The sequence below is a fragment of the bacterium genome (genome assembly GCA_036382775.1).
In the GTDB taxonomy this organism is placed as follows: domain Bacteria; phylum Hydrothermota; class Tepidihabitantia; order SM23-42; family JAOAFX01; genus DASVHD01.
The window spans coordinates 1-57,671 of sequence record DASVHD010000016.1 but is presented as its reverse complement, the minus strand read 5'-3'; the positions used below and the strand labels follow the sequence as shown (position 1 = coordinate 57,671).

The 57,671-nt window shown below is 49.5% G+C and carries 46 protein-coding genes (1 of these 46 running past the window's edge); 30 read left to right on the top strand and 16 right to left on the bottom strand.

Translation table 11 applies throughout. The features are described 5' to 3' along the window. Positions 1–536 carry the start of a prolyl oligopeptidase family serine peptidase gene (locus tag VF399_02925; GenBank protein HEX7319296.1) on the bottom strand. It extends 1,594 nt beyond the left edge of the window, so the window shows 536 of its 2,130 coding nt (coding positions 1–536); the start codon lies at positions 534–536; its stop codon lies beyond the left edge, outside the window. A 121-nt stretch (positions 537–657) separates the two neighbouring features. On the opposite strand from VF399_02925, the gene msrA reads away from it, so the two are divergent. From msrA to VF399_02905, 4 genes are all read left to right on the top strand, one after another. Next, entirely contained in the window at positions 658–1,632 is a 975-nt protein-coding gene (gene msrA, locus VF399_02920) for a peptide-methionine (S)-S-oxide reductase MsrA (protein ID HEX7319295.1), read from the top strand. Positions 1,633–1,685: 53 nt separating this feature from the next. Further along, positions 1,686–2,432, top strand: a complete 747-nt coding sequence (locus VF399_02915) for a C69 family dipeptidase (protein HEX7319294.1) — start codon at positions 1,686–1,688, stop codon at positions 2,430–2,432. Between the two features lie 107 nt (positions 2,433–2,539). Further along, complete coding sequence (locus VF399_02910; GenBank protein ID HEX7319293.1) at positions 2,540–3,682, top strand: acyltransferase; 1,143 nt, start codon at positions 2,540–2,542, stop codon at positions 3,680–3,682. Continuing rightward, positions 3,675–5,492 (top strand): long-chain fatty acid--CoA ligase, encoded by a 1,818-nt coding sequence (locus VF399_02905; GenBank protein HEX7319292.1) that lies wholly within the window; start codon positions 3,675–3,677, stop codon positions 5,490–5,492. The genes VF399_02910 and VF399_02905 overlap by 8 nt, the downstream gene beginning before the upstream one ends. Positions 5,493–5,511: 19 nt before the next feature. Here VF399_02905 and VF399_02900 read toward each other — a convergent pair whose 3' ends face one another. Continuing rightward, a complete protein-coding gene (locus tag VF399_02900; GenBank protein ID HEX7319291.1) occupies positions 5,512–6,231 on the bottom strand; it encodes a type II CAAX endopeptidase family protein in 720 nt (239 codons plus the stop codon). A gap of 107 nt (positions 6,232–6,338) precedes the next feature. Here VF399_02900 and VF399_02895 point away from each other — a divergent pair, with 107 nt between their 5' ends. The 9 genes from VF399_02895 (at position 6,339) to VF399_02855 (ending at position 17,338) form a co-directional block, all read left to right on the top strand. Beyond that, complete coding sequence (locus tag VF399_02895) at positions 6,339–8,954, top strand: PEP/pyruvate-binding domain-containing protein (GenBank protein HEX7319290.1); 2,616 nt, start codon at positions 6,339–6,341, stop codon at positions 8,952–8,954. Beyond that, the gene (locus VF399_02890; GenBank protein ID HEX7319289.1) at positions 8,951–10,750 is read left to right on the top strand and encodes a tetratricopeptide repeat protein; all 1,800 of its coding nucleotides are present in this window, start codon (positions 8,951–8,953) and stop codon (positions 10,748–10,750) included. Before VF399_02895 ends, VF399_02890 begins: the two co-directional genes overlap by 4 nt. Positions 10,751–10,815: 65 nt before the next feature. Beyond that, complete coding sequence (locus tag VF399_02885; protein ID HEX7319288.1) at positions 10,816–11,334, top strand: GNAT family N-acetyltransferase; 519 nt, start codon at positions 10,816–10,818, stop codon at positions 11,332–11,334. A gap of 1,028 nt (positions 11,335–12,362) precedes the next feature. Next, positions 12,363–12,866, top strand: a complete 504-nt coding sequence (locus VF399_02880; protein HEX7319287.1) for a transcriptional repressor — start codon at positions 12,363–12,365, stop codon at positions 12,864–12,866. Between the two features lie 99 nt (positions 12,867–12,965). Then, positions 12,966–14,168: an aminotransferase class V-fold PLP-dependent enzyme gene (locus VF399_02875; GenBank protein ID HEX7319286.1), complete on the top strand. Its 1,203-nt coding sequence runs from the start codon at positions 12,966–12,968 to the stop codon at positions 14,166–14,168. 159 nt (positions 14,169–14,327) lie between these two features. Continuing rightward, positions 14,328–15,497 (top strand): aminotransferase class I/II-fold pyridoxal phosphate-dependent enzyme, encoded by a 1,170-nt coding sequence (locus VF399_02870; protein HEX7319285.1) that lies wholly within the window; start codon positions 14,328–14,330, stop codon positions 15,495–15,497. Positions 15,498–15,505: 8 nt separating this feature from the next. Continuing rightward, a complete protein-coding gene (locus VF399_02865) occupies positions 15,506–16,423 on the top strand; it encodes a M23 family metallopeptidase (protein ID HEX7319284.1) in 918 nt (305 codons plus the stop codon). 2 nt (positions 16,424–16,425) lie between these two features. After that, the gene (locus tag VF399_02860; GenBank protein HEX7319283.1) at positions 16,426–16,785 is read left to right on the top strand and encodes a ferritin family protein; all 360 of its coding nucleotides are present in this window, start codon (positions 16,426–16,428) and stop codon (positions 16,783–16,785) included. 250 nt (positions 16,786–17,035) lie between these two features. Further along, a complete protein-coding gene (locus VF399_02855) occupies positions 17,036–17,338 on the top strand; it encodes a ferredoxin-thioredoxin reductase catalytic domain-containing protein (GenBank protein ID HEX7319282.1) in 303 nt (100 codons plus the stop codon). Between the two features lie 5 nt (positions 17,339–17,343). Here VF399_02855 and VF399_02850 read toward each other — a convergent pair whose 3' ends face one another. Further along, the gene (locus VF399_02850) at positions 17,344–17,820 is read right to left on the bottom strand and encodes a DUF192 domain-containing protein (GenBank protein ID HEX7319281.1); all 477 of its coding nucleotides are present in this window, start codon (positions 17,818–17,820) and stop codon (positions 17,344–17,346) included. 258 nt (positions 17,821–18,078) lie between these two features. Between VF399_02850 and VF399_02845 the strand changes: the two genes are divergently transcribed. From VF399_02845 to VF399_02835, 3 genes are read left to right on the top strand one after another with little or no spacing between them, the layout of a single operon-like run. Continuing rightward, positions 18,079–18,534: a transcriptional repressor gene (locus VF399_02845; protein ID HEX7319280.1), complete on the top strand. Its 456-nt coding sequence runs from the start codon at positions 18,079–18,081 to the stop codon at positions 18,532–18,534. Beyond that, positions 18,535–18,786: a FeoA family protein gene (locus VF399_02840; protein ID HEX7319279.1), complete on the top strand. Its 252-nt coding sequence runs from the start codon at positions 18,535–18,537 to the stop codon at positions 18,784–18,786. Positions 18,787–18,804: 18 nt separating this feature from the next. Then, a complete protein-coding gene (locus VF399_02835) occupies positions 18,805–20,520 on the top strand; it encodes a ferrous iron transporter B (GenBank protein HEX7319278.1) in 1,716 nt (571 codons plus the stop codon). Here the strand turns inward: VF399_02835 and VF399_02830 are convergent. Continuing rightward, entirely contained in the window at positions 20,513–21,040 is a 528-nt protein-coding gene (locus tag VF399_02830) for a DUF6125 family protein (protein HEX7319277.1), read from the bottom strand. The genes VF399_02835 and VF399_02830 overlap by 8 nt on opposite strands. Positions 21,041–21,166: 126 nt before the next feature. Here VF399_02830 and VF399_02825 point away from each other — a divergent pair, with 126 nt between their 5' ends. The 11 genes from VF399_02825 (at position 21,167) to VF399_02775 (ending at position 32,447) form a co-directional block, all read left to right on the top strand. Beyond that, positions 21,167–21,640, top strand: coding sequence for a DUF134 domain-containing protein (locus tag VF399_02825; protein HEX7319276.1), 474 nt, complete (start codon positions 21,167–21,169; stop codon positions 21,638–21,640). Positions 21,641–21,644: 4 nt separating this feature from the next. Continuing rightward, entirely contained in the window at positions 21,645–22,034 is a 390-nt protein-coding gene (locus VF399_02820; protein HEX7319275.1) for a NifB/NifX family molybdenum-iron cluster-binding protein, read from the top strand. 334 nt (positions 22,035–22,368) lie between these two features. After that, positions 22,369–23,211 (top strand): Mrp/NBP35 family ATP-binding protein, encoded by an 843-nt coding sequence (locus VF399_02815; GenBank protein HEX7319274.1) that lies wholly within the window; start codon positions 22,369–22,371, stop codon positions 23,209–23,211. Between the two features lies 1 nt (position 23,212). Then, a complete protein-coding gene (gene hisC / locus VF399_02810; GenBank protein HEX7319273.1) occupies positions 23,213–24,298 on the top strand; it encodes a histidinol-phosphate transaminase in 1,086 nt (361 codons plus the stop codon). 35 nt (positions 24,299–24,333) lie between these two features. Beyond that, the gene (locus VF399_02805) at positions 24,334–24,876 is read left to right on the top strand and encodes an arginine decarboxylase, pyruvoyl-dependent (protein ID HEX7319272.1); all 543 of its coding nucleotides are present in this window, start codon (positions 24,334–24,336) and stop codon (positions 24,874–24,876) included. Between the two features lie 1,003 nt (positions 24,877–25,879). Further along, on the top strand, positions 25,880–27,112 hold the full coding sequence (locus tag VF399_02800) for an aminotransferase class I/II-fold pyridoxal phosphate-dependent enzyme (protein HEX7319271.1): 1,233 nt from the start codon (positions 25,880–25,882) through the stop codon (positions 27,110–27,112). A 347-nt stretch (positions 27,113–27,459) separates the two neighbouring features. Next, on the top strand, positions 27,460–28,701 hold the full coding sequence (locus VF399_02795; protein HEX7319270.1) for a peptidoglycan DD-metalloendopeptidase family protein: 1,242 nt from the start codon (positions 27,460–27,462) through the stop codon (positions 28,699–28,701). Between the two features lie 106 nt (positions 28,702–28,807). Then, entirely contained in the window at positions 28,808–29,134 is a 327-nt protein-coding gene (locus tag VF399_02790) for a ferredoxin-thioredoxin reductase catalytic domain-containing protein (protein HEX7319269.1), read from the top strand. Between the two features lie 9 nt (positions 29,135–29,143). Then, positions 29,144–30,115 carry a selenide, water dikinase SelD gene (gene selD / locus VF399_02785; GenBank protein HEX7319268.1) on the top strand — a complete coding sequence of 324 codons (972 nt, stop codon included), beginning with the start codon at positions 29,144–29,146 and terminating at the stop codon, positions 30,113–30,115. Positions 30,116–30,151: 36 nt separating this feature from the next. Next, positions 30,152–30,598: a CGGC domain-containing protein gene (locus VF399_02780; GenBank protein ID HEX7319267.1), complete on the top strand. Its 447-nt coding sequence runs from the start codon at positions 30,152–30,154 to the stop codon at positions 30,596–30,598. Positions 30,599–31,820: 1,222 nt separating this feature from the next. Beyond that, a complete protein-coding gene (locus tag VF399_02775) occupies positions 31,821–32,447 on the top strand; it encodes a hypothetical protein (GenBank protein ID HEX7319266.1) in 627 nt (208 codons plus the stop codon). A gap of 307 nt (positions 32,448–32,754) precedes the next feature. Here the strand turns inward: VF399_02775 and VF399_02770 are convergent, their stop codons facing one another. From VF399_02770 to cooS, 11 genes are all read right to left on the bottom strand, one after another. Further along, positions 32,755–37,737 (bottom strand): tetratricopeptide repeat protein, encoded by a 4,983-nt coding sequence (locus VF399_02770; GenBank protein ID HEX7319265.1) that lies wholly within the window; start codon positions 37,735–37,737, stop codon positions 32,755–32,757. A gap of 75 nt (positions 37,738–37,812) precedes the next feature. Continuing rightward, on the bottom strand, positions 37,813–38,988 hold the full coding sequence (locus VF399_02765; protein HEX7319264.1) for a WG repeat-containing protein: 1,176 nt from the start codon (positions 38,986–38,988) through the stop codon (positions 37,813–37,815). 19 nt (positions 38,989–39,007) lie between these two features. Further along, on the bottom strand, positions 39,008–40,975 hold the full coding sequence (locus VF399_02760; protein HEX7319263.1) for a tetratricopeptide repeat protein: 1,968 nt from the start codon (positions 40,973–40,975) through the stop codon (positions 39,008–39,010). A 43-nt stretch (positions 40,976–41,018) separates the two neighbouring features. Then, positions 41,019–42,746: a M48 family metalloprotease gene (locus VF399_02755; protein ID HEX7319262.1), complete on the bottom strand. Its 1,728-nt coding sequence runs from the start codon at positions 42,744–42,746 to the stop codon at positions 41,019–41,021. Between the two features lie 90 nt (positions 42,747–42,836). Further along, positions 42,837–43,547, bottom strand: coding sequence for a hypothetical protein (locus VF399_02750; GenBank protein HEX7319261.1), 711 nt, complete (start codon positions 43,545–43,547; stop codon positions 42,837–42,839). 306 nt (positions 43,548–43,853) lie between these two features. Further along, a complete protein-coding gene (locus VF399_02745) occupies positions 43,854–46,628 on the bottom strand; it encodes a CHAT domain-containing tetratricopeptide repeat protein (protein HEX7319260.1) in 2,775 nt (924 codons plus the stop codon). After that, positions 46,628–47,494 carry a hypothetical protein gene (locus tag VF399_02740; protein HEX7319259.1) on the bottom strand — a complete coding sequence of 289 codons (867 nt, stop codon included), beginning with the start codon at positions 47,492–47,494 and terminating at the stop codon, positions 46,628–46,630. Before VF399_02740 ends, VF399_02745 begins: the two co-directional genes overlap by 1 nt. Before the next feature lie 572 nt (positions 47,495–48,066). Continuing rightward, positions 48,067–48,561, bottom strand: coding sequence for a hypothetical protein (locus tag VF399_02735; GenBank protein ID HEX7319258.1), 495 nt, complete (start codon positions 48,559–48,561; stop codon positions 48,067–48,069). Beyond that, positions 48,561–48,833 carry a type II toxin-antitoxin system RelE/ParE family toxin gene (locus tag VF399_02730; protein HEX7319257.1) on the bottom strand — a complete coding sequence of 91 codons (273 nt, stop codon included), beginning with the start codon at positions 48,831–48,833 and terminating at the stop codon, positions 48,561–48,563. Before VF399_02730 ends, VF399_02735 begins: the two co-directional genes overlap by 1 nt. Beyond that, positions 48,820–49,029, bottom strand: a complete 210-nt coding sequence (locus tag VF399_02725) for a hypothetical protein (GenBank protein ID HEX7319256.1) — start codon at positions 49,027–49,029, stop codon at positions 48,820–48,822. Before VF399_02725 ends, VF399_02730 begins: the two co-directional genes overlap by 14 nt. Positions 49,030–49,432: 403 nt before the next feature. Continuing rightward, on the bottom strand, positions 49,433–51,334 hold the full coding sequence (cooS, locus tag VF399_02720; GenBank protein ID HEX7319255.1) for an anaerobic carbon-monoxide dehydrogenase catalytic subunit: 1,902 nt from the start codon (positions 51,332–51,334) through the stop codon (positions 49,433–49,435). 328 nt (positions 51,335–51,662) lie between these two features. Here cooS and VF399_02715 point away from each other — a divergent pair, with 328 nt between their 5' ends. From VF399_02715 to VF399_02705, 3 genes are all read left to right on the top strand, one after another. Next, the gene (locus VF399_02715; protein ID HEX7319254.1) at positions 51,663–52,241 is read left to right on the top strand and encodes a rubrerythrin family protein; all 579 of its coding nucleotides are present in this window, start codon (positions 51,663–51,665) and stop codon (positions 52,239–52,241) included. Positions 52,242–52,480: 239 nt separating this feature from the next. Further along, entirely contained in the window at positions 52,481–55,474 is a 2,994-nt protein-coding gene (locus tag VF399_02710; protein HEX7319253.1) for a S8 family serine peptidase, read from the top strand. 293 nt (positions 55,475–55,767) lie between these two features. Continuing rightward, positions 55,768–57,171, top strand: a complete 1,404-nt coding sequence (locus VF399_02705) for an Ig-like domain-containing protein (protein ID HEX7319252.1) — start codon at positions 55,768–55,770, stop codon at positions 57,169–57,171. Positions 57,172–57,337: 166 nt separating this feature from the next. On the opposite strand, the gene VF399_02700 is transcribed toward VF399_02705, so the two are convergent. Further along, positions 57,338–57,671 (bottom strand): FAD-dependent oxidoreductase (locus VF399_02700; protein HEX7319251.1); only part of this gene is annotated, 334 nt, incomplete at its 5' end.

Genomic DNA, 57,671 nt, shown 5'->3' with positions numbered 1-57,671 from the left:
TTTATCACCGGGTTTTCTTTGCCTGCCTCTTCCACGCTGTAAGCGAGGTATTTACCGTCCCTCGATGGATAGACCGCGCCCAGCTGTTTCAATCCCCATTGGTTGGGGTCCAGCAGCAACTCCGGACCGGCATTTTCATTCTCTTTAGTGTAGTAGGCCCAGCGCTCCCAGTCTTTTTTAATGACTGAATAAAAGATCCGGTCACCGACAAGAACCTGGTCTGGCGTTGATTCATCGTCATACCGCCTTAACTCAGTGAGCCTCTTCCTCAAATAATCCCTCTGCGGCAATCCGTCAAGGAACTTCCTTGAGATCCTGTTTTGCCAATTAATCCATTCCTGGACCACCGGATCGTCGAAATTTTCCAATCCCCGGAATTCGTCGACGACAACCCGGCCATGCAGAGTTTCGCTGACCGGATTGTACATTTTAGGCCAATGGATCCACTCAATATTTTTCATAGTTGGCAGACTGCATGAACAGACCGCTAACGCTACGATCGCGATAAAGCTGATGGATAAATGCTTTATTATCATAATATCTCCTGGCAAAGGATTATACAGATAGCCATACGAAAATCAATGTCGACCATGCTTGGACATAAACAAAGGATACTCTGTAGTGTCTAAATCATGAAAACTAAAAAGGGGGTTTGGCTTGGGATCACTTGCAATTGCGACATTTGCCGGCGGCTGTTTCTGGTGCGTAGTGCCGGCCTTTAAGAACTTGGACGGCGTCATCGACGTTAAGTCTGGATACACGGGCGGGTTTGTAGAGAACCCGACCTATGAGCAGGTATGTTCTGAAACGACCGGGCATTATGAAGCAGTACAGATCACATATGATCCGGCTAAGGTATCCTATGATCAGCTGCTGACGGTATTCTGGCAGCAGATCGATCCGACCGATGCTGACGGACAGTTCAGCGACAAGGGACCCCAATACCGGACCGCGATATTTTACCACGATGAAAACCAGCTTAAGCAGGCCGTTGCATCGAGGGATGCACTTAAGAAATCAGGATGGTTCAAAAAGCCGATAAGGACCGAGATCAAGCCCTTCAAGGTCTTTTACCCGGCGGAAGAATACCATCAGGATTTTTATCAAAAAAACCCGGCGCGTTATGAAACCTACAAGCTCCTGTCCGGTAGAAAACGGTTTATTGAAAAATTTCAGCAGGACAATGGCACCGAAACGTACAGTGTGCCGCTCAAAAAGGAACTTAAGAAAAAACTCACTTCTGTGCGGTATAAGGTCACGCAAGAAAACGCGACCGAACCGCCTTTTTTCAATGAATTCTGGAACAACAAGCGTGAAGGGATATATGTCGACGTGGTATCGGGCGAGCCCTTGTTCAGTTCTCGCGACAAATTCGATTCCGAATGCGGCTGGCCCAGTTTCACGAGCCCGATCGAACCTGAAAACATTATGGAAAAACAAGATACGACTCAGGGCATGACGCGGACAGAGGTGAGAAGCGCACACGCCAATTCTCACCTGGGCCATGTTTTTTACGACGGACCGGCACCGACTGGCATGCGCTATTGCATAAACTCGGCTTCGCTTCGTTTTATACCCAAAGAAGCCATGGAAAAAGAAGGATACGGCAAATACCTCAAAATATTTGAATAACTCACGTTAAGTAACTCAGCGCTCAAGCGCGGATCAAGGTCTGTGGTTTTTTATTGCGGGATCATTTTGAAAATACAGACTATGACATGACCAAAGGTGTTGACGCCGGCGCGCACGGCCTTCCTTACCGCTGGCGGCCTCTATTCTGGACCATCGACAGCGTGCAGTATGGATGGGAACGTGCAATTTCGACCCAGCCGACCGCATATTCCTTCGTTTCGCAATCACGCTCGTGGCTGCCGGACAAAATCGGCGGCGTCTACTGGTACGGGCTGGACGATACATACGCCTCCTGTTATATTCCCTTTTACTGCGGTAATAACACCGTTCCTGAATCTTTCACCCGCGGAGATCAAAAAAAATTCTCCCGGGACTGCGGTTGGTGGGTTTTCAACTTTGTTTCCAATTACTCAAACCTTCGGTATTGTTACATGATAAAAGATATCCAATCGGTGCCAGGCGAGCTCGAAAGCAGCTTCCTTCAATTACAACCTTCCATTGAAAAAACCGCCCTGGCTCTGTATCGATCGGATACGACAGCAATGGTTGATTATCTTTCAAACTATTCCGTCATTCAGGCTGAAATGGTCGTAGGAAAATGGCGTGAACTTGGGGAACGCCTGGTAACCAAATACAATGACGGATATGTTCAGGATGAAAATGGCGAACGTCAGTACCGGGAATACCCGGAATCCTGGCTAAAAGAAATTTTGCGCACGCGTGCCGAACAGTTTGAACTCGGGAATATAGGATCTAAAGACACGCTGCCATGTGAAGAAGAGATACAGGATGCCGAATAGCCATATGTTATGCGACTGCCAATACACGCCATTGACAAAATAGCAGACAACTGTATAATAACGCGCAGCGCAATAGCCCAATAGCCAAACGGAGGTAACAGGATCTCATGGGTATTATATTCAACTCAAAACTCGCGCAACTGGCGGCTCGAACGCCAGCTACACGCGACCGGTATGTTGACTTCCTGCGGGCAATGAGCATCATGGTCGTGGTCCTGGGACACTGGCTGAGCTCAATGATAGTGAACGATAGTCAGGGAATCAGGGGCTGCAACGCCGTGGGCATGATCCCCGGCATGTGGGCGGCAACTTGGATACTGCAGGTCATGCCGCTGTTTTTTTTCGTCGGGGGGTTCTCGAACATGATCACCTACGACTCGTATAAACGCAAGGGACAATCACTTTTTGACTTTTACCGGACAAGGCTGGTACGTTTGTTCAAACCGACCTTCGCCTTTCTGTTCATAATCGCCCTGATGTACGTGATCATGATCGGTGTCATCCCGAACTGGCAAACGTACGCACGGGTCGGCATAATGGTCGTGCTGCCTTTGTGGTTTTTGGGCGTATACCTTTTCATGGTGCTCTTGACGCCGCTCATGCGCGCGGTGCACCGGCGTTTCGGTCTGGCTATCCCCGCGGCGCTGCTTCTGCTTGCGATCTGCGTGGACATAATCGCGATCAACTCGCAAATACACTTGATCCGATGGTTCAATGTCGCATTTGTCTGGCTTTTTGTGCACCAACTGGGATTTTTCTATGCCGACGGCACTTTGACGCGGATACCCCGCCGGGTGCACGGAGCGATCGCCGCAGCCGGTCTAACCGCCCTCATTGTCCTTACTAATATCGGTGTCTACCCCCGCAGTATGGTCGGCACGGGTTTTGAAAAATTCTCCAATATGCACCCGCCCACAATCTGCATTGCCGCCCTGGCCATCTGGCTGGTTGGTCTGGCCATGCTGTTGCGAAACCCCCTGACGCGGTGGTTGAGCCGAACAAAACCATGGATGGCAGTGATCCTCGCCAACTCCATGATCATGACCTTGTACTTATGGCACCTCGTAGCTTTTGCTTTTGGATATTTGGTCTTGCGCGTTGCCGGTTTTGGGCGGAATATGATGGACCTGTCCAGATTTTGGGTCGAAAGACCGTTATGGATCATCATTCCCGGGATAATTCTGGTCATGCTGGTGATCGCTTTCCAGCGATTTGAAAAAACACCGGCCGGAGGAGGTGCAAATGTATAAGACGGTCTATGAAACATTCCACGACGCGGTTGTGCGCTACCCTGACCGCATTGCGCTCCGGCACAAGGAACAAGGTATCTACCGGTCAATGACCTATAAAGAGCTGAGCGCCATAATCGACGCCGTGGCGGCGGAGATGCGCTCGCTGGGAATAAAGCAGGGTGACACTGTCGCCATCATGTCGTACAACCGACCCGAATGGGCGATGACTGACCTGGCGATACTGAAGCTGGGCGCGATCGTCGTTCCCATCTATCATATGCCGGGTCATGTTCTGCCCCCGGCCAGTGTGAAATACATTCTCAATGACTCTGGAGCGAAGTTGATCTTTGTAGAAAACCGCGAGTTATTGTCGATCGTCGAGCAGATATTGCCTGAAACTCCGTCTATTCAGCGAATCGTCATATTCGACCACGAAGGTAAGACCGATAAGAGAACTATCAGTTTTGCCGATATGAAAACCAGTAGTAAACGCCTCGATACGGCAATAACCGGGATCTCACCCAATGACCTGGCAACGGTCGTCTATACTTCAGGCACCACCGGCGAACCTAAAGGCGTCATGCTCACGCATACCAATATCGTCTCCAACACCGATATCGCGATCAAAAAATTCAATTTTACGCCGGATGACGTTGTGATCTCCTATCTTCCCATCGGCCACATGCTGGAAAGGACCTGCGGTTACTACTCGGTGCTTTTCGCCGGCGGTTCCATCGGTTATGCGCAGGACCTGACGACGGTCGTTGATGATGCCGAAGAGATCCGCCCGACAATTCTGCTGGCCGTGCCGCGGGTCATAGAAAAAGCTTACAATTCCGGGGTCGCCAAGATCACCGGTAGTTCCCGATTCATGCAAATGCTGGTGACATCGGCGATCAAAACACTGAATGAACGGGCGAATCGGATATATAAAAAACAAAAGGTGTCTCTTGGTCTTACCATGAAGTGCGCGGTGTATAAAAAATTAGTCGCGTCAAAATTCAAAAAACTCGGCGGCGGCAGGATACGCGCCATCGTTGTTGGCGGCGCGCCGTTAAACCGTCAGATCGCCAAGATCGTTTATGTCCTGGGCTTCAATATTATCGAAGGATATGGTCTGACCGAAACCGCGCCGGTCGTATCCAGCAATACCGTCGAAGACAATATCCTTGGTACCGTGGGCCGACCGTTCGACAGCATTGAAGTTAAGATCGGCGAAAACGATGAGATCCTGGTTAGGGGCCCGAACGTGATGAAAGGGTATTACCATAAACCGGAGGAAACGGCAAAAGTGCTTGATCCGGATGGCTGGCTGCATACTGGTGACCAGGGTAAATTCGACGAGCATGGCCATCTTGTGATCACCGGCCGGATAAAAGAGTTGATAGTCACGTCCGGCGGGAAGAAGATCCCTCCCGCGCCGATCGAAGCGAGGATCACGTTCAGCCCATTTATTGAACAGGCAGTGGTGTGGGGCGAGAATAAACAGTATCTTGTCGCTCTCGTTATTCCCAGCCGCGAGGCGATCGAGAAGCACGCAAAAGCACAGGGGATCGAGTTCAAGCGCTACGGCGAGCTACTTGAAAATGATGTGATCAAAACGCTTTTAAAAAAGGAGATCTCCAACGCGATCGCCGATCTGCCTTCGTACGAAAAACCAAAGGCGTGCATACTGCTTGAAGAAAGCCTTACAGTCGAACATGGCATGCTCACACAGACCTTGAAACTCAAAAGGAACCGGATCCAGGAAGCTTACCAGGAATTATATGAAATGATGTACAAGGACAGGCCGGCGACGGTTAAGTACCGGAATATTATCTACTTTTAGCGCTTTTTAAGCGCACCGGTCAAGCCCGCCACATGAAATATATCAAGACGAGTGCGGTATCGTTTATGAGCAGATGGGCAATGACCGGTCCGATGATGTTGTTCTTTCTAATCCTCACCCAACCAAAAACATAGCCAGCGATCACAGCTCCAATTATCCCGAGGATGAACATGCCGATCCCGGGGAGAATGCTGGAAACTCCAAAATTCCTGAACATTACTTTTAATGCCGGAACGATATGCCAGACGCCAAAAACAAAGCTTGATACAATCAGGGCCCGTGGCCGATTTTGTTCTCTCAATAACAGGCCAAGAAAAATACCACGGAATAGCATCTCCTCGAAAAGAACCGTGCCCACCGGGATCCGGACAAGCAACCTTCTTATCAGACCTTCCTGATCGACCTCATCAAGATGGATCGCGGGCAGCGATATACCGATCTTGGGCAAGATCACCAGCGCAATATAAAAAGGAATAATGATGATCGCTGCCAGGCATATCCCCAGCCCCAGGCTCGTCCAAAAACCGCCCGCTCTTATCCCCGCATCAGCTGGCCGGAAATTCCAGTAACGGTGTGCGTATGACCACAGAATGATCAGTACAAGGACGTTCAATCCCACATACAGTCGCGCGTGTACTGCCGGCGGGATCAGATTAACGACATTATTGTACAAAATCAAGAATAAACCACACTGTACGACCGGTGAACCGAGATCTCCCAGGTGCATTTTTGTTCCCATACCCATATCATGATAGTCTACCCACTCAGCATTACTCGTCAAGGAGGAGCGTTCCGCTAGGTCGCCCGCGGCTGTTGACACTTTATGCCGGTTGATTATGATATTGCGTGTCGCTAGCCGATCTGATAATCGATCTAAGATCTCGTCATCAGCCTTCGACCGAACAAGTCGGCGGTAAAGCGCGCAACCTTTTCATCCTTCGTAAGTATGGCTTGCCCGTGCCGCCCGGTTTTTGCCTTACCTGCATGGCGTATGAACAGCATGTTAACGAACGCTTAAGCATGCCATTGCACGACGCTCTCGGGGATATCCAAAAAGCAAAAAAGAATGACCGGCCCAAAATCCTGGCCGGGATCCGCCGTCAGATACTCGAACCGACCATCGATCCCCAACTGGTCAGGGGGCTACTTGAATACTATTCAACATTGAAGGCTCCGCTCATGGCGGTCCGTTCGTCGGCGACCGCCGAAGACCAGGCGCGGTTATCCTTTGCCGGGCAATATGAAACAATCCTGGGCGTTAGTTCGTTCCAAGGTCTTCAGACCGCCGTTAAAAAGTGCTGGGCTTCGCTGTGGAGCGAACGGGCATACGAATACCGCCGGAAGAACAACATCGCCCACGCTTCGCTGGGGATGGCGGTAATCGTCCAGCGACAGGTTCCCGCGGACTTTGCCGGTGTTGCCTTCACGCGTGATCCGGCGACCGGTGGGCAGGACAAAGTGATGATCGAATATGTCTCTGGTTTGGGTGACCGGCTGGTCTCAGGCCATGCCGCGCCGGACCGGGCGACCGTGGTCAAGTGCGGCGGCAAGATCTCCAAAACCCCCTCCGCGGAGACGACCGGACGCGGGCTCGATCCCGGGATTATCAGGAAGCTCGCCGTTCAGGCGGTCCGGATCGAGAAAAAATTCGGCGTCCCGCAGGACATCGAATGGGCGGTGGCTGGTAAGAAAATATTTATCCTCCAGACCCGGCCCATAACCACGGCGCGCGCGGAAAGCAGTTGGGAAGACCGCCAGATATGGACGAACGCCAACACCGGCGAGGTGCTTCCCGACGTGGTCACGCCCATGACCTGGACCGTGGTCGTGCCGTTCGTCAAATGCATCTTCGACTCATTCCTCGGCATCGTCGGCGCTGAGCTGGGCGACATCGTCCTGTTCAATCGCATAGCCGGCCGGGCCTATTTCAATCTCAATACCCTTGCTGGCATTTTACGCAGCATACCCGGCTTCCGGAAGTTCGATATAACGAACGTTTTCGGCGGCGCCCAGGGTTCCATGGGTGACATGGGGAACCTGACGATCGCGGACGAAGACATCCCCGTGATCCGGTTCAAGGTCTCCCGTGCCTTCCTTTTCCTGCCCCTGCGCACGCTCCAGCTCCTCACCTTCAACCCGAAAACGGCCATAAAGGACCTGGAAAATATCAAAACCAATATCGAACGCCTTTACAAGTATGACCTTGCCGGCCTTTCCGATGACGATCTTTTCGGCCTATGGCGCGAGGTGTGTGATAAGATATATTCCACTATCCATCAGTCAGGATTCCTCGCTCTGGCCATGATGTACTACACGAACCTGGATAAACTGTGCCAAAAATGGTTCAAGGGCCGGCCCGGCGAACAGACCAACCAATTGCTCGCTGGCATCGGCGATATCGAGCCGGCCAAGGCCGGCCTGGCCCTTTACGAACTGTCCCGGTCCGCCCGACAGCACCCAGTGTTACTGCGGAACATTTCGGGTCGGCAAAATTGGCAAGCTCTGCGGCCGCGGATCGCGCGCGTGAAAGACGGTCGGGAATTCCTTCACGCCTGGCATGATTTCATGATCCGGTACGGCCATCATACCGGCAGCGAGATCGAACTCATGAATCCGCGGTGGAGCGAGTCCTCCGATTTCGTCCTGGGCATGATCCGCAATTACCTCAGAGCCTCGGATACGGACGGGAACCCGACCGAGCACTATGACCGCGTCACGGAGCGCCGCGTCAAACTCACCGCCGATTTACGCGCGAAACTCAAGAATCCCGTTCATCGATTCGTTTTCAACTATTACCTGCGGAAGGCCCAGCAGGGCAGCGTCATCCGGGAGAATTTGAAGAACATGTGGATGAAGGCCTGGTTTGTCATACGCCGCATCATCCTGGAATTCGGGAACCGACTTCGTCAAAGGCGCATCATATCGAAGGTCGATGATATTTTCTTCCTCCGCATGGAGGAGATCGGTCCGCTATTAAAAGGCTCCCCGCGCTCCGGCGTCCGCGGTCTGCTCAAGGAACGGCGCCGGGAGTACGATCTGGACCGGACCATCACGCCGCCCAAGGTTATCAGGGGGGTCTTCGATCCGCGCAGACACCAGCCCGAGCCGGTGGCGCAGGGACAGCGGGTCATGACCGGCCTCGCGGTCAGCTCCGGCGTGGTCCGGGGAAAAGCCCGGGTCATCCTCGACACGCGTTCCAGGGAGACGGTCAGACCCGGCGAGATCCTCGTCGCACCCTTCACGGACCCGGGCTGGACGCCTTACTTCATGTCCGCCGCCGCGATCGTGGTCGACATGGGAGGTTTGCTGAGTCACGGCAGCATTGTGGCGCGGGAATACGGGATACCGGCCGTGGTGAACGTAGGGCCGGCCACGAAGATAATCAGGACCGGTCAGATGCTCGAGGTGGATGGCGACCAGGGAACCGTCCGGATTATAAATCAGGGAAAACACGGACCATGAAACTACACTGGAAACGCATGAGCATTGATCCGCTGGGCAGTGGCCAGGCGTTGATGGCGCTGGCGATTATCGTCGCCGTCACCTATGCTGCCACCGACTATAACAAGCTGGGGCTTGAAGCATACAAAAAAGGCAACTATAAACTTGCGGTCGAATATTATACAAAATCCCTGGAACAGGACCCGGGCGAGGCGCAGGCATATTTTAACCGGGGGCTGGCGTACATAATGACCGGGAATCATGGCGCAGCCTGTGATGATCTTGCCAGCGCGGTCCGGTTGCGTCCGGATTTTGCGGCGGCCTACGCGAGCCGGGGCGGGATCTACATAAAAACCGCCGATTACGACCTGGCGATCAAGGATCTAACCAGAGCGGTCGAACTGGAGCCGAACAACGCCGCTTTTCGCACGGACCGGGGCACTGCTTATTACAGTATCGGCAAGACCGAATTAGCAATAAAAGATTACTCGGCTGTGATCGAACATGACAGCCGAAATGCCAGGGCATTCTGCAACCGGGGGATCGCGTATTTAAAAAAAGAATCTTATGAAACCGCGATCGCGGACCTCTCGCGCGCCATTGATATTGATGCCAAGTATGCAAAAGCATATTTCCAGCGCAGCATTGCCTATGAACATAAAGGTCTTTATGAAAAATCCGACGCCGATCTGGCGATGGCGGCGAAACTTGATAAAGAATATGCCGGTAATGAAATTTTGGGAACCGTCTCGAAAGCCGACCGATATTATCGCCGGGGATCCGACCTGTACCGCAAACATGACTTCGAGAAGGCGCTTGAAAATTTAGACCGGGCGCTGGAGCTCAAACCGGCCATGGCGCAAGCCTATGTACTCCGGAGCACGATCTACACTGCCCAGAAGCAATATCCCAAAGCGGTCTCCGATCTTATCAAAGCGATCAATATCAATTCCAAAGATGATTCGCTCTTTTTCCGGCGCGGGAACGTTTACTGCGAACTAGGCCAAAAGGATAAAGCGCTGAAGGACTTTACCAGAACGATCGAGCTCAACTCGCGCTACAAAGAAGCTTATTTTAACCGCGGTATTATCAAGCTGGACGCGGGCGAGTACCAGTCCGCGATCAACGATCTCACGAAGGCTATTGGCATCGATGCCGGTTACGCTGCGGCATATTGCAGCCGGGCTTCAGCCTACCTCAAGGTCAACAACTACAGGAGCGCCGCGGCTGACTGCGACAAGGTCCTTGCGCGCGATGCCAATAACACGACCGCCCTGGTCAACCGGGCGATCGCTTTCTATAATACCGGTGATTACGAAAGCACTATAAAGGATTGTTCCCGTGCGCAAACACTCGACCCCGCAAATATCATGGCTTACACGTTCAGGGCGCACGCATACCTCAAGAAAAAAGAAGTAGAGGAAGCCGTAAAGGATTACACCAGGGCGCTGGAACTAAGACCTGACGACCCGGAACTGCTGTTCAACCGCGGGCTGGCGCATACGCTGATAAAAGAATGGACACGGGCGCTGGAGGATTACAGCAGCGCCCTGAAGCTCGATCCCGGGCACGTGAAAGCCTATTTTAACCGGGGGACCGTTTATTATTCCAAGACCGAATATGCCAGAGCGGTCAAGGACTTTACCAAAGCGATCGAGCTGAGCCCGTTGTACGTTGAAGCATACTATAACCGCGGTATCGCCTACGATAAGAACGGCAACCGCGATTCCGCCGTCTGGGATCTAAAAAAAGCGGCGGACCTGGGGTTTGACCAAGCAAGGAAATTCCTCATCGACCGTTTCGGCATCGCTTATTGAACCGGTACCGCATCGTGTTTATCATATCCTTGACCGCCTTGCGATAATGACTATAATCTTAGATCATGCCCGACCAACCCGGTAAAGTAAAACCCACGATCCGCCGTGCCACGATCAGCGACCTCAAGGCGATCACGGATATCTACAATGAATCGGTCGTGCTTTCGGTCGCGACCTTTGACACCGAGCCCAAGACCATGGACGACCAGGTCGTTTGGTTCAAAAGCCATGGTCCAAAACACCCGATCCTCGTTGCGGAGATCGGACCGGATGTTGTCGGCTGGTGTTCATTGAGCCCGTGGTCTGACCGGTGCGCTTATTCAGACAGCGTCGAGCTGTCGATCTATATCAATGCCGGCCATCAAGGCAAGGGGATCGGCACCGAGCTTGTGCGCGCGGTCTTGCTGGAAGCGACCAAGCACCACCTGCACTCGGTCGTCGCCCGCATCGAAACGAGCAACAGCGTGATCATCCACGTCCTGGAAAAATTCTATTTTCAGAAAGTCGGCGTCCTTAAGGAGATCGGCAAGAAATTCAACCGCCGGCTCGACGTCCTTATCATGCAGCTCATTATCACCGGATAACCCAGCACTTTTTAACACCACCGCAGAACAAATCATCGCATACTGCTTTTACAATAAATCGTATTTGTTGCTCAATCGGTCAGGTTTCAAAAAGTGCTGGGCACTTTCCAAACAATATCATCCGCCTGCATCGGACTATTACCATTACGAAGGGCTTGTGACTCTTTGCCGGCTCCCGCCCCTCCTACTCACTTCCCTCCCCCTGCGGGAGGGAATAAGAGGGAGGGGAATAAAACCGAGCCATTAGTCCACAAATTCGAATTTGTGGACAGGTGCTCAATAATGTTTTTCTCTTCAACTTCAAAACTATAATGAATTCTATAAAAACGTTTTACGTCCAAAATATGTTCTGAAATATCGGTAGTTTTATGGCATGAAACTATAAAATGTATGGCAGGTCAGTTTTCGTTCCTTGCCATGGATACTAACCACTGAAAAGTTCAGATTTGAAAAAAAGCAGAATCGGCTGTTTGTTTGTTGTCATGGCGAACGCTCTTTGTGCGCAACCTTTCACCCCCTCCTTTTTCCTCCCCCCTCGAGGGCAGCATCAAAGACTAAACCCTCACCTTATTCCTCTCCCTTGGAAAGGGAGAGGGTAGGGGTGAGGGATAACTGGAGTCCTGTTAGGAGGAGGGTAAGGGTGGGGGGGATAACTGGTGTCCCTAAGAACGAGGGGAAGCAATCTCATCTGTCTCCCTGTCATTACGAGTTCCGCTTAAGCGGGACGAAGCAATCTCAACTTTTTATTTCACATTATATTTATTATAGGGCTGCTGTACATTTCAGTCGCAACATGGCACACTATAGTCCCGCATCATTGTTTGTATTAGCGGCCAAAGCGGGGAATATGGCTCAAAATATCAAAGACCAAAGCGTTAAAACTAACGATATTGAAACAGAGAACCTTTCTCGGGTATGTGTTTTTAGATTTTGAATTGATTAATAAATGTGCTTTTGGTTTTATATGACATAAAATGTGAACGGTCTTGACACTCCGCATCTTATGTTTATAATGGAATAGGTCAAAAATGGTTGCATTATCAACAGTTGCCAAGAAAGAAAATATGCTAAAAAAGAAATATAAATTATGGTCATATTGGCGCCATAAGTTCAATGGTCATGGCTATAGAATGACTGTACCCCGTGAGGCGATCTTGGATGTGTTGCACAGCACAACTGAGCACTTAAGCGCGGAAGACATTTATTTTATTGTGCATAAAGTTTATCCGAATATCGGATTAACCACAATATATCGCACCCTTGAATTGCTGGTCCGAATGGGATTGGTTTTTAAATTTGACTTTGGCGATGACCGTGCTCGTTATGAGTTGTCGGAAGGTCCAAAGGGTCAACAGCATCATCATCATCTTGTCTGTAAACGTTGTGGCCGAGTGATAGATTATACGGATTTTATCGAGGACGAACTCGAGCTGGTAAAACGGACTGAAAGAGGACTTTCACAGAAATTTGGTTTCAAGATCACAAATCATGTAATTCAATTTTGCGGATTATGTGCCGATTGTCAGAAATAAAAATTTTTTTTATTAATGAAAATGATTATCATTACTATTAGGATAACTTAATCATGAAAATTATCTTTCCCGCTGAAAAAAGGAGGTAACGTGAGTAAAATGAAAAAAATTACAAGAGCCACCAAAGAATTCAGGCGAACTTCTTTCGTCTATCTTGATAATGCATCAACTACTTTTCCCAAGCCGGATTGCGTTTACAAATTCATGAATGCCTTTTATCGACAATATGGAGTCAATCCCGGCCGGGCAAAAGGTTATGCTTATCAACAGGCGGAGACGATACTTGAGAGAACACGCGATAAACTAACGCGGTTCTTTCATTCCGAGAACCGCAATCGGTTGATTTTTACATACAATGCAACTGATTCGCTCAATATGATAATCAATGGTATTCTGAAAAATGGCGATCACGTCATAACAACTGCGCTGGAGCATAATGCGGTTATTCGGCCATTGAATCACCTGGCGTTAAGGATGCATATCAATGTAGATTGGATCGGATTCGATAAAAAAGGATTTATCGATCCTGCTGATATAAAGAAAAAAATCAAAAAGAATACGAAACTGGTCATCGTCAATCATTGCTCTAATGTAATCGGCTCAATTCAACCGATAAAGGATATCGGCGAAATATGCACAAAAGCAGGCGTGATTTTCGCGCTTGATGCCGCGCAGACGGCTGGTGTTGTGCCCATCGATATGGAAAAATCGCATATTGACGTCGTGGCGTTTACAGGACACAAATCGTTGTTGGGTCCAATGGGCATCGGCGGCATGCAAATCCGGGATGGAGTGAAAATAGAAGCGGTTCGTTTCGGCGGTACAGGAATACTTTCCCAGGAAAGATATCAACCAGAAAAGTTTCCGTATTATCTGGAGTGCGGCACGATAAATATGGTTGGAGTGGCGGGTCTTTTTGCAGCGCATGATTATATTTTCGAAAAAGGAATAGAAAACATATATAAACACGAAATGAAACTCGCAAAAATGCTGTGCAATGAACTCCGGAAGATCGACAATGTCGTTCTTTATAATGAACCGGTTATGGGAAAGCACACTGCCATAATCTCATTCCGAATAAAGGGACTTGACGTGGATAAAACAGGTGCTATGCTTGAAACCAGATACGGCATTTACTCGCGGACGGGTTTGCATTGTGCCCCTCTTGTTCATGACAACATCGGCACGATGCCAGACGGTACTGTTCGGCTGTCGATCGGACCATTCAACACCGCCGTGGAAATCCAAAGAACAATACAAGCGATAAGTGAAATAGCAGAAAACGCCGTTGGTAAATCATGATGATATATTTTTTTTCATAAGTGATAATGGTTTTCATTAACATCGTAACGATTTCTCTTTCCTACCGACTGCATGCAAGGTCATTAATTTCGCGTGCACGGGCAACCAGCGTTTTAAGGGCACTGGATCCAAGCACATTTCAATGGTTGAGGAGGTTCTATGCGGGTTGAAACGATAATCGTTCACGGGGAACAGCATCCCGACAAAATTACGGGCGCCATTTCACCGCCTATATATCAAACATCAACTTTTGCTTTCAAGAGTGCCGAGCACGGCGCTGATCTTTTCCAAAATGAAGAAGCGGGATATATCTACACCCGGCTTCGAAATCCGACCACCGACCTTCTTGCTCGGCAGATTGCCCTTCTGGAATCAGCCGAAGCCGGACTTATATTTGCTTCGGGCCTCGCCGCTATTTTCGCGACGATAATAACCTGTGTTAAAAGTAATGAGCATATCATTTGTGACAATACAATTTACGGTGGAACATACGCTCAATTCAAGATTGTCCTGCCGCGGTTGGGCATTCATACAACTTTTATTGATGCAGCGCAAAATGGGGAGATAGAAAGATCAATAAAACCCAATACCAGGCTGATTTTCTTTGAGACCCCGGCAAATCCAACATTGAAAATTATTGACATTGAACGATGTGCAGAAATTGCAAAAAAACACCAAATATACTTGTGTGTAGATAATACCTTTGCAACGCCATATCTGCAAAGGCCCATACAATTCGGTGCTGACGTAGTTGTTCACTCGGCAACGAAGTATTTTGGCGGACATGGTGATATAATCGGCGGCGCAGTTGTCGGTAAAAACGACTTCATTGTAAGGATGCAGTCAGAATTCGCAAAACATACCGGCGCAACAATGTCGCCTTTCAACGCTTGGCTGGTTTTACGTGGATTGAAGACGCTTGCCGTGAGAATGGACAGGCACTGTTTAAATGCGATGGAAATTGCCGATTTCCTCGCGGCTCACCCTAAAGTTGAAAGAGTTTATTATCCCGGTCTGCCCGGGCACCCCGGCTATGAAATGGCTAAGAAACAGATGACAAACTTCGGAGGTATGATCGGTTTTGATCTTAAGAATGGCATTGAAGCAGGTAAAAAATTAATGAATTCGGTCAGACTGTGCATCCTTGCTGTTAGTCTCGGTGATATTGATACATTGATCGAACACCCGGCTTCAATGACACACGTGGCATACACTGAAGAAGAGTTAATGAGAATCGGTATCAAACCAGGTTTCGTCAGGTTGTCAGTTGGACTTGAGAACATAAACGACTTGATTGATGATTTGAAACAGGCGCTGGATAAAATATAAAAGGGATAATGGAAAAAATCAACTTAGTGTTGATATCCAGAAAGAGGAATTGGACACGCCGCCTTTCTCTGCCATGGATACTACCATATTTTATTGCTACACTCTTTTTGATTCTCACTACCTTTACGATAGCCTTATTTTGTTATCGCGCATGTACTACGGCTGCCAAGACAAACCTTGCCAGACTTGAAGATGAACACTTATTCTTGTTGGCGAAATCGGATTCACTATCTCACTTAGTTCAAGCTGCAAATCAGCAACTGGAAACACAAATTGCCAGAGATTATCGCGAGCGCACCTATCTGGAAATGGCCAATATACACCCCGATGTGTGGTCTATGGGAATAGGCGGCAGCACCAGTGATTTCTCAGATAAAAATTTGTCGAGTCAGACGCAAAAAATGTTGGATGATATCCACGATGCTCTTAATATCCTATGTGGTCAATGCAATCTCAGAGGAAAGAGTCTTGGTGAAATAAAACGCAAAATCGATGACAACCTGAATTGCTATGCACATATGCCTTCAGTAAATCCTTTACCTGGGCGTATTCTTGGCTCGCCCTTTGGTTACCGGGTTGATCCGTTCACCAAAGAAATCCGCATGCATTGGGGCGTTGATATCGGTGCTCCGACCGGAACACAAATTTATGCAACAGCTGATGGCATAGTTATCTTTACGGGATGGAATCAGGGTTTTGGATTGTCGGTTGAAATTGACCATGGTTATGGATATGTAACCCGCTATGCTCATTGTCAAAGTATTTTGGTGAAATTAGGTGATATAATAAAGCGGGGACAGATAATTGCCACTGTCGGCTCAACAGGCCGTGCAACCTGTTCGCACTTGCATTATGAAGTACACGTCTCAGGCATCAGAGTAAATCCATCTAATTACATCAATCTGTCCGATATGATTTATGATTGATTTTGTTAAAAAAGCTCTGGGTGTCTTTTGAACATATTAAGGACGAAATGTTTGAGAAGGAGGTAAAAATGCCATTCCAAATTCCTTCAAAATGGGATAAATTGCACAAAGAGGAATTAGACAAAGAAATCATCAGGGCTGGTACTAATGCGGAGTCGGATGCGATAAATCTCTATGAACAATTGTCAACGCTCACCACGAACGAGCACATTAGGAAGATTCTCCTTGACCTGGCGAGAGACGCAAAGGCGCATGCCGAAGTGCTCAAAACATTGCTTTTAGAATGCGACTCTGAACAGCGTGAAGAAAAAATAAAAGAGAACAAAATCCTTGAAACAAAATTGAAATGGAATATGTATTGACACATGGTGCACCATGCAAAAAACAAGTTGCCATGTTGACATTAAAAATTATTCGCATATGATTGCCTTGAATATGAGAGAACTCATTACCTTTTGGGGAAATAACAAATGACTCTCCGGGTTTTTCGACCCGGTCGGGTCTCTTTAGAAAATCATCACCAGTTATTCAATCTACGCAATTTACATTTAATACATTCCAAAAATTCCTGTTTAGTTCCTGATTTTCTAAAACTAAAAAAAGGGAGGCAACATGGCTAATGAGTGGGATGACGTTGTCGGCATGACAGAATACGATGAAAATCTAAAAAGAATCGAAGGTATTGCTAATAGCAAAGGATACAGGCTGAACCAGAATAATGAGCGGGTTAAAAAAGTTGTGGGACTAATGACCATGAATTATCAGGAGCATGGGAAATACTTCTGTCCCTGCAAGCAGAGTGATCCACTGGATGAGGTTAATGACGTCCTCTGCCCGTGCCCCGCGCTCGATGAAGAGGTAAAAAAGGACGGCCATTGTTACTGCAAACTGTTTTTTCGGGTAAAAAAGCACTGACGTTTTTATTTGACTTTAACATACCCGATCCCATCGCCGGTTTTAATCCGGCGGCGGGCGCAAAACCAGGCATTTACTTCGACCACGTACTGGGCTGGTTTATCCGACGGTATCGGCATTTCATCCAAAGGAGTTGTGTTCTGCCGAATTGTGATGATTTCATATCTCTTATTGACAAACACAATATCTAGAGGTATATACGTGTTCTTCATCCAGAACGACAACGGACTTTCCTCTCCGAAAACAAATAGCATGCCATCGCCGTCTGGCATTGAATAGCGCCACATGAGTCCCCGGGTTCTTTCTTCCTCGTTATCGGCGATTTCAATATCGATCACGATCAATGTATCGTTTGTGTCCTTTTTGATAAACGCGAGCCGGCCTTCTTTCTTGAATGGAACTTCGTACCGCTTATCCGAAGCAGGTGCCCGCTCGGATTTTTTGCAGGCTGCGTTGAGCACCCACCATGCGAGGAAACACAATGTGCATACAACCGTATGATCAATTATCTTATTCGGGACTAATATTGTTTTTTGCCTTATTTCTTGCCTCATTGATCTCATCGTGTCTCAGGAATATTATAGGGTTTTATTCATATTAGTCAATCCGGATGGAGAAAAATTACTTCGCGGTCTCGCATAATGAGCATAAATCGGAACGCGCCGATTGCGGAGAGATTGACAGCCGGTAACAATGGTTCTTGACATTTGCGGCTCTTTAAGTATAATATAATAATGAAAATGCAAATCAAAATCAAAAAGCAAAATGGACTGGACGAGTACCAGAAATATAAAAAAGAACAAAAGCTGAAAGCTTCTAAAAAAAGAACATCCATCGTTAATTATTTTCTTAAGGAGGACCGGCATTTTACGGCCGAGGAACTCTATAACGAAATCAAAAAAATCAATCCCCAGATCAGCTATGCGACTGTTTATCGCGCGTTGAAATTACTTGCCAATATGGGTTTGGCGCATATCTGCCAATTTAAAGGCAAAGAGACAAGATTTGAACCCAGACACAAAGCCGAGCATCACGACCACCTGATCTGTTTGAGGTGCGGGCAAATAATAGAATTTTCTCAAGATGAGATAGAAAAATTGCAAAAACAGGTTGCGGCGAAGCATGGGTTTAAAGTAGAATCGCATAAATTGGAATTGTACGGGCTTTGTAAGAAGTGCTCTTCAAAGGAGAGGTAAATGAACAAGATCGATTTAACAGTAATGCAACCGGGCCAAAAGGGAAAAGTTATTGAAATCCAGGGCGGCAGGGGAATGGCCATGAAACTGGAGGCACTGGAGATCCGTCCCGGAGTAGAAATAACCAAAGTGAGTACGCAGATTATGCACGGACCGGTGATCGTAGGCGTTGGCAAAGCCCAGGTTGCGATAGGTTTTGGCATAGCCCGCCGGATTATTGTCAAACCTGCAGACAATGATCGTAGCCAATAGCAATAATAAATTAATGACATGAAAAAGATCTTGCTAATGGGTAATCCCAACGTGGGTAAGAGTGTCGTTTTTTCAAGGCTTACCGGCGTCGGGGTCATATCGTCGAATTATCCGGGAACCACGGTAGAATTCGTGTCGGGCAGCATGAAGGTCGGCGACCAGAAGGTTGATGTGGTTGATGTGCCGGGAACATACAGCCTGGAGCCGACCAATCCGGCCGAAAAGGTCGCGCTGGAGCTGCTTAACGATGCGGTCGGCGACAAGGGCGTTGTTGTGGTAAATGTTTTGGATGCCACGAATCTGGAGAGAAATCTGAACTTGACGCTCCAGCTCCTGAAAAAAGATATCCTGTTGATCGTTGTGCTTAACCTCTGGGATGAAACAAAACACACTGGTATCACTATTAATATCGGTAAGCTCGAGGCGATCCTCGGCATTCCGGTCGTACCCACGGTCGCGGTTACGGGTGAAAGAATAAAGGAATTGATCGGGAGGCTGAACGAAGCTAAAAAAAGTATTTATGAATACGAAGATGCCGAAAAATGGCACGAGGTTGGGAAAATCATAGAGCAGGTCCAGACCGTGAGGCACCGGCATCACACGTTCTGGGAGATGTTGGGCGACCTGACCATAAAACCGGTGACCGGGATCATGATTGCCCTCGTTATCCTCGCGGCTACATTTTATGTTATCAGGCTTATCGGTGAAGGACTGATCAACATTCTGCTCGATCCCTTGTTCAACAACCTTTATTTACCTTTTATCGCAAGGATTGTGAGTTTGATACCGGTGCCGTTTATCCGTGCCCTGCTTCTGGGAACAACTCCGAATGTTCTGGAATCATTCGGGCTTTTGACAACCGCTCTCTATATTCCGCTGGTTGTTGTGCTTCCCTATCTTTTCGGCTTCTATTTAGTATTGAGTTTCCTGGAGGATTGGGGCTATCTCCCCCGGTTGGCCGTCCTTCTGGACAGCATTTTTCATCGGCTGGGACTGCACGGTTATTCCGCTATCCCCATCATATTAGGTCTTGGATGCAAAGTCCCGGCGATGCTCGCCACGAGGATCCTGGAAACCAGACGGGAGAAGGTGATAGCCGTCGCTCTGATTATGATGAGTGCGCCCTGCATGCCCCAGACCGCTATGATCGTAAGCCTGGTCATGCCCCATGGCGCCGGATACGTGGCATTAATCTTTGGTATCCTCATCGTCATCGCGGCCCTAACGGGCTTTTTCCTGAATAAGCTGCTCAGGGGCGAGACGCCCGAGCTGTTCGTCGAAATCCCGCCTTATCGTATTCCGAGACTTTCGATTCTTTTCAGGAAGGTCTGGCTGCGGTTGAGTACATTTTTCATCGAAGCGATACCGCTGATCATACTGGGTGTCTTTTTCATTGGAATCTTAGAACAGCTCAAGGTGATCAATGCGTTATCGGTGATATTGGGCGCGCCACTTGAGTACATCCTCGGACTGCCGCCGCAGACGGCGCTGGTTATGATATCCGGTTTTTTGCGCAAAGATGTCTCCATCGCATTGTTGGCGCCTTATAACCTCGGGCCTGAACAGCTCGTTATCGCCTGCATTTTTTTGGTGCTCTACCTTCCTTGTTGCGCGACCTTCTTCACCATGGCGAGGGAACTTGGGTGGCGTGATGCGTTAAGAATACTGTTGATCCTGCTCGGCTCCGGTTTCCTGGTTGGTGGAATCCTAAATTTGATCTTTAAAATTATTTAACTGCAGTAAATTCCCAGCAGCAATAGAATTCTCCCGGATGGGGATCCGGCGGGCACGCGATACAGCGTGTTTCTATGCGCGGGTCAATAGTTTTTGCAAAATGGCAATATTCAATCATGCCTACGGGTTTACATGGAAAGTCAGGCAGGTTTTTCCTTCTGCGCGCTTCTTGTACGCGACAATTCATCATGCGGAAAAGGCATCGGTTATCTGAAACTTCAGTTATTGCTTGTACATTTACAAACGCATAAAGTCGAAATTTTAATGCCTGATGCAATGCCGGGATTCCGCCGCCGGGTTTGATGTTCAGGCGTTTCATGATTCTCCGGGCTTCGATCTGAGTGAACTCTTTCCAGGCATTGCCATCAAGTTCGATCGCCGTCTCCAAACCGCATTTTTTTTCAACCGCTTGAAACCACAGTCCGTCGTGGGCAAGCCAGTTTCTCGCGGCATCTTCCAGTAATTCCAGCAGTTGTTTTTTATCAAGGTCTTTTGGTTCAATAAATTTTTTTTGGTCCATAGCGGTATTTTAACCAAGAAGTGTACGGAATCAATGGTTGATGTTTATTGCTGATATAATTTACTCCCTTGACAATTATGAGCATATGCCTATAATATATAGGCTATGGTAAGGAGTATCGAATAGATGGCGAGACCGCAATGCTGCCGACAAATCGGGTCTGAACCCAGGTGCTGTTATTTTAAACCCCGTGGTGTACCCCTGGTCATGCTTGAAGTCGAAATATTGACTTTGGATGAATTCGAGGCTGTGAGGCTTGCCGACCTTGAGGGTCTTTACCAGGAACAGGCGGCAGAAAAAATGAAGGTGTCGCGTCAGACTTTCGGCAGAATCATTGAGTCGGCGCACAGAAAGGTGGCTGCTGCCTTGGTCAAAGGCAAGGCATTAAGGATTGAAGGAGGTAATATACAAATGAATGCCATGTTAAAAACAGGTATGGGTTCATGCGGATTCTGTTTATGTCCAAAGTGCGGCGAAAAGATACCGCATAAACCAGGAATGCCGTGCCGGGAAGAAAAATGTCCAAAATGCGGAGTAAGAATGATAAGAGAAGGTTCTTACCATCACCAGTTAGTTGAGAAAAAAAAGAAAGGAGATTGAATTTATGAAGATTGCCATTGCATCTGATGACGGGAAAACTATTTCTTCACATTTCGGTCGAACCCGAGGTTTTGTGATTTTTGAGATCGAAGGCATGGAGATCAAGAAACAGGAGTATCGCGACAATACTTTTACGGGTCATGCCCGGGGTCTCGAAGGCTCAAACCATAGCTTTGACCGCCACGCCCCCATTCTTGAGGCCCTTAGCGATTGCGGGGTTGTCATATCGCACGGTATGGGTAGACGGATCTATGACGATCTCAGCAACGCAAAGATCGAAGCATTTATTACAGAGATAGAAGACGTTGAAAATGCGCTGAAACTCTTCCTGAACGGCAATCTGGTGAACCGACCGGAACTCGGTTGCTCTCACAACGAGCCGGAGGTAAAGTAAGGTCCCTTGGTCCCCTATTAATTGTTCATCTAATGAAGGCTTGAGCCAAGGAGATATATATGAGACCAGCGCGATAACGCAAAGTCCATATGCCTATTTATGAATACCAATGCAAACACTGTAATGCGATAAACGAATTTCTTATTGGCATAGGACAGGGTGACATAGCAATTAAATGCCAGTATTGTGGCAGTAAAGAATTGAATAGGATACTTTCTAAAAGTAATGTTGCCGTGGGCGGACGTGCGATCGGATCACAACAAGGTAAGACTTGTTGCGGTCGGGATGATCGCTGCGAAAAGCCGCCCTGTTCTGGTGATGGGAAGTGCAGAAGATGAGTAGTGATAAAGAAAATGACCTGAAACGCCTGGAAGCGATGTTAGCCAAGAATATGGCGCAAATCTTGGCGAAGATACTGGTTTTATCCAACAAGGGCGGGGTCGGCAAAAGTTTTGTGGCTATCAATATAGCGGCTTGTCTGAGCCGCCGGGGAGCAAAAGTGGGGTTGCTTGATGCGGATATCCATGGCCCTTCGGTCGCAAAAATGCTCGGTTTTGAAGGCAAAGAGCTGCAGATGGATACTGAGGGAATGGTTCCGTTTCAAATTAATCCTAATCTTGTTGCCTTTTCCATGGCTTCCCTGCTTCAGAATACCGATATGCCGGTAATCTGGCGGGGACCGATGAAAATGGGCGTTTTGAGGCAGTTCCTTGCCGAAGTAAACTGGGGTAAACTTGACTATTTGATCATTGATTCGCCCCCGGGCACGGGTGATGAGCCGCTTTCCATATGCCAGATGATAAATAAGCTGACCGGCGCGATCATCGTTACCACACCTCAGGATATTGCCCTGCTTGATTCACGCAAATGCGTCCGGTTTCTCCAGCAGCTTTCCGTTCCAGTCCTTGGCATGTTGGAAAACATGAGCGGTTTGAGCTGTCCTAACTGTGGCACCAAAATCGATCTCTTTAAGTCCGGCGGGGGCGAGAAAGCCGCCAGGGAAATGGGTGTGCCATTTTTAGGACAAGTCCCTTTAGACCCGCGGATCGTCGAGACCACTGATAATGGTAGACCATTTGTCGAAATGTATCCGGATGCCGAAGCGGCAAAGATCCTGGAAAGGATATGCCGCTCAATAGACGAAAGAATAAGGCCTATTAAAGATAAAGAGAAATAATATGATTGAAGCGAGAGATTTAGTCAAGAGAATAAGACCTTACAAACCGGGCAAGCCCATAGAGGAAGTGATTCGGGAGCTGAACCTGAAAGGAGATGTGATTAAACTCGCCTCCAATGAAAATCCGCTGGGTACATCTCCGCTGGCGATCAAAGCCATGCAAAAGGCGATAAATGAATGCTTTCTTTACCCGGATGACAACTGTTGTAAATTAAGGAATGTCTTGGCCCGGAGATTCCAGGTTGACCCGGAAGCGACCATTATTGGCAACGGTTCGGTTGAAATTCTGCTGCTCGCTGCTTTAGCCTACCTTGATCCGGCCGACAGCGCGATCACGAGCGAGGGGGCATTCATCTGGTTTAAGATTGCCGTCAGTATTGCCGGTGCCCGATTAATTGAAGTGCCGATGAAGCATTATACCCATGATTTAAAAAGCATGCTTATGGCCGTAAAAAAGGATACAAAACTGATCTATATTGACAATCCCAATAATCCTACCGGCACGATGGTCACCAAGGCCGAAGTTAATGATTTTTTCAGGCAACTGCCGTCAGATGTGCTGGTGATCATGGATGAAGCCTATTATGAGTACATATCCGACCCGGATTATCCAAGCTCATTCAATTATTTCCGCGCCGGGAAGGATATGCTGATCCTGCGGACCTTTTCCAAGATCTACGGGCTGGCTGGCGCTCGACTGGGTTATGGATTTGCGAAAAGAGAAATAATTTCAAATCTGATGAAATTGAGGATTTCTTTCAATGTCAACAGAATTTCCCAGGCCGCGGGAATCGCCGCGCTTGAGGATTTTGATCATGTGAAACAAGGACAAGAAGTAAACGAGGCAGGCAAAGAATTTCTTTTCGATGTTTACAAAAGACTGGGACTTTTTTATCTGCCGACTTATGGGAACTTCATCTTCGTCGATTTCGATAAAAACAGTCAAATTGTCTTTGAAGAATTGCAAAAAAGGGGTATCATTACCCGCCCGATTAAAGAATACGGTTTTCCCAATGCCCTGCGGATTACGGTCGGCACCGAGAGTCAGAACCGCCGGTTGATCGATGCCCTTAAAAAGATTATTTGAGAAGTGTATGATAGATATGAAAACGGAGCGTAATCATTATACCTAAAAGAATTTTTCTGACGAAAGGCGCCGGCCGGCACAAGGAGAAGCTAGCCAGTTTCGAGGCCGCTCTCCGTGACGCCGGTACCGCCCCTTTTAATATCGTTCGCGTATCGAGCATCCTGCCGCCGGGAGCAAAAATCCTTTCCCGGTTCAAAGGTCTTCAATATCTCTCGCCGGGCGAGATCGTCTACGCGGTTATTGCCGAATGCAGCACCAATGAACCATACCGGCTGATCGCCGCGTCAATCGGAGTCGCGGTTCCCGCGGAGCGGTCCCAGTACGGTTATCTTTCCGAATACCACTCTTATGGCGAGACCGAAACAAATTCCGGAGATAAAGCCGAAGATCTGGCGGCGCAAATGCTTGCCACGACTCTGGGCGTGCCGTTTGAACCGGATGTCAGTTATGATGAAAGAAAGGAAATCTGGAAAATTTCCACTAAAATCGTGAAAACCATGAACATCAGCCAGACCGCGATCGGCGAGAAGTACGGTCTTTGGACCACCGTTCTTGCGGCTGCGGTTCTGGTGCCGTAATTCGTATAGCGGGAAGCCTATGGGGGGACACCTATGAGCAATGAAAAACGCGGCCCGGTTTCGATTCCCGATTCGCATAAAGAATGCATTATGTGTGGATCCAACAATGAATTATCATTTCACTTGAAATTCAATTTGGATGAAACAGGAAACGTCACCACGATTTTTTAAGGGAACCGTAATCTGCAAGGGTATAAAGGACTAATGCATGGAGGAATCATCAGCTCTTTATTAGATTGCGCGATGACATATTGCCTGTTCAGCCGTAATGTTGAAGCCCGAACCGCAGAACTTGTTGTCCGATTCATAAAACCGGTGCCCTGTGATTCATCTTTGTTCATTAAAGCTTGGGTTATATCTGCCGGCTATTCTTTATATAAGTTGAAAGCAGAATTGTCATCAAACGGCGAACTTCTCGCAAGAGCAGAGAGCAAGTTTATTGAAAGAAAAAACAATATTAGGGGGTCCCGTGGTAACAGTGCCTAATGGATTTTGTGTCTGTCCGAAACGTGGCTTTAAGCAATCGCATGAAGCAGGGGTGCCATGCCGAGAAGAAAAATGTCCCCAGTGCGGGTCAAAGATGGTCCGAGAATGCTCTTACCATCATCAGTTAATAGAAGAAAAAAAGAAAGGAGTCTGAAATGTATGGATATGGAAGAAGCTGGAACAGATGTCGGTGGCCAGAAACGATCATCCCATCGGGATATACATATGTCGGGCCATGTCGCTGTAGCACTGGCCCGCATGCATTCTATCAAGACCGAAACGGCAGACTTGTCCATGGACGCAGTCTGCACCACGGAATAATTCCGCCGGAACCCACGGCCGAGGATTTGAAGGCGGAACTCGAGGCTTTGACCAAAGAGAAGCAAGAATTGCAAAAACGCATGGAAGAACTGGAGAAAAAGGATGTATAAAGAATATAAAGAAGACGAAGTTTACCGGCAGGATTACAAAAAACCATCAGAGATGGGGGAAGACAAAGGATATGTCCTAAACAAGCTTGCCATTGCATCTGATCAGGGGAAGCCTTTTTCTTCCCATCTTTGCCGAACCCGAGGCGATAATGCGTATTGAGACCGATATCGTTCATGGTGGTCAGCACCCGGATAAATCAACCGGTGCGATCTCGCCGCCCATCTATCAGACATCAACTTTTGCCTTCCGCGATGCCGATCACGGGGCGCGTTTGTTTAAAAATGAAGAAGAAGGATATATCTATACAAGGATCAGCAACCCCACGATTGACATTCTGGCAGGCAAAATTGCGCGGTTGGAGTCAGCCGAGTCCGGTTTGGTATTCTCTTCTGGTCTTGCCGCAATCTTAGCCACGATCATAACTTGCGCGGGCTGCAATGATTACATCATCTCGGACAATACAATTTACGGCGGCACATTTGCTTTATTCAACACAATCCTGCCCCGCCTGGGCATTCAGGTTACTATTGTTGATGCGACGAAAATTGATGAATTAAACAAAGCAATAAAACCGAACACCCGAATGATATTTATTGAGACGCCGGTCAATCCTACGCTCAAAATTATCGATATTGCACGGTGCTCTGAAATCGCCCGAAGCCGTAATATCCCGGTATGTGTGGACAATACTTTTGCGACCCCATATCTCCAGCGACCAATAGAACTTGGGGCCGACATCGTGGTCCATTCGGCAACCAAGTATTTGAGCGGGCACGGTGATATTGTCGGCGGCATGGTTGTCGGCAAGGGGGATTTTATCGCGAGAATGCAGGCCGAGACTGCTAAAGAAATGGGTGCAACGGCATCGCCTTTCAATGCCTGGCTGATTTTAAGAGGATTGAAAACACTCGCCGTGCGGATGACCCGTCATTGCGAAAACGCAAAAAGAATTGTTCAGTTTCTCACAAGCCAGCCCAGGGTTGAAAAAGTATATTACCCTGGTTTGCCAGATCATCCCGGACACGGGACCGCCAGGAAACAGATGAGTGATTTCGGCGGCATGATTGGTTTTGATATGAAGGGCGGGAAAGAAGCGGGGAAGGTTCTCATGAATTCAGTCAAATTGTGCATCCTCGCGGTGAGTCTCGGAGATGTCGATACTTTGATCGAGCATCCTGCCTCAATGACCCATTCGAACTATTCTGAAAACGATTTACAGAAATGCGGAATCAGTCCGGGTTTTGTGCGCTTGTCAGTTGGCATTGAAAATGTCCAAGATATTATATTTGATTTACAGCAGGCTCTTGAAAAGATCTGAACCAGTAATTGAAAATTTGTTTGATGTTATGGTAGATCGTGCTAAAAGAGGAGATTATTGTTTAGTGAGATACAATATAAGGGTTAAATAAAGGGAATTCAGATGCCGATTTATGAATACCGGTGCGCACTCTATGCTGCGATTAACGAATTCCTAGTCGGCATGGAACAAGGCGATGCAGAGATTAAATGCCAATATTGTGGCAGCAAGGAATTGAACCGGATATTTTCAAAGAGCCACGTCCCGCTGAGCACAAAGGCAGGTGGCTTAAATAAAGACAAGACCTGCTGCGGCAAAAATGAGCGGTGCGGAAAACCACCCTGTGCTGATGATAGGAAGTGCATAAGATGAGACCCCTTCTTCTTACTCGGTTTGCTGAATTTCTTTTGTTATTGTCGCTTCTCATTTTAGGCTGTTCCAGAAGAAAAGAAGATAAAGTCACCGGAAAAATTCATCAGCCGGTTGTCACGACTGAGTTTGTACAGATCAAGAGAAATGATCACCTTCAGGCAGCTCTCTTCCGCACGAGCCTTGATCGTTCACTTGCCCTGCAAATTATCGATGAATTAAAAATATCCCAATTTCCCTTTCGGTACTGCCGTCCCGCTGATTCGGTCTATATCGTGCGGATTAATGGTGAGTTTTCAAAATTTTGCTATACAATGAGTCCGAAAGAAAAATATATTGTCGAGAAAGATTCCCAGGGATTAATCTGCTACATGCATTCCCCCTATATCGAACGGCACATGGTTATTATTTGGGGTAAGATCAATTCTTCGCTCTACGAGACGATGCTGAAGATGGGCGAAACACCAGAACTGGTTTACAATTTTGCCGACATTTTTGCCCGGGAGATAGATTTTTCCACTGAGACCCAGAATGGGGATAGCTTTGAAATCTTAGTTGAGAAAGAAATTGTCGATTCGAATTCGGTAAGCTATCCGAAGATATTTTATGTTCGCTATCAGGGTTATGTCGGTGATTACGCGGGCATCTATTTCGACGATCCTGAAGGTTATGATGATTTTTACAGCTTGAAAGGCGAATCTTTAAGGAAATCGCTGCTTAAGTCGCCGCTCCGTTACAGCCGGATAAGCTCCTATTTTTCTAACCGCCGTTTTCATCCGATCCTGCGTATCTGGCGTCCTCACCATGGTCTTGATTATGTTGCACCGATCGGCACTCCGGTATCTTCGATCGGCGATGGAAAGATCACCTATGCGGGTTGGAAAGGGGGATACGGCAACCTGGTTGAGATTAAGCATCCGAATAATTATTTGACGCGGTATGGTCATCTTTCAAAAATTGCCCCAGGCATAAAGGTAGGTAAATATGTCAAAATGGGTGATTTGATCGCCTATTCGGGGAATACCGGTCTAAGCACCGGTCCCCATCTCCATTTTGAGCTTCATATCAACAATGTGCCCGTCAATCCTTTAAGCATAAAGATACCCAGAGCACCCTCAGTTAAGAAAGAATATAAACAACTCTTCGAGAATGAAAAACAGAAAATACTTGGAATGGCCATAGATTTGAAAAAGTTCAGCAGCGGCAAAGGTTCAGATAAAGATACGTCGCTCGATAGATGAAAGGCTGAGATCGAATTGAAAAACCAAATCATTATCTTTAATTGTGTTTGTTGTCAGTTTGGAACACCCAAACTTATTGCCGACACGGAAAATTTAAGGAGAAAAAATGTTTGAACATGATAATGATTGTCAAATGAACTATCAGCGGTTAAAAAAAATTGCCGAAAGGAAAGGATTTATAATAAATCCCAATCGGGATTGGGATGAACAGATAATCGGGCTCATGACCAATAACCTGAAAGAGCATGGCAAATATTATTGCCCCTGCAAACAACACCATCCGGTAGATCGAGAATGCGATGTCGTATGCCCCTGTCCGACCCTGGATGATGAGGTGGAGCAGGATGGTTATTGCCACTGTCGGCTCTTTTGCAAAAAAGACTATAAACGAGAGATATTCAATATTCTCGAGACCATTACCTGCCCGGGTTGAGCGTCAAAGATGTCGGCTGCGCAGTTGGCGCAAGCACTTTCCATTCTCCCCCGGAGCAAGGATAAAAATCTTCTGGTTGGCATTAATACTGCTGATGACGCAGGTGTCTATCGGATAAGTAAGAATTCCGCAGTTGTCTTTACTGTTGATATGCTCACCCCCGTTATCTCGGATCCAAAAGTGTATGGTATGATTGTGGCCGCGAATTCTATTTCTGACATCTACGCGATGGGCGGGGATCCAAAACTCGGTCTAAATATCATCGGTTTTCCAGGGGACGGCGATCCTGAAATATTAGGGCAAATTCTGCTTGGTGGCGAAGAAAGGGCACAAGAAGCAGGAGTCACTATCCTTGGCGGGCATACCTTTGTTGCCAACGAGATTAGATATGGGCTCGCGGTTTTTGGCTATATTCACCCGGATAGAATAATCACCAATACTGGAGCCCAACCGGGGGATGTGGTTGTACTCACCAAACCAATCGGTACCGGGACCATCATTCAATCGGTTATCGAAAAAAAAGACCAAGGGATTGATTTACAGCAGGTTGTTGAAGCAATGACTACTTTGAACCGTGATGCCTCGCTTGCCATGAGGCAGGCAGGAACTCACGCTGCCACCGATATTACTGGCTATGGATTGGCGGGCCATTTGGTAGAGATGGCGCAGGCGAGCAGGGTGGGCATTGAACTGCGGCTTTCTCAAATACCTGTGCACAAAGGAGTTCTGGAAGTTTTGAAAAAAGGAGTTGAGGAACCAGGCATTTCCATGAACCTTGGTTCTTTTTCAAATAACGTGCGGAGAAAAGATAAAAATTCTCTGCTTGGCAAGCTCATCTTCAGTTCTGAAACATCGGGTGGATTGGCAGTCGTATTGCCTGAGGATAAACTGGGGTTTTTCTGGGAAAGGTATCCGAACTTATCGCCGGTAATTGGCAGGGTAACCAAAAAAAATCCGGGGAGAATTACGGTCATACCGTGACCATTGGTATCTGCAATATATGAACAAGGAGCTGCGATGAAAGAAAAAGTGAAGATCGGCATAATAATTTGTGACCGTTATCGAACCTGCGCCGGAGGAAAATGCTTTCGTGCCGCCAGAAACAGAGAGGGTGCTTTCGGCCGGTACCAGAAGCAGAATTTAGAAATCGTGGGGTACGCGACCTGCAATGGTTGCCCCGGAGGCAATATTGAATACGCGCCTGAAGAAATGAAGAAAAACGGAGCCAGCGTCATCCATTTCGCGACGGGCATGGTTGTTGGTTACCCGCCGTGCCCGTACATCACCCAATTGCGCGATTTCATCAAGAATAAATACGGAATTGAAGTTGTCGTTGGAACTCACCCGATTCCTCAAAAATATTACATTATGCATACTGCACTTAAAACCTGGGATTCTCCGGAATGGGAGGCTTTGATTCAACCGATCGTGACCGATGAAATAACCCGCCGCGCGTATGATTGATTATCTCCTTCGTGTTGATTTTATCGTTACGCGTTAACACCGAGTAATAATGTTTAATAACCGAAAAGCATCATGAAAAGAAATGTAAAGATCTTATTGTACCAGCGTCATAAGAAAATTCGATGGGACGATACCGATGAGGCCACTGTCAACGTGCTCGACAAATGGCCGGATTTGAAACTGTGTATGGAATTGCATTATAAGACCAGTCCGGAAATGAAGCAGTACAATCACACTATAAGGGAGCCCGTTAAATTTGGGTTTAGCGAAGGATTCATTAAATCAGTAAACAGATACTGCACAACAAAAACCTTGAGATTTAAATTGATAGATTCTATGATGAAAATAGTACACCGGATACCCTGCAGCGGTTTGCGTGATGCGCCGATCAAGGAAAGTCCCGGTCTATGGCATTTCTACATATCGGTTTCTTGGCGGGTATTTTATACCAAGAAAGATGATTATATAATATTTGAAGAATTGTGCCCTCATAAAAAAGCACAGTATTACAGATGGCCTTAGATATGTTTTTTAATTCGGTCGATGAGGGACATCATTTGGAGTAGTCACGAATTGCGTTGACAGAGGATACTTGTTGCAATAAGTTTCTTACGGCACTCAAGTCATCTGTTCGACAATATTGTCGCCTGGATTAAAAAATTATTTCCAGTACTAATTTCCCTTATTTTTCCAATTCTCAAGGATGTTATAGCTAGTTGTGTTTCAGACAACATGGTACACTATAGTCCCGTTTCCTTATATGTTTCTATGATTATAAAAAAAACGGGGAATCCGGAATAGACTTGTCAGCGCGCCTGAATCTCACGATATTTCATGGTGTTTTAGGCTTAAAACCGACCAAAATAACACAAAAAATCACTCACTCGCAGTTCATTTTTAGTAACATCTTGAAATCACGTAAGATAGTGCATCAAAACCAACCATAACCGGCCTGTCCGCTATATGTTCGTAAAATCAAAACATATAAAGAATATAGGGGTGTCTGACTAGTAGCAGCGGTCCAGCTTCAATAATATGCAACATTTATTATAACGGCAAAATACATTCAGAAAGTGCTGGGCACTTTTTTTGTGCAAGACCACCACATTTTGCTGCATATATAAGTACAAAGTCATTGTTTCACGATACTTTTCCCTGGCACGGTCTTTGCATAATATAATGGTATGAGATCATACAAGTCAAAAGGAAACAAGGAGGAAAAATGACAGGTCTTTGCATTGCTTTCTTGATCGGGCAAATGTGGTGCCCATTTCCGTTCCCCATTGGCGAGATCCATAATGCTATAGAGTGTGTTCCCAAAGAATCAGACGATGAGACCCTGCTTCATAGTCCCTTATCAATCGGTCTTTATGGCGGCCCTATTATCATGTTCAGCGAACTGAACGATGATTTTGCCTGTTTAGTCGGCGGCAAGGGCGGCCTGATGTTCAATCATATGTTTGTCATCGGCGGAGGCGGTTATGGCCTGGTAAATGAGATCGAGGCTCCGCCTATTTATCCGTCGCCTGACCTCCTTCTTGATTTTGGTTATGGCGGCGTTTTCTTTGAGTTTGTCCTGGGTTCGCACAAACTAGTGCATCTGTCGATGAATGCCCTTATCGGCGGTGGCGGCGCCCAATACCGGACGCCCTACTATGATTACTGGGATGACGATGCCTTTTTCGTGTTCGAACCCGGTGCTGACCTGGAATTGAATGTCAGTCACCACTTCCGGATCGGTTTTGGCGGTACGTACCGGCTGATCCAGGGCATTAGTCTCGCCGGTCTTTCTGATCAGGACATGAGCGGGCCCAGTGGTGCGCTGACCTTCAAATTCGGTCACTTTTGATTCTTCTTTGTTCCTCCCTCCTTCCTACCCCGCTGGATGCATCAAATGCATCCAGCGGGTTCTTATCACCCTTTACCCTTTTAAGGGAGCCTTCGATGCATTGCCAGGAATTAAGCCGTAAGGCTTTTATTTAAAACTCTTACGAGTTAACTCCTTTTTTGCAAGGCTAAAGCCTCGCGTCGCGGGATCATGACCTTGCCCTACATCTCTTTTTCCACGGTTTACGGTTTAGGATTGACGGTTCGCGGTTCTTGCATCCCTTCATCCCATCTATTTTCTCCCCTGCTTCTCTGCATCTCTTCATTGTTTATCTCCAGTTTCCGATCAGGATGAACGGCGCCCAGTAAAATGGATGGGCATATTCCGGCGTCGCCAGGAGCTCCAGCTGCGCGTCCCGCAGCGCGCCTAATTTATCATCTTTTTTTCTTTTAAGCCTGGTGTAGAACGATATCACGAGCCGGCTGGTTGAAACATCGCTGACCTGCCAGAGCGTGGCGATAAGCGTTGGCGGTCCGGCCATCGCGAACGCCTCGGCCAGGGAAATAAGCTCGGATCCGCTGGTGGCGCCTTTTTCCATGGCCGTTTGGCAGGCGGATAAAAAGACCAGATCGGTCCTTTCTCTTAAAGAAGTGTAACCGGCAACTTCCAGCAGGGTCAGCCGCTGTTCTTCCGAGTTATCGCCGGCGAATAGCAGGTATGATTCAAGAGGATTGTTCTGGATAAAACCGTGCGTCGCCAGGTGCACGATATTGTAGTTTTTTGCCTGTTCCAGAAATTTTTTCTTCGTCGCCTCGGACAGCGTCCAGATGATCGCGTCCTGTTTGAAAACCTCATCCTTGACCTCTTTCACTTCATCGGCAGCGCCCGGCAGACTGCCATCGGGATTGCCGATCGCCAGCAGGCTATTCATTTCCCCTCGTTCCTGTTTCAGCAGATCGGCAAACGTCGCCGATGTCGTGTATGACAACCGCTTCCACTGAATGACGTACTGATCATCGTCCCGCCGCAGCGCGTGGAATGGAAGATAGTACAGGATCCCGTAGGGCACGACCACGATATTTTCAAAAACGCTGACTTCCGGCTCGATCGGCTTGATCAAGTATCCGTACAGCTTGTGGGACGCGGCCTTCAGATCCTCGTCCATACCGGACTGCGGATCGCGCAGCAGGCCTAGATAAAAATCAACGGTCGCGTTGATGTCCGGCTCCGTGACATCGACCGACTTGGCGATGAACTGTTCTCGACCGATGCCGAAAATATAGAGCTTGTCGGACGATATAAAATACTCGAGCAGGATCGTGTTTGCCGGTATATCCTTCTGGACATCGCCCAGGGTCGTGGGATTGATAGTCAGTGCATCATACATCTTCCGGTTCTGGAATTTCAGTTTCAGCATCCATTGATTGAACTCGCCTTCGGTCGTGGCCAGGGTGCTGCTCAAGATCCGGATCTTGGTCTGGTCCTGTTCATTCGCCGGTTTTTGCCGTTCCTCGACCAACTTTTGTTCCAGCGTCTCCTTCTGCTTTTCCATCTTGTCGACGTTGGCAAGGGTTTCTTGAAGGTTGGAATCTTCAGCTTTGGGTTTGATATCGCCAAAAGCATCCTTGATGATCTTTGATTTACTCTCTTCGATGTATTTCAAGGCTTCGTCCGGCTTGCCGGCTCGTATCAGGATGTCGACCAGCCGTTTATACACGTCGATCTGCTTGTCCAGTTCAGAAAAACCCTTTTTCAACTGCTCGCTCTTGATCTTGTTCTTGATATTGGTCAGGGTCGCGGCCGCGTCCTTGTACATCTCGACCGCGGCTTCCAGGTCACCCCTTGCTTCGTGGGCGATGCCGGCATTTAGCTCATACTTCCATTTTTCCCGCCTTACGCCGATCGTGTCCGCCAGGGCGATCGACCGCTTGAAGCACTCCAGAGCCTTGTCATAGTCCTTCAGCCCCAGGTAGGTCTCCCCGTACTCGTTCAGCCCCTGCATTTCCTGATAGGATGCGTTCTTACTCCTGACGATCTCGAGGCTCTGCTCGTGAAAGGGCATGGCTTCAGTGTACATCTTTCTCCGGGAAAAGGTCACGCCGATATTGGCGATCGCCACCCCTTCGCCCAGGATATAACCGGTGGCCTTCGACAGATCCCTGGAACGGACAAAGAAATCGTAAGCCTTTTCGTAATCCTTGACGATCTCGAGATAGACCAGGCCGATCGTGTTCAGGGCATTCGCGCGGTCGGTCCTGCTGCCGATCGCGGTCGCGGCATCGAGGTAATAATGGAGGTAACGGATCGCGTTCAAAGTGTCACCTAGGTCCTCGTAGATGTTCCCGATACCGCTGTAGGCGCTCATCTCCCGCCATTTATCGTTATATTTTTGCGCGATCTTGAGAGCTTTTTTCTGGTATTCCAATGCATTGGCGAAATCGCCGTCATCCTGGTACGCCCAACCCAAGGTGCCCAGGGCATAACTCTCACCTGTGTAATTCATTGTCTTTACGTGGATATCGAGCGCCTTGGTGTAATACTCGATCATCTGGTCGAACTCACCGCCGCCGCCGGTGAGCGAACCTATGCTGATCAGGACATTGGCCTCGTTGGTGAGATCATTGTTGCGGTGGAAGATATCGCGCGCTTCTTTCTTGTACTCGAGCGCTTTATTGTAATCACCCATGTTCCAGTGATAATCGCCGACCGCCGATAGGTAATTGCCCTTGTTAGCCCGGTCGAAGATCAGCTCAGCGACCTTTCCGGCACGGTCGTAGTACTCCAGCGCCCTGTCGTGTTCGAAAAGATTGGCATGCGACCAGCCCAGTTTCAATAGCGCCCACATTTCGCCGAATATATCCCCGATGCTCTCGTAGACCTTGCAGGCACTGTCCGCGTACTCGATCGCTTTATCATACTCGGCGCGGTCATAGTAATCGCTGGCCGTGCTGTACAGCTCGTTCCCCTGCAGACCGGTACGGGCGATCGCTGACTTCTCGTACACTACCTGCGTATCGGCACCCATCTGCAGCGCCAGCTCGCAATCGGACAGCGCCTCATCGAAATATTCCCAGTAAAGATCGCTGTCCGCCAGTTTCAGGTAGGCGGCCGGATCATAAGGATCATTCTCCAGGGCGCTGGTACCTTCGTTGTGGAATATCCATGCCTTGATGTTCGGATATGGATGAAGCTTATACGAACGTTCAAAACAGTCCCGTGCTTTATCCAGCTGGCCGGATTCATTATAAGCAAAACCCAGATACGCCCAGGCCACCGCATCATCTCCCCTTTTCGCGATCACGGTATTCAATTCCGTGATCGCACGGCTGTAATCCTCCAGGTTGTACAGCGCCCGTCCGTACCTCAAACGGGTGTCGGCATCATCCGGGTCCGATGAAACCTTTTGTGATGTTTCCAGCAGGCATTCCAGGGCGACGAGGTCGTATCGGGCATCGGAGTATTCGATGTCGATCTCGAGGGCCTTGTGAAGGTAGATACGGGCCTTTTCATATTCCTGTCCCGCAACATATACGAGCGCGGCGTTGTAATTGGGATATTTGTATTCCTCGTCCATTTCGCTGGCCTTGAGAAAATATTCGATCGCCTGGTCGTACTTTTTTGTCTGTTTGTAGATCAAACCAAGGATATTATATGCCCACGCGTCCTGGGGATCTACCGTGATCCCTTTTTCCGCCCAGGAAACAGCAGTTTCATAGTCCTTTTTGGCCTTGTAGCAGTTGCTGAGGCTGATATAGGAATCGTAGGATCCAGAATTTATTTCCAGTATGCGCTCGTAGACGCCGATCGCGTCATCGTAGAACATCCCATCGTACATCGCGTCTGCCATTTCATCAAAGACGGTCTCCATGGCAGAGGTATCGCCGATCTCCTCGCACAGACCGAATGCTTCCTGCCAGAAACCCTTGGCCTCCTCAAATTTGCCCTTTTCCCAGTAGTCCGCAGCCCAGGTCTGCCGCTCCTGCGCTTTCCGCCGTTTTGCTGCCTTCTCGATCAGATCCTGGACGCGGTCTGAATGGGGCTGGATCGCCAGTGCCTTCTTATACTCGGAGATCGCGTCATCATAATTGTCCTCGGCATACTTTATATCACCGGTCATGATGTACGACTCCAGGGTGGATGCCGATCTGGACTGTTTTTCGCGCGCGTTCGAATAATTGAGCCATTTCAGGATGTTCTCATCCCTGGGCATGACTTTGTTCAGCTTCTCAAAGATCTTTCGCGCGTCTTTGTAAGCGCGCTGTGAAACCAGCACATAACCGACGTTCCTATCGATATCAAGACTGTCATAACCAAGGTTGCGTGCCCTGCGAAAATAGACCAGCGCGCTGTCAAACAGGTCTATGTCATAATAAGCCTTGCCCAATGCGAAACAGGTGGTGACATCACTCGGGTCGTTCTCGACGATCTTGCGGTCCTGGAGTATCGTGTTGAGCAGTTTCATGGATTTAACCGCGTCTGCATGGTCCGGCACCTGGCCGAGAACCCTTTTGTAGTAGCCGATCGCCGCATGGAAATCACTGCGCTGGGTCGCGTAATAGGCGCTGTCGAGCAGGGGCCCGATGACTTTCAATTTACGGTCACGCTCGGCGGTTTTGGTGCCCAGAAAGACCCACCACGGGTAGGTATTGGTAAGATACCAGTCAAAATTTATATAACGCCCCGGATAATACCGTACGTATTCAAGGTAGAGCTTGACATGCTCGGCGGTCGTTTTAAGCATGGCTTCCCGGACGGTCATGCCGTTGAATATCCCGCCCTGAACTTTGTCGCCGCCGTAATCAACGGCATCAGGATGAGATCTTATCTCTTCGGCCATCCGGTTGACAATGCTGTCAGTGTAAGTTGGATGGGGATCGCTGATGATACCGCCCAGAGTGAAAAAGGGGAGCGAATTGTCGTAATCCACGAAAGCAATATCCCATATCGCGATCTTTCCCAGATCGCTGTCGAGGACAAATGACGGAACCCGGACAAATAGCTCGCAGCAATCATTGACCAGGACACTGTCGCGGACGTCGGTAAGCTCGATCACCGCCGTATCCGGTCCGATGAAGGTGATCTCCCCGCTCGCCAGCAGGATATCCCATTCTACATCACCCTGATCATACCCCCGGTTAGGCCGGAAAGCGCATAAAGAATCCTTCAGGACACGGTCATTCGCGCCCTTGTTTATCACGACCTGGCGCCCGTCTTCCGAGACCGCAAGAACCCGACCCGTTATCAAATAAGGTTCATCCGGTCCGGCAAATGAAAGCACGGGGATAATGCACAAGGCCGCGATCATTAACATCCAATATCTCCGCGATCTCTTCGAAGGAATGCGACATCTGGTCATATGTTCCCCCTTAACTCAAATACCCACTGGTCAATCTTCAAAATATTCCCGGCCCCGGCAATCGATAAACCCCCGCTCCCCGTGGTAGAGCACCGGGATTAAGCCCTGGTACGTCGTTAAGATATCGTCATATTTTATTGATGCCACTATTCCACCCGTCGCATTGACCAACCCGTACTTACCATCCATTTCAATCCTGAAGAGCCCATCGCCCATGATATAAGCCGACGTATAGGTCAGTGGTATAATCACCTTTCCTTTTTTATCGATAATCCCAACTCCGCTGTCTACTCCCGCCACCGCAAGACCCCATGCAAAATCGCCGGCATGATCATACCGAAACGGGATCTTAATCTTTCCCTTCGTGTTAATATAGCCGTATTTACCATTATTCCTTACGGCCGCTAATCCCTGACTGAAACACGCCGCCTGATCGTACTTTGGCTTGATAACAAACCGGCCGTGGCCATCAATATAACCCCACTTGTTTTTTATTTTCACGGCCGCAAGATTTTCACTGAACGACCCAGCTCCGTCATACTTTAAAGGTATGACCATTTTCCCCGCGGTATCGACAAAACCGAATTTCTTATCGCTCCGCACCCAGACCAGACCATCACTAAAAAATCCAGCTGCATCATCATAGATAGGCGGACTGATTTCGTGACCCTGGTCGTCGGCGAAACCGTACTTATCGCCAAGCAGCACCAGGGCAAATCCACCGTAGAAGTTGCTTACCCCTTCATATTTCACTGGCAGTATCGTCCTGGTGGCGCGGTCTATTACACCCCACTTTCCGCGGTAATTGACCGCGGCCATACCGTCGCTGAATTCACCAACATCATCATATATCGCCGGTTGGAATTCCTTGCCGTACCGGTCAACAAATCCCCAGTATCCCTGAAAGCAAACTTTCGCTGCGCGGTCCTTAAATATCCCGGCATTATCATAGATGAACGGCACTGCAATATTGCCGAGGGTGTCGATAAATCCGAATTTTCCATCGAGCACTACCAGGGCTCGGCCTTCCGTAAACAAGAAAGCCTGGTCATACTGCGGCTGGATAATGAGCGTCTTATTGCTGTCGCAGTATCCCCATAAAGTGTCTTTCCGGTAGGGAATCAGGTTTGGCAGACGTACATTCTGCGCCGACAATCCAAGCGCCAGCACGATGAACGTAATGCCCATCCTGAAAGGTTTTGTCACGGATCGCCTGCTGCTGAACCTAAAATCTGGTCCCGAACTGGATAAAAGGCGAGATCCTCTCCTGCACTTCATAAGAGCCGGATGTTTCCTGCCACGCGTATGTGCGTTCGTAAAGAAAATTCACTGATAAAAGCTCACCCACGAGCTTTATACCAGCCAAACCGGCGACGTACGTATTTTCATCCATCGTCGTCAGAGTTGACATATCATCGAACTGGTATTTGTAGAAAAACCCCTGGAGCTTAACATAGGGAATATCATCGCCGACAATGCCGCGGCAGGAAAAAACGCCGCTCTCTGGCACGCCGGAAACGCTCTGGAGATCGACCGTCAGTTTGATGACCGGTCCCAGCTGCAACCCCGTCATTGTATACATACCGGTCCCTGCGCTCTGATAATCCGCCAGCATCGTGCTGACCGCGTTAGATCCGTATTGTTTGCGGTTCTTTTCATAAAATGCATCAAAAGGCGCCGGGACAAAATCCGCAGCCAGGAACAATCCCGCGCCGAACAGCGAAAAAGAAAAGGCACGCGGTGAAAGACCGCCAAAATGCAGCATCAGCCCCGACATATCACCAAACCCGTGTTCCTGGATCTTGGCTCCTTCGGTCACGAACAGGAAGTGGAACTTCCCGCTTGAAGCCAGGTAGACCAACGCGTCCCCGCCGACGACCTTGAGTTCGTTATCGGCATCCTGCGCATAGGTACAACCCAGTTCAAAACGCTGGAAAACATCTTCCGGGTACGGAGCCCAGCGGCCAAGGAAAGCATGTCCGGCGATAACGCCCCGGTCCTTGAAATCATTGAGCATGCCATGTATCCCGATGGTATTGGTTGGCGTCTGCAGCGTGAAAAGGCCGCCCAACTTGCGGTTATTTTCGTCAGCCTGGTTAAAATAACTGCGCACGATCAAGCCGTACCCGAGCGTGTAGTCCCGAACCACGCCGAACCCCGCGTGAACCGGAAGGTTCGGATGCCCGATCCTAACGTTCTGGAAGATCTTGGTGTAATCCAGTTCCTTCTGCCTCATATCGCCGTTCTGATTGAAGAAAAAACCCAGCGACAACTTGAAGCCGAGCCAGTTCATATCCATTTCCGGAGCCGAGGTCAAGGCCAGCCAGAGCGTGGAATCGCTGTCAACGCTTGCAAATCCCAATCCCAGATTGAGGTCGAACGGCTTGCGCATGGCCATGAGCGCCCGTCGTTCTTCGGGACGGACGAGCTTATCGATAATGATATCCAGTGTGCTGACAATGAACGGGATATCAGCCTTTTCCCCGCGCAGCGGCAGGATACCGCTCAAGTCGAGGTCTTTTAATTCCGGTTTTAACCTGAAAGCGATTTCTTTTTCAACCGCGGCCTGTTCCAACATCCCTTTTCTTTCCAGCACGTAGCTGTAATAAAGATGGGCTGCCGCATACGTCGAATCCATTTCCAGCGCGCTTAAAAAGAAACCTTCAGCGATGGAATCGCGTCCCTGGGCCAGAGCTACCACGCCCAGACCGCAAAAAGGAACGGGGTTGCCAGGATCGAGTATCTGGGCTGTGCTATATTCGGCTATCGCCTTCTCGGTATCGCCGCTCCGGTAATAAAGATGACCCAGATTTATCGCGATGGCTGCCCGCTCGGGATGCAGCTGGCGCTGCTCCGAAAAAAAAGCAAATGCTTGTCTGCTGCCGCCGGTCTTCGCATAATAATCTTCTATTAAGTAATATGCGTCGGTCAGCGTGGAATCGTATTCCACCGCTTTTTTTAGGTGCGGAAGGGCTTCCTGATACTGGTTGTTTTTCCCGAATGCGGTTCCTAATGCCAGACGGTATATGCCGACTTCGGGCTGGAGTTTTACCGCATAAGTGTACTGCTGGATCGCTTTCTGGATATCTCCCGCGTCATACGACTCGACTCCCTTGACAAAATAATTCTCTGCGATGTCCACACCAGCGGCTATTACGCCGGTCAATATCACAAGGATCGCCGACCGTTTCATGATACCTCCTTCGTGAGCGACCCAACACCGATCGTTTGAGCGGTCACTTGTTCGCCTCCACCAGCTGCAGTCCATTGACGTAACCGCCGCTGACTCCTACCATCAGACCGACCCGGCCGTAGACCCACTGCTCATCGCTCTTCTGCTGGATGATGTCGTCGGGAAGCCCGTACGCAGCCTGAACATCCGCAACGGTCGAACCGATCTTGATGCCCTTGGCCGTCGCTCCCTGAAATGCCCCTTCGGCAAGCACGCCGCTCACCAATTTTTCGCGGATAAAGACCAGGATTCCCGGCACATCATACTCAAGGGCGATGATCTTTTCCAGGACGATCCGGTTGCCCGGTTCACCAAACAGTCCGCGCACGTCATCTTCGATCATGCCTATTTTCACACCGGCCAGGCATGTTTCAGGCTCTACCCCGTACACCGGCGATTTGAATTTGCTGTCCAGCGCGGTCAGATGTTTAACAGCCTCGCCGCTGAAACCGGACACGTCGAGGAGCTCCTTCCAGGTATCGATCGCCAGTTCTTTCTGACCGGCCTTTTCAAACGTAAGGGCGAGGTTGTACCTTGGCAAGGGCCAATAAGCGTTCAGGTCCAGTGCTTTTTTATATGCGTCGGCAGCGTCCTCATAGCTTTCTTTTAAAAACAGAATATTGCCGAGATTGTTATAGAAAAAATGCTGCCCCTCATTGCCCTCCAGGGCTTTTTTTGTGAATTCCAGCGCCCTGTCATATTCGCCGTTTAGTGCCGCGATTATCCCCATATTCCCGTTGTACACGATATTATACGCAGTATCGATCTCGACCGACCTCCGGAATGCTTCCTCGGCTTCGATCAGCTCCTCGGGTTTTCCGCGCAGAACATCCTTGGGTTGTTCGTAATAAGTTATCATATAACGGACCGGCGGCCCCTCGACCTTGGCTATGGCCTCGAACAAATAGGCGGTCCCCAGGTTCGTCCAGCCGGTCGCGCTGTTGGCGAACGTCGAGGTGAATGCCCGGAACGCCGAAATGGCGTCCGGGTAACGGCCTTCAGCCAGTGCCGCGACCCCGTAGTTGAACTGGTCAAAATCCCGTTCGATCTGAGCCCTTACTTCGTACAGCCGCGCGATCCGCTCGGTCATTCGAGGATGGTCGGCGTACATCTCGTCGCCGGGCGCTGTTTCACCGTACGTTTCCCGCACTTTTTTGTAAAATTTGATGATCGATTCAAAATCATAGCCGGCCCGCATCGCGTACAAGATGCCGTATTCATCGGCTTCGAATTCCTGCTCGCGCACGTAGCCCAGCTCGAGGATGCGGGCAATGTCTGTCGGTATCTGGGAGGGCTGTTCTTTCATGAAATTATTAAGGCGCGCCCATGCGACCGAATGCCGCAGATAGACGTGGGCGATCTCATGACCGATGATGCCCGCGATCACCGAGCGTGAGCCTTCATCGCGCAAAGAATCGAGGAAATCCAGCATCCCCAGCGTCACGTAAACGGGGCCGGCGGGCAAAGCGAAGGCGTTCACGACGTCGCTCTTCAGGATCCGGCACGGAAAGATCTGCCGCACGTCCGAGGCCTTCATGATATCCTCGACTATCGGCTGCAGGCGATCCAGCAGTACCGGGCTATTCAGCACGCCATCCTCGGCTTCGATCTCCTTTGCCGCTTCCTCGCTGATCTTGACGACGAACGCGGGACCTTTGCCGACATCATCGCAAAAACCGATAGAGGTCACAAAACAAACACCGCATAACAGGGAAAGTAAAGATATCTTCATTGCCACCCCCAGGCCTTGATCATATGGTTCCGGCACCATTGAAACGGCTGGCAATCCCTCCCCTTTGCAGGGGAGGGATTGCGCACTTTTTTAGTCAGTGATCGTCCATTCGTAGGTTTCGTCTTCGTACAGCTCGACCCATTTCGGACCCCAGAACCAGTTGTTAGGTTCGGTATAGGGCGCTTCGGCGTACAGCTTGGTCGTGCCTTCCCAGATCTTGTAAAACGCGTAATAACCGCTGTACAGACGTCCTTTGTAATATCCATCAACGTAAATATCGACAAAATACGATGACTCGTTGATGATCTTCACCCAGCCATAGCCGCGGGTCGTGGCCGCGACCGCGTCATATTCCTTCGCCAGCTTGGTGAATTCATCGGCTTTCGCCTTGTTACCCAGACCGAAGACGGCATCGCTATAAATGTCGCTTACCGCCTTGGCCAGTTTCACGTTCTTCTGCTCCTTGGCGATATCACCGGCTTCGTTCACCAGCGCTTCGCCCGTAACCGCCGGGCTCTTCTTCCCCGCGTTCTTTTCCGCGTAGATCAGCATGAGCGCCGATGCCAGCATGCTGTTACCGTCTTTCAGATGACGCGCATCGTCGATCATCGACCCGATATCAGCCAGAAAATTGTAATCGGGATTGATCTCATCCTGGATATTCACGTACTTGAGCTTGACCACTTCCTTTTTCCCGGCCCCGACTTTTTCCCCTGGTCCTTTTGCCTGGGCAATCACGAGCCCCGGTATGACCAATGCGGCGATCATTACGATCGCCAGTGTCTTTGTTATGGCTTTCATGCATCCTCCTTTTTTAGATTAGCCATTCGTTGTTTTGGCTTAAAGCCAAAACCGTGGATCCCGCAGAAATTTTCGCGGAAAACCGCAGAGATACTTCTTAATTATTTCCCAACCTCATAACTTCTCAACTTCATAACTTCACCGTTTTCCATCCCCATATCCCCTTACCCATATGCTTTTTCATATCCTCCAATCCTCACAACCTCGCATCTTCATTCTTTTTCACCGCTGCATCCCATGACTACAGGCACTTTGTGCCGTGTCTACAGCCGCAGGCGTATCTGCAGCGTCAGCGTGTTTTTTCATTCATCTCCAGTCCCCGATCACCACGAACGGCGCCCAGTAGAACGGTTCAGCATAATATTCGCTTTTCATCAGCCGGCGCTGAGCCGCGCACAGCGCGCCAGCTTTGTCATGATCCTTCAGACGCTCATAGAAATCCACCATGAGCAGGGCGGTTGAGGCATCGCTCACCTTCCACAGCGAGGCGACCACGGACGCGGCGCCAGCATAGATGAATGCCCGGCTCAAGCCGGTCAGCTCATCGCCCGCGCCGTACTTTCCGGTTTCGGCGAAGGTTTTTAGCCGCCCGGTTTCACAGGCGGAAAGTGTAATCAGGTAAGCGTGCGCCGCCAGATTGAAGATCTCGCGTACTTTCAGGTTGCCGTCCTCGGCCGGATCCGCCCCCAGCACGATGCGGGAATCAAGCGGTGATTCTTCGTCAAGCTTGCCGTGCGTGGCAAAATGGATAATGTCGAACGAATCGAGCAGGCGCTTGGCACTGCTTTCGGTGGGCAGGGGAAGAACGCTGTCCCGGTCTGAAAATACTATGACCTTGGGAAAAACCCGGTGCGCCAGAAGCGAGTCTTTCTCGATATTCGTGCCCGGCAACGGCACGTCGAACCAGTCGGGGTGTTCGGCAAAATCCGATTTAGCAAAAACCACAGCGCGGTCTTTCTGCCGTGTGTTCCGCCGGTGCGCGATCTCGAAGACCGAGGCCGAGGGTACGTAAAAAATATCGTGGTCCTCGATCAAAAGCCGGCGGGGATCTTCCCGCGTAACGAGCAATGAGAAGGGCAGGTGATGAAGCACGCCGTGAGGGACTATCCCCACCCGTTTGGCCGACGCCAGGTCAGAATACACCGGCGAAAGCAAGGTGTTAAAGAGCATTCGCCCGTAGGGAGCATAGTTACCCTTGCGCCTGACCTCGCGCCGTAAAGAGTCCACGGCCTGATATATGACGGCCGGATCCTTGCCCAGCGGCAAAACGCTGATCTTCTTGTTCCTCACTACGAATACGAATCCCTTGCGGACGCCAAGAAAATACTCCACGAACGCCGTGCTGCTGTCCAGGACCGATTGCAGACCGCCGACATCGACCGGCCGGGCCGACCTCAGCGCCGCGTATTCGGGCCACAGCCGCGCCAGGCTGTCAGTCACCCGGACGTGCTCCACGATCGCGGCCGGCTGCTGGGGACTGCCCGTTAAATATTCCACCTTCCGCGCCAGGCGCTGCTCCTTTTCGATCAAAACGCGCACCCCGGGATCAATGTCATCCCGCTTGCTCAAATCCACGCTGCCGACCAGATCAAGGAAAGCCCGGGCTTTCGCTCTCTCGGCCGTGTTGAATGCGCTGACCGCGTCGCCCTGGTCGCAATACAGACTGACCAGTTCCTCATAGACTTTGATCTTATCCTCAAAATACGTCGACCTGAATTCCTGGCTTGTTATATTACCGCGCAGCGCCTCGATGCGGTCAACCGCTGAGCACATTGACTGGATCGCATCGTTCGTCCTGCCGGCACCCTGCTGCGCGCGACCCAGGTTGGAGAATAGCCCGACTTCCCAGTCCTGGCGCTTTAGTTTCTTTACAGTACTCAAAGCTGTCTGGTACCAGATTATGGCACTGTTATAGTCACCTTTGGCCAGTGCGCAGTTGGCCATATTGCCCATCACCTTGGCAATGCCAACGCTGTCGTGCCAAAAAGTATATATGTCAAGGGCAGACCGGAATTGTTTCATGGCGGCATCGTAATTATGCTCCTTTTCATAGACAATGCCTGCATTATTGACAAGGCTCGCTTTCTGAATATCTGAAACTGCTGTTTGCTGCGCCTGTTCATAATAATACAAAGCACTATCGTACATCGCGGTGAACAAATGGGCCTGGGCGATACTCTCGAATACCGAGACCTTGCCCATGCGGTCGTATGAACCTTCAAATATTTTCCGTGCTGCCGTGAAGTTCTGCAAGGCATCGTGGTATTTGCCCATCTCAAGATATAACCGGCCAATGTACATGCACAGTTCGGCTTCGCCCAGCACGCTCTTTTCATTACCTCTTGCCGCCTTCACCAGGTCTAACGCCCGGAAGAAACAGTCGAGCGCGGCGGTGTAATCTGAAAGTTTCCGGTGGATGTTCCCGGCTTCGCGCAGGCAATCGGCTGCGCCCTTGCCGTTATTCAGCTGTCGATAAGACCGCTGCGCCTTACCCAAGTACAACAGAGCGCTGTCCGCCTCGCCGGCATTTTGGAAAAGCGACGCGCTGTGGTAATAACTGTCGGCCATCCCCCGTTCATAACCGATCGCCGCTGAAATCGCCAGCGCTTCCTGATATTGCCCGCGTGCCCTGTCGTATTGCCGTCCGTCCTCATAGACCTGGCCCCTGTTCAGGTAAACAGCCGCCTCGTCTTTTCGGTCATCATCGGTAGGGTCCTTGATCTTTTGCACCAGGACCAGCGCCCGGTCGTAGTATTTAATGGCTTTATCGGGCGTCCCGCGGTACACGGACAGGCTTCCCAGGTTGATGGCAATCCTGGCCTCCCCGCGCCGGTCTTTGATCTTTTTGAATATCGATAACGCATCGTTGTAATATACGTAAGCTTTATCGAACGCGCCATAACTGAACCGGATGTTACCCAGGCCTTTCAAACAGGCGGCCTTATCCGCGCCCTGGGCGGTCGCCAGGACGCCGGTATAAATGCTTTCCGCTGACGCGTAATTCTCGATGTCGAATAATGAATCCGCCTTTTGTACTCTTAAGTCTAACGAGGCAGCGAAAATAAAGACGGCGATCAGCATCACTGTTTGAGTTCCCGGTACTGGTCAAGATGACTATTTGCCGCTGCCTGTACGCCAAGCTTTGTGTACAAAGTACACAATGCCTGGTGGATCACCGCGGCATCCGGCTTTTGCGAGAGCAATATCTCATATTGTTCGATCGCGTCGGCGATCAATCCCTTTTTCTCATAGACCTGGGCTTTTAGCAAATGAAGCGTGAATGGATCACACTTCTGCGCGGCGATCTGTTTAAGCAAAGTCTTTACGCCTTCGATATCCTCGGGTTTCAAGATCTTCACGAACCGCGCTACGGACCCGACCGTGTCGTTTCCTTTGATCGCGCTTACTTTTAGCATGTAAGAACCGGGGTCAAGATCATTCATGGTCTGGGGATAAGCCAGAAATGTATCGACCGTGATCACGCTCATGACGATATCACCCATTTTCTGGAAAACCGCCACGTAAGCCTGGGCGTCCGGCCGAGAACTCCACAGCAATTCGGGTCGGCTGTCCATCAGCGCCGTATTGCCGGGTTTATAGATAACGAAAGAATCCTCCGGACCCCTCACCATCAGTTTCCTCGTCCCGGCCTCATTCTCCGTGACGAACGCGAACAGAACTGACGCGTCACCCGCGGTCGCGCCGGCGCCGTCATTCGCTTTGCCCCTGATCGTATCCGGTACCGCGCCCTTTATTTCCATCTGCGCCTGATCGTTTATCGCCAGGATCTTTCCGTTAGCGTAAAGAACCGTGGCCTTTGATCCAGACCCGGTCTTCAAACTGTCGCCGTCAAATAGTACGCCCAGGAGCTGAGCCATGGACTCCTGGCCGTCGGATCTTTTTACAATGCGGACATCACCTTCGAGGGCCGTGATCTTAGCGGTCACTGGTTCATCCGCGTAAATAAACAACGCTGAAAAAAACAACATCATGAGTCAGAATTTCATTTATCTCCTTGCTGGATTCACAAAGAAACTGTCTGCGAATTTACCCCAATTATATTGATAAAACCGACGTTGTCAACGGTTTGCATCCATGAATCCTATAACAAATCCCCTCCCTTGATGGCTTCAACAAATTTGGATAAAAGATACTGGTGTCCCTGTGGGGCAACCTAAGGATTAAACCCATACCTTATTCCTCTCCCTTTAAAAGGAACATCAAAAAATTGAACATCAAAAATAATTGGTGTCCCTGTGGGAGAGGGGACTTATGAAATAAGTAAAATGGGGAATCCAAAGGTGACCTGGCGGCGTTCGCTGAAAACTCCCGATATTTCATGGGGTTTGAGGGTGTCCGCAAAAGAGCGTCGGTCTCACATACCGAAGGTCGCTGGTTTTCTGCTTTTACATCCCTCCCTCTGCCTGCCCCGTTAGATGCAGAGCATCTAATCGGGATCATTGCGAGCATGCCTCGTGCAAAGCAATCTTATCTTTCTCTCTGTCATTGCGAGTTCCGCTTAAGCGGGACGAAGCAATCTCAATTTCTTATTGACTTTAATAATAATCTTATGAATAAATTTCATTGTTGACTTTACTTTGCTTTTTCTAAGATCAAAGAGCAAATCGGCAATTGACCCGTATCTCAGACGATGATTTTTATAAAATATGTTCGGTGTTTTGATTTCATTAAGCAATTTAACGTTAATACGATTTCCATTAAGTTCCTTTGACCAACATAGTACTATTTTTTCTAGATCATGTCCCAACTCTCTTCTTGGTTTTAAGAGCGGTTTGAACCGTTTGAAATCTTTGAATAGAAGTAATGATTTTAGAATATTTTCAAGTTCTTGGCAAATCAAATGGCGGTAGACATAGTTAAATCTGTTCTTTTGATTTAATAACATGGCAGCGAGAATGAAATCCTTTCCTTTTTGATACATGGATGTTGCGACTTTTTTTTGACTATATGAATTTAGATGGTTGAGCTTAGCTTTCCCTTGTATTATTGTCATTACAATTTCATGAAGCGGTAAACATCTTTGCGATGTCTTATATGATAGATGGTTATTGTTCTTGCACCTGCATCTACATGATAAACAACCCGGTAATCACCGATGCGCAAACGATAAATATGCTCCGTGGCCTTGAGTTTTTTGGAGTGAGCAGGGTAAGGATTTGTTACTAAGTCTTCAATTCCTCTTATGATTCGGCTGACAAACTGCTTGTCGATTCTCCGCAGATCGCTAATCGCCGATTTCTTCCATCGAATTTCATAGGAGCCCATTTTTCTTCAATTTTTTCTTAAGGTCATAAAAACTAACCGTCTCTTCATCGCGCCGCTCGGCGACAATGGCAAGGTCATGAATGTCTTCAAGAAGTTCCTCGTATTTTTCGATTGGAACAATGATTGCGGATTTTCTTCCTTTATCATCCACGATATATTTCTTCTCAATCTTTCTCAAAATATTCATTGCTTTCATGGTCTATTATACCGATAGGTAAGTATATGTCAAGCGTAAAACTTTAATTATGAACTCATTGGTTTCACGTTTCTTCACCTCTCCCCTTTGCCTGCCCGATTAGATGCAAAGCGTCTTATTGTGGTCATTGCGAGCAATCATCGTGCGCAACCTTACACCCCCTCCTTTTTCCTCCCCCCTCGAGGGGGAGGGTAAGGGTGAGGGGGATAACTGGAGTCCCGAGGAAAGAGGGGAAGCAATCTCATCCTTTATTAGGATATGGATATGGGGTCAAATTTCCTTAATGCAATAGTAATTCTTACCGAATCATTGAAAGCATAATCGAATTGCGATCTATTGAGACGAACAAGGTGCGGGGAGGACATATTTTAATAATTAAAATGTATTGTGAAAAGAGCTCAGGTCAGATCCCCAGTTTTTTCCTTTTTGCTTCGATATGCGCCAGAATCATGTCAACGGCCTTGACCGCGTCGGTTTCCACGCTCAGGATCCCGCCGGTCACCGATGGCAGGTCCTGGGTCAGCAATTTCACAAGATTGGGCGCGCCGGTCACGGTTGGCACCGGATTGACATACGTGTATAGGCCGAATGCCAGCGCGAAGATCGCGTCGATCGTGGCTTTTTGTTCCATGTATTCAGGTGCAACGGCGGCCACCGGCAGGTCGGTCACGGGCACGCCACCCAGGGCTTCGGAAATTGCCTTTAACAGGTCGGCCAGCCTGCCCGTATCTGTGCAGGTCCCGTAGCTAAGCACCGGCGGCACCCCCAATGCCTCACATACCTTTTTCAATCCTGGCCCGGCAAGATCCTTTGCCGCCAGGCTGCACAGACCGGCAACCTGCATGGCTCCGTTGCCGCACCCCATGGAAAGCACCAGGACATCGCGCTTTATGAGTTCCCTGGCTACCTTCACGCTGTGCACATCCTGTCCCGAATCGCGCAATGAAGTGCAGGAGACAAGACCGGCCACGCCGCGCAAAGCGCCGCTCTTTATCGCGTCCAGCAGGGGCGCAAGCGTGCCGCCAAGGGCTTCAAGAATGCTCTCCGTGGAAAACCCCACTACCGCTTCTTTCACCGGCATGCCTCTTAGCGGCTCGATCTTTTTGCGGCGTACCTTGAAATTATCGATCGCCATAGCCAGCAGCTGCGCGGCCTGCTGCTCGGCCTTTTCCGGCGCGTAGTTTATCCGCTCGTCAATGCCTTCGAACGCGACCAGTTCGCTGACCGGCACCAGCTTGAACATATATTTCTGCGCGTACAAGGGATCGACCGGCATGGAACAGTTCATATCCGCGGCAAAAAGGTCGACACAACCGCTGGACAGGACCGCTTCCTGCATAATCCAGTTGCCGGTAAAACCGTAAAAGGTATCGTCCATTGTCCATCGCTGGATCATTTCCTGACCGGTTTCGATATTCGCGATAACGCGCAGGCCTTTGGCACCGGCTGCCTTTGCCTTTTCCTGCCACTGGGGTTTCCTGCCGAGCGTCACCATCGCGAAGCCGAGGAACGGTTCATGCCCGTTGGGCAGGACATTGACATAATCGGGATCCAGCACGCCCATGTCCACGCGCATGCTATGGGGTCTTGGTATGTTAAAAATGACATCCTGGCAATATTCGTTAACGATCTGGCTCTGGTACGCCATGGCGATGGCGAGCCTCATCGCTTTTTTCGCCAGGCTCACGTAAAATCCGTCCACGTTGGTAAGACACGAGCTCGTCGCCAGCATCATTTCGCCATAGACTCCGCCCGGGAAAATACCCAAGCGCCGCCATAAATCCTGGCGCTCGGCCGGAGCCAGTTTGCTCACGATCAGGCTGGGCTCATCGTAAGGCCGGCTAAATTCATTTTTTACAAAATCACAAAGACGCAGGGCGATGTCGCGGTCAGAACCGCCAACATCAAGCCCCAGCCGTTGGCAGAATAACTTAAGCTTTCCGGGTTCGGCGATTTTAAAAAGGGTCTTGGCTTCGGCAGTCGATCTAAGCGTTTTAACGGTCTGTTCGGTATGATAATGATAGGTAGAAGCGCCCATGACATTGCGCAAGAGCATCATGCGCATGGCCATGCCGTCGGCCGTGATACCGCAAACGCCCCGCTTATCGATCGACGCATCAGCGCGGCACGGCCCATTGGAACAGAGATCGCATCGCGTTCCGGCCATACAGAATGGACACCGCTTGTCCGGACTGCCCAGCCCCTGAGCCTCGTAGCGGTCCCAGATCGTATTCATGCCGTCTTTTTTTAACTTTTCATATGCCCTGATCACCGACTCGTGCTGCGAAATTCTCGATTTGTCCATAAAAATTCTCCTTTCTTTGTCAATCTATGCAACAATGGTATATAACTATAGCGTAAAAGCATAATAACGTCAAGTATATGAACGCATGTCGTTGCGAGTTCGCCATGTAGTGTGGCGGATGCGAAGCAATCTCATCTTCATGTTTACGCCATTGCCGGAGATTGCTTCGTCTCCCGCTTTTTTTTTATCAAAAATTAAGGATGCGGGATTCCTCGCAATGACAATCACAACGATGGATTAGATGATTGTTCGCACTCATTGACATGGACACGGTGATGGATACAATTGTCAGAATCCATAATAGGATCCAAGAGTTAGGAGGCAATTAATGGCTAAATCCCTAAAAGGAACAAAGACCGAAAAAAACCTGCTGGCGGCTTTTGCCGGCGAATCGCAGGCCAGGAACCGGTACACTTATTTCGCGTCGGCGGCTAAGAAAGAAGGTTATGAACAGATATCGGCAATCTTCCTGGAAACGGCTGAAAATGAAAAAGAACACGCCAAGGTATTCTTCAACTATTTAGAGGGCGGCGACGTCGAGATCACTGCCGCTTATCCAGCCGGGCAGATCAAAGAATCCAAGGCTAACCTCGAGGCAGCCGCGGCCGGTGAAAACATGGAATGGACGATGCTTTACGCCAACTTTGCGAAAGACGCTGAAAATGAAGGTTTTTCCGACGTCGCAGAATCCTTTAATCAGATCTCCAGGGTCGAGAAATTCCACGAATCAAGGTACCGCGCGCTGATCCAGGATATCGCTAAAAAAGAAGTTTTTAAAAAGACCAAACCGGTCAAATGGCACTGCCGCAATTGCGGCTATGTTTTTGAAGGCACGGAAGCGCCGGCGACCTGTCCAGCCTGCAAGCATCCTCAAGCCTACTACGAAATCCTGGCCGAGAACTTTTAGTATCGGTGGGGATAAAAAGACTCTACCCGGCTAGAGATGAAAGGTGCCGGATCCTTGACAACCCCTGCCAGTGGCATATAATGACCAGTTGACTACCGGTTTTATGCATTTTTCAATTGAATCCAAATACAAAAAAAGGAGGTACCTGGCACCACAGAACAAAATAAATGCGATGCATTCAAGCACCCAGATTTTTACCGGGCTGGGCATAGTCATTAGATTATAAAAAAGGAGAAATTATGCATTTTATATCAATACTCTTGGTGCTCTCGGTTCTGCCTCCGGTACCGGGCCAGATCACGCCGGACCTGATACCGGTCATGGAGAACGCTGTACCCGGGGAAAAGATCACCGTGATCGTGCACATGAACACCGAGTATCCATACGCGGCTGTTGAATCCATGCACTATACCGAGATCTGCGAGGTATTCAAGAATGTCGCGGAGAATTCGCAAAAGGATATCGTGAAGTTTATCCGTTCTCTGCCCGATGACCAGGCGAAAATGGGCGGCCAGTACTGGATCTTCAATGGTTTTCATGTCAAAGCAACCAAAGAAGTGATCCAGGAACTTGCCCGGCGTAACGATGTCTGGTTCATCTGCAATAACGGTACCGCGCAGATCATCGTCGAGAAAAACAGTGATAATTATCCCATGGTCGCCGAGTGGAACATCCAGAAGATCCAGGCTGATTCATGCTGGAATGCCGGTTTCAACGGCAACGGCATCATTGTCGGACATCTTGACACCGGGGTTCTGACGACCCATGCGGCGCTGACCGGCAAGTGGCTTTCGCCCTACTGGGTGGACGGCGTCAATGGCCAGTCTTCGCCTTATGATGATCATGGTCATGGCACGCATACCATGGGCACGATCTGCGGCGGCGATGGTTTTGGGACGTTTACGGATGACGTCGGCGTTGCTTATGGCGCAAGATTCATCCCCACCAAGGCGTTCAATTCAGGCGGCAGCGGTTCGTTCACGACGATCGACACCTGCATGAACTACCTGGCGAACCTTAAGGCCGGCGGCATCGACATCCGGGCGATCGGCAATTCCTGGGGCAATAACAATGGTTCGGAACTACACTGGTGGACGATCGTGCTGAACTGGAAAACGATCGGCGTCCTGCCGGTGTTTTCCAACGGCAACGCGGGACCTGGCGCGGGCACGGTCGGCGCGCCCGGCAGTTATCCCCTGTGTATCGGCGTCGGTTCGACCAATAGTTCTGACGCGGTTTCAGGTTACTCCTCGCGCGGTCCAGCGCCGAACATCGATCCCATTAACAACCCCACCTATTGGTATTATCCAACCTGGAACTTACTGAAGCCCGATGTTTCAGCGCCCGGTGAAAACGTTCGCTCCAGTTGGAACAACGGCGGTTACAACACGATCAGCGGCACATCCATGGCATCGCCCCATGTCACGGGCGGCACGGCCGTACTCCTCCATAAGAACCCCGGTCTGACCATTCAGGAGCTCTATGATCTGTTCAGGAATTACTGCGACCAGCCTTCGGGTTATACTTACCCCAACTATGATTATGGCTGGGGAAGGATCAACCTGTGGCGGTCCTTGCAGAATGTCCCGGCTGGCGGCATGCCAGCCATACCGACCCTGGTCGCTCCCTTCAACTATGCGCGCATACCCGTGTTGCAGCCTTCCGTATCATTCTTCTCGACCGACTCGAACGGGGACAACATCCGTTACCGGGTCCAGTGGGATGATAATATAGGTTTCGTGTCTCCCGACAGCGCGACGACATCCGATTATCCGAGCGGCAATATTGTGACTTTCACGTTCCCCTCGGCTTTAACCAATGGCGTCACATACTGGTGGAGAGTCAAGTGCACGGATCCCAGCGGCACTGGATACTGGACGCAGTACAGCAGCGCCCGGTCGTTCACTATCGGCACAAGTCTGCCGTCAAACACCTGTTCCTGGTACCAGACGACGAACGCCCAGTTTACCGCGGATTCGTTCTACCAGACCTATGTTGCCGGTGACAGCGTCGTACTTAACGGCGTCATGGACTATGACACTCTGCTCTCCCAGAACTTCGAATCATCCGGCAGTATCCCAGGGGGCTGGACCGTCGTCGACGGTAATGGCGACGGCTATATGTGGGAAGTCGGCACGACCAGCGACCTCGGTTCTTACACACCGCCCAGTTATGGCGTGCGCTATGCGTATTATTCGGACGACGATGCGGGTGATGGCGTGCAAAATAATAATGAAGAACTAATATCGCCCAAGATCTATTCCGGAGCCACCACATCGGGTCTTGAGATCATATATGGTTACGGATTCCAGGTATGGGAGACTGGTGAAAAATACCGCGTGAAGATGAGGCGTTTCACCGGCAGTTCCTGGTCTGCGTGGCAAGACCTGGTGGTGTACTCGGCAAGCGGCAGTGGAGTAGACACCGTCAATCTCGGTTCGTACCTGCCTTGTGACTCGCTCCAATTCGACTGGTTCTACTCGGACAGCTCGGCAAGCTCGCACTGGGGTTATGCCAACGCCGTTGATAACATCGCGGTAAGGGGCGGCGCGTTGATCCAGTTCGACAACGGAACTGCCAAGGGAACGGCCGCCGTGTTCCATGACCTCGCGACAGTATACCCGAGGACGCACTGGGGCGATGCGGTTTGGTGCAAGGCATCGGCTGCCGATTCCATCGGCATTCAGGTCGAGTATGGCAATGGTTCGACCTGGCAGCTCGTGCCCAACGGCGTTCTGCCGGGTAACTCCACGGGGTTTTTCACGATGGCCGCCACGGACACGATCGACCTGCATACACTGGACACCGTTACTTATAATACCCTGAGATTGAAAGCGCTGCTGATCCGCAAGATCTCTGAAGCACCCACGAACCCGGCGCTTCTCGACTTTGAGATCGGCAACCTGAACAACTACACGGGCGTGGCTGAATACAAACCGGCCGGCGATATCAGCGGTCCGATCTTCCGCGTCTGCCCGACTATCGCGAAGTCCAACCTTAAGATCTCCTTCGCCATAACCAACCCCAAGGCGGGTGTAGAACTAAAGGTTTATGACGCTGCGGGCAGGGCGGTCAAGACGTTCGAGTTCAAGAAACAGAACCTGCAATTGTTCAACGAGATCACATGGAATGCCACTGACGACCTTGGCCGCAAGCTGCCTGCCGGCATCTACTTCCTGGACTTCAAGAGCGGCGACTATAGCACGGTGGAAAAAGCGATACTCCTGCGATAGATCTCCCGGGATACGATCAGATAAGGACAGTTCAAGCCCTTACACCCCCTTTATCCCCTCCCTTGAAGGGAGGGGATAAAGGGGAGGGTGAAATTTTCTTCGCAGTGCACCTACGAACACCCCTTGACAATCCTTCAGTTTTAGCTATACTTATCTCCAGATACGGAGTATAGGCAAATAACACCTAAAATATATATCGATCCCTTCGTCAATGATTAATTAGAAAAAGATCAGTTGAAGAAGCGGTTTAGTTGATTTTTGCCTGATATCACTAACAAAGCAAGGAGGCTTTGATGAAGAAACTTTTGATCGGTGTAGCAATAGCGGTAGTCTTAGTATTCCTGGGATGCCCGTCAGAAAACGTATCGTATATCACGGTCACCCCGGATCCCGCGAACATCGGCAGCACGGAAACACAGCAATTCACGGCGACGGCGTACGACGCCGACAGCGTCGAGGTTGATGTCGATTTCACCTGGACATCCTCGAACACAGCAGTGGCAACGGTCGACGAGAACGGTCTCGCCACCGCGGTCGCGACTGGGACGTGTACGATCACGGCAGCATCCGGTGACGTGGAAGGAACGGCCGACCTCACGGTCACGTCCGGACCCACCTACCACAGCGGCACTATTTCAGCTGATGAGACGTGGTATGCCAGCGCAAACCCCCATATCATCCAGGGCGATGTTGATGTTTCGGGCAACGCGACCCTGACCATCGAAGCGGGCTGCATCGTTAGGTTCGAACCTGGTTATGAATTATATGCCGGTTATAATGGGGCGGGAGCGATCATCGCGAATGGGACTGCGACTGATTCGATTCTCTTCACATCCAATGTTGCTGCTCCTGCTGCCGGCGATTGGATGAATGTCGGACTTTATGAATACGCAATGAACACCTCGAGTTTCTCTTACTGCATTTTCGAATACGCCGGTTCATCCAGCGGTTATCCCGGCGCATTATACGGCGACGGGATGTCGTTCATGGATATAACCAACTGCACGATCAGTAATAGCGGCAACTACGGAGTGTACCTGACCGACGACGCGGGGTTCAGTTCCTTTTCCAATAATACCATTACGACCTGTGCCCAATATCCGCTGCGCATTAATGCCGAATACGCGCGCACGATCGGTACCGGCAACGCCATGACCGGGAACACGATCGGTGCCGTCCTGGTCTCGGGCGGGACTGTTCATACATCGGGCACGTGGATCAATCCCGGAATTGCTTATGTGATTGATAGTAACGTTGAAATCGCAGACGACAATACTGATCCGGTCATAACGATCGCTTCCGGGAATACGATAAGGTTCCAGCCCGATGTCGAATTATACACCGGGTACAGCGGAAGCGGCGGTCTGATCGCCGATGGCACGAGCGGCAGGATAACGTTCACCAGCAATGTCTCCTCGCCGTCTTCAGGTGATTGGATCAATATTGGGTTTTACGATTACTCGATCGATGCTTCCTGCCAGTTGATCAACTGCAATCTCGTATACGGCGGCGGCAGCGCGGGCTTCCCGGGGATAATCTATATCGATGACGCGATTCCTGAGATCACCGGTGATTCCATCGGCCACAGCGGGAATTATGGCATATCTCTATATGGAACCGCACACCCTGACAGTCTGACTCTGTTGAACGATAACACCTTCTATGATTGCCCGAGCGGAAATGTGTACCAGCCATAAAAGCGATCGATAATCCGGCAAATAGAAAAGGGGCGGTTAAACCGCCCCTTTTTTCATGCATAATTCTCTGAATAAATCTTTGAATTTTGGTATTTGGATTTAGAGATTATTTAGGATTTAGGATTTTGAAATTAGGACTTCGCCGAGCGATAGCGAAGGCGCTATCCTACCAGACTCCGGTCTTCAAATACTCGCTGATCGAATTGGCGGCAACACGGCCATCGCCCATTGCCAGGATCACGGTCGCGCCGCCGCGCACGACGTCGCCGCCGGCCCAGCACCCTTTCTTTGACGTCTTCATCGTTGCTTTATCCACCTCGATATTGCCCCATTTTGAAACCTTCAGATCGGGCGTGGCCTGCGGGATCAAAGGGTTGGGGCTATTACCGATCGCGCACACGACCACGTCGGTGGGCGAGATGAAGTTCGAGCCTTCGATCGGCACGGGCCGGCGCCGGCCCGATGCGTCCGGCTCGCCCAGCGCCATCCGGATCGAGCGG

Excerpts from the sequence above, each read along its gene's own strand:
- VF399_02910 (HEX7319293.1), top strand. The coding sequence starts at position 2,540 with ATGGGTATTATATTCAACTCAAAACTCGCGCAACTGGCGGCTCGAACG.
- VF399_02905 (HEX7319292.1), top strand. The coding sequence starts at position 3,675 with ATGTATAAGACGGTCTATGAAACATTCCACGACGCGGTTGTGCGCTAC.
- VF399_02900 (HEX7319291.1), bottom strand. The coding sequence starts at position 6,231 with ATGGGAACAAAAATGCACCTGGGAGATCTCGGTTCACCGGTCGTACAG.
- VF399_02890 (HEX7319289.1), top strand. The coding sequence starts at position 8,951 with ATGAAACTACACTGGAAACGCATGAGCATTGATCCGCTGGGCAGTGGC.
- VF399_02885 (HEX7319288.1), top strand. The coding sequence starts at position 10,816 with ATGCCCGACCAACCCGGTAAAGTAAAACCCACGATCCGCCGTGCCACG.
- VF399_02880 (HEX7319287.1), top strand. The coding sequence starts at position 12,363 with ATGGTTGCATTATCAACAGTTGCCAAGAAAGAAAATATGCTAAAAAAG.
- VF399_02875 (HEX7319286.1), top strand. The coding sequence starts at position 12,966 with ATGAAAAAAATTACAAGAGCCACCAAAGAATTCAGGCGAACTTCTTTC.
- VF399_02870 (HEX7319285.1), top strand. The coding sequence starts at position 14,328 with ATGCGGGTTGAAACGATAATCGTTCACGGGGAACAGCATCCCGACAAA.
- VF399_02865 (HEX7319284.1), top strand. The coding sequence starts at position 15,506 with ATGGAAAAAATCAACTTAGTGTTGATATCCAGAAAGAGGAATTGGACA.
- VF399_02855 (HEX7319282.1), top strand. The coding sequence starts at position 17,036 with ATGGCTAATGAGTGGGATGACGTTGTCGGCATGACAGAATACGATGAA.
- VF399_02845 (HEX7319280.1), top strand. The coding sequence starts at position 18,079 with ATGCAAATCAAAATCAAAAAGCAAAATGGACTGGACGAGTACCAGAAA.
- VF399_02840 (HEX7319279.1), top strand. The coding sequence starts at position 18,535 with ATGAACAAGATCGATTTAACAGTAATGCAACCGGGCCAAAAGGGAAAA.
- VF399_02835 (HEX7319278.1), top strand. The coding sequence starts at position 18,805 with ATGAAAAAGATCTTGCTAATGGGTAATCCCAACGTGGGTAAGAGTGTC.
- VF399_02830 (HEX7319277.1), bottom strand. The coding sequence starts at position 21,040 with ATGGACCAAAAAAAATTTATTGAACCAAAAGACCTTGATAAAAAACAA.
- VF399_02825 (HEX7319276.1), top strand. The coding sequence starts at position 21,167 with ATGGCGAGACCGCAATGCTGCCGACAAATCGGGTCTGAACCCAGGTGC.
- VF399_02820 (HEX7319275.1), top strand. The coding sequence starts at position 21,645 with ATGAAGATTGCCATTGCATCTGATGACGGGAAAACTATTTCTTCACAT.
- VF399_02815 (HEX7319274.1), top strand. The coding sequence starts at position 22,369 with ATGAGTAGTGATAAAGAAAATGACCTGAAACGCCTGGAAGCGATGTTA.
- hisC (HEX7319273.1), top strand. The coding sequence starts at position 23,213 with ATGATTGAAGCGAGAGATTTAGTCAAGAGAATAAGACCTTACAAACCG.
- VF399_02795 (HEX7319270.1), top strand. The coding sequence starts at position 27,460 with ATGAGACCCCTTCTTCTTACTCGGTTTGCTGAATTTCTTTTGTTATTG.
- VF399_02790 (HEX7319269.1), top strand. The coding sequence starts at position 28,808 with ATGTTTGAACATGATAATGATTGTCAAATGAACTATCAGCGGTTAAAA.
- selD (HEX7319268.1), top strand. The coding sequence starts at position 29,144 with ATGTCGGCTGCGCAGTTGGCGCAAGCACTTTCCATTCTCCCCCGGAGC.
- VF399_02780 (HEX7319267.1), top strand. The coding sequence starts at position 30,152 with ATGAAAGAAAAAGTGAAGATCGGCATAATAATTTGTGACCGTTATCGA.
- VF399_02775 (HEX7319266.1), top strand. The coding sequence starts at position 31,821 with ATGACAGGTCTTTGCATTGCTTTCTTGATCGGGCAAATGTGGTGCCCA.
- VF399_02770 (HEX7319265.1), bottom strand. The coding sequence starts at position 37,737 with ATGTTAATGATCGCGGCCTTGTGCATTATCCCCGTGCTTTCATTTGCC.
- VF399_02760 (HEX7319263.1), bottom strand. The coding sequence starts at position 40,975 with ATGAAACGGTCGGCGATCCTTGTGATATTGACCGGCGTAATAGCCGCT.
- VF399_02755 (HEX7319262.1), bottom strand. The coding sequence starts at position 42,746 with ATGAAGATATCTTTACTTTCCCTGTTATGCGGTGTTTGTTTTGTGACC.
- VF399_02750 (HEX7319261.1), bottom strand. The coding sequence starts at position 43,547 with ATGAAAGCCATAACAAAGACACTGGCGATCGTAATGATCGCCGCATTG.
- VF399_02745 (HEX7319260.1), bottom strand. The coding sequence starts at position 46,628 with ATGCTGATCGCCGTCTTTATTTTCGCTGCCTCGTTAGACTTAAGAGTA.
- VF399_02735 (HEX7319258.1), bottom strand. The coding sequence starts at position 48,561 with ATGACAATAATACAAGGGAAAGCTAAGCTCAACCATCTAAATTCATAT.
- VF399_02730 (HEX7319257.1), bottom strand. The coding sequence starts at position 48,833 with ATGGGCTCCTATGAAATTCGATGGAAGAAATCGGCGATTAGCGATCTG.
- VF399_02725 (HEX7319256.1), bottom strand. The coding sequence starts at position 49,029 with ATGAAAGCAATGAATATTTTGAGAAAGATTGAGAAGAAATATATCGTG.
- cooS (HEX7319255.1), bottom strand. The coding sequence starts at position 51,334 with ATGGACAAATCGAGAATTTCGCAGCACGAGTCGGTGATCAGGGCATAT.
- VF399_02715 (HEX7319254.1), top strand. The coding sequence starts at position 51,663 with ATGGCTAAATCCCTAAAAGGAACAAAGACCGAAAAAAACCTGCTGGCG.
- VF399_02710 (HEX7319253.1), top strand. The coding sequence starts at position 52,481 with ATGCATTTTATATCAATACTCTTGGTGCTCTCGGTTCTGCCTCCGGTA.
- VF399_02705 (HEX7319252.1), top strand. The coding sequence starts at position 55,768 with ATGAAGAAACTTTTGATCGGTGTAGCAATAGCGGTAGTCTTAGTATTC.